The following is a 44868-nucleotide window of genomic DNA, read 5'->3' as shown; positions in this document are numbered from 1 at the left end:
CAATCTTTCGCACAGCACACAAAACCAAAATGAGATTTATCGCAGACAAGAAATAAGCCCTGAGGCAACGCCCCAAGGCTCTTCACAGTTTTGATGGTGGACCTGACAAGATTCGAACTTGTGACCTCCCGGTTATCAGCCGGACGCTCTAACCAACTGAGCTACAGGTCCATCGCGCAAGGGATATATTAGACGAGTCGTTACGCGCGCGTCAACAACTTTTTTGAAAATCTTTGAGGGGTGTGTCAGACGGCTGGGCGAGATGGGTTAGGTTTGCTGCTCGGGCAGTCCTGCGCAAGACGAAGGCCACATTAAGTGGCCTTCTTTGCGTGCGGAACTCGCGACAAACCTAACCCATCTCGCCCAGCCGTCTGACACGGGGCTCCAAGCTTGTCAAAAAAGCGGTCGGCGCGCAGGTGCCCCGACCGCCGATATATGGGGTCTGATATTTTCTACCAGCTAGGGCCTCTTACTCGTCCAGGAGATCCTCTGGTATGTCGTTGCCGTCGCCTAGGTCGACTGGGGCCTCTTCGGCGTCGGTTGCGGCCTCGGCGCCTTCGTCTTCGGGCTTCTCCTTGGCGGCCGTCATGCGGGCTACGGCGCAGATGCGGTCGTTGTCGTCGACGGTCATCATCTTGACGCCCTGGGTAGCGCGGCCAGTCTGGCTAATCTCATCGGTCTTGACGCGAATGACCGTCGCGCCCTCCGTCACGATGAACAGCTCGTGCTGCGGGCCCACCGTCTTCATGGCCGCGAGGTTACCCTTACGCTCGGTCATTTGGATGGTGTAGACGCCCTGGCCGCCGCGATTCTGCTCCGGGTAGTCCGCGACCGGCGTGCGCTTGCCGTAGCCGCGCTCGGTGATGACGAACAGATCGCCGTTGCCGTTAGTGACTTCCATGCCCAGAACGCTCACGCCGTCCTTCATACCGATACCGCGAACGCCGCTGGTATCGCGGCCGGTGGCGCGCACCTGTTCCTCGGAGAACATGATCGCCTTGCCCGCGGTGGTGGCCAGGATAATCTTGTCGCCCTCGCGCACGCGGCGCACGTTCAGCAGCGCGTCGTCGTCACGCAGGTTGATAGCGATCAGGCCGTCGCGGCGGCTGCGGTCATATGCGCTCATTACGGTCTTCTTGACCATGCCGCTCTTGGTGGCAAACATCAGGTACTCGTCGGCAGGGAACTCGCGGCAGCTGATGACGCTCGCGATCTTCTCGCCCTCCTCGAAGGGCAGCAGGTTGACGATTGCGGTACCGCGCGCCTGGCGCGTACCCACCGGCAGCTCGTGCACCTTCAGGCGATAGACCTTACCCTTGCTCGAGAAGAACAGCACGTACTCGTGCGTGGACGCGATGAACATCTCGTCGATGACGTCGTCCTCTTTGAGGTTGACGCCCGACACGCCCTTGCCGCCGCGCTTCTGGGCGCGGTAGGCGGCCACCGGGATGCGCTTGACATAGCCGGTGTGGGTGATGGTCACGACCATGTCCTCATCGGCAATGAGGTCCTCGACGTCCAGGTCCTTCTCGACATGGCTGATCTCGGTGCGGCGCTTATCGCCGAACTTCTTGGAGATCTCGCGCATCTCTTCCTTAATGACGCCCAGGATCTTCTCCTCGTGCGCCAGCAGGTCCTCGTAGTAGGCGATGGCGCGGCGCAGGCCGTCCAGCTCTTCCTGGATCTTGTCGCGCTCCAGGCCGGTCAGGCGGCGCAGCTTCATCTCGAGGATGGCCGTGGTCTGCTCGGGCGTAAAGCCAAAGCGCTCGATCAGGCGGCCGCTGGCCTCGGAGTCGGTCTGCGAGGAGCGGATGATGCTGATGACCTCGTCGATATGGTCAAGGGCCATCAGGTAGCCCTCAAGGATATGCGCGCGGGCCTGGGCCTTCTTAAGGTCGAAGCGGGTGCGGCGGGTGACGACGTCGACCTGGTGGTCGATGTAGTGCTGCAGCATCTCGCGCAGGCTCAGGCATTTGGGAACGCCGTTGACAAGCGCCAGGTTGTTGGCGCCAAAGGTCGTCTGCAGCGAGGTGTACTTGTACAGGTTGTTGAGCACGACCTGCGGGATGACGCCCTTCTTGAGTTCGATGACCAGACGGATACCCTTCTGGTTGGACTCATCGCGCATATCCGAGATACCCTCGATGCGCTTGTCGTTGACGAGCTGGGCGATCTTCTCCTGCAGGGTGCCCTTGTTGACCATGTAGGGAATCTCGGTAAAGACCAGGCGGCTGCGGCCGGTCTTGGTGGACTCCACGTGAGCCTTGGCGCGCACGGTAATGGAGCCACGGCCGGTCTCGTAGCTCTGCTTAATACCGGCACTGCCCATGATGATGGCGCCGGTGGGGAAGTCCGGACCGGGCATGATCTGCATGAGCTCGTCGACAGTGGCGTCGGGATTATCGATCAGGTAGCAGGTTGCCTCGATCGCCTCGGTGAGGTTATGCGGGGCGATATTGGTGGCCATGCCGACGGCGATGCCCTGGCTGCCGTTGACCAGCAGGTTGGGGAAGCGCGCAGGCAGCGCCTGAGGCTCGGCGAGCGATTCGTCGTAGTTGGGCTGCCAGTCGACGGTATCCTTCTGCAAGTCACGCAGCAATTCCATGGCGGGCTTTGCCAGGCGGCTCTCGGTGTAACGCATGGCCGCCGCGCCGTCGCCGTCGATGTTACCGAAGTTGCCGTGACCGTCGATGAGCGGCGTGCGCATGGAGAACCACTGCGCCAGGCGGACCATGGCCTCATAGACCGCGGAGTCGCCATGCGGGTGGTACTTACCGATAACTTCGCCGACCGTCCAGGCCGACTTCTTGTGCGGGCGGTTGGGGTAGATGCCGCTCTCGTTCATCGCGTACAGGATGCGGCGGTGCACCGGCTTTAAGCCGTCGCGCACGTCCGGCAGGGCGCGCGCCGTAATGACCGACATCGAATACTCGATAAATGACTGCTTCATCTCGCGGCCAAACTCCGAAATCTGGAGCTGGCCGCCGTTGATATCCTCGCCGGCCGAGGCGCCACGGTCGACTTCGCCAAAGCTCTCCTCGAGCTCACCGTCGTCGTCCTCTTCCTCATCATCATCGGCATCGGGGTTATAGGCGTCCGGATCGCCGTCCTCGCCCTGCTCAGCACGGGCGAGCAGGCGCTTCAAATCGTCGGGCATGCCGGCATCGCCGGCCTCGCCCATACCCTCGTTATTGCTGATATCGTCTGCCACGTTATCTCCTCTTAAGCGTCAAGGAAGCGTGCATCATGTGCGTGCTTCTCGATGTACTCGCGGCGATAGCCGACCTCGGAACCCATCAGCTCGCGCACGGCGCGGTCTGCCACCACGGCATCCTCGATCGACACGCGCTGCAGGATGCGGGTCTTGGGATCCATCGTCGTCGAGGCAAGCTGCTTGGGGTCCATCTCGCCCAGGCCCTTGTAGCGCTGGACGGTATAGCCCTTGCGCTTCTTGGTGATCTTGCCGTCCTTGGCCTTGCCGTCCTCGTCGTTGTCGTCGGGGTTCAGGCCCAGACTCTGGATGGTGTCGCGCAGGATCTCGTCTTCGGGCTGGCGGCCGTTGGGATACACGTAGTGGATCTTGTTGCGCACCTTAATGCCAAAGATGGGCGGGCAGGCAACATAGACGTAGCCGGCATCGATCAGCGGACGCATGTACTTGTAGAAGAACGTCAGCAGCAGGATGCGGATATGCGCACCGTCGACGTCTGCATCGGTCATGATGATGATCTTGTGGTAGCGCGCCTTGGTGATATCGAAGTCGCCGCCGTCGCCGGCACTCGTCGTGACGCCGCAGCCGATCGCGGTAATCAGCGACTGGATGGTGTCACTCGAGAACGCGCGATGGTCACCAACGCGTTCGACGTTCAGAATCTTGCCGCGCAGGGGCAGAATCGCCTGGATGTCTCGGCGACGGCCGTCCTTGGCCGAACCGCCTGCCGAGTCGCCCTCTACGATGAAGAGCTCGGTCAGCTCGGCATCGCGCACCGAGCAGTCAGCGAGCTTACCGGGCAGGGACGCCGTCTCGAGCAGGCTCTTGCGGCGGGTCGCCTCGCGCGCCTTGCGGGCGGCGTTGCGCGCCTTGCAGGCCTGTTGCGCCTTCTTGACGATCTCGCGGGCGGGCTTGGGATGCTCCTCCAAGTAATCGGCGAGGCCGTCGGTCACGATCTTGAGCGTGAGCGCGCGCATATAGGAGCTACCGAGCTTGGCCTTGGTCTGCCCCTCAAACTGCGGATCGGGCAGCTTGACCGAGATAACGGCCGAAAGGCCCTCGCGCACATCGTCGCCGGTCAGGTTGGCGTCTTTTTCCTTGAGCAGGTTCTGTTTGCGCGCGTAGTCGTTGATCACGCGGGTGAGCGCGGTGCGGAAGCCCTCAAGGTGCATGCCGCCCTCGGGAGTGTAGATGTCGTTGGCGAACGACATGACGTTCTCGCCGTAGCCGCTATTCCACTGCAGGGAAACCTCGACCTCGCCCATCTTGGTCACAGGCGCGTCCGGATCCGATTTGCCCTCGATGTAGATGGGCTCCTTAAAGGCCTCGGGGACGTCCTTGCCCTCGTTGAGGAACTTGACGAAGTCGATGATGCCGCCCTCGTAGCAAAACTCCTCCACGTGGGGAGTCGCCTCGCGCTCGTCGGTCAGCGCAATCTTAAGGTTCTTATTGAGGAACGCCGTCTCCTGCAGACGGTTGTGCAGCGTATCGAAATCGTAGATGCAGGTCTCGAAGATCTCGTCGTCGGGCCAGAAGGTGACGGTGGTGCCCGTTGAATCCGAGGTGTCCACGACCTCCATCTTCTTGACGGTCTTGCCGCGCGAGAACTCCATCTCGTAGGTGTTGCCATCGCGGCGAACCTGAACGACCACGCGCTTGGACAGTGCGTTGACGACGGAGATGCCCACGCCGTGCAGGCCGCCCGAGACCTTATAGGCCGAGTTATCGAACTTACCGCCGGCGTGCAAGATCGTCATGACGACCTCGAGCGTCGGGATCTTTTTAACAGGGTGCTCGTCGACGGGGATGCCGCGCCCGTTGTCGACGACCGTGATGGAGTTGTCGGCGTGGACCGTCACCTGGATCTCGGTGCAGAAACCGGCCATGGCCTCGTCGACGGAGTTGTCAACGATCTCCCACACCAGGTGATGCAGACCGCTGGCGCTCGTCGAGCCGATATACATGCCCGGGCGCTTACGAACGGCCTCGAGACCTTCGAGAATCTTAATCTCGCCGCCATCGTAATCGTTTTCGTTTGCCACACGTCCTCCTTCAGTCAAGAAAATGTGTACAGCCTTACTAGTTTATCGTAAAAAAATACCATCGGGAACGAGGGTATTTGGCTCTACAAGGCCACCAGATGCGATTTAAGGCTCTTTTTTGCTTTGCACGCCCTTGGCCCACTCGGCACTGGCTCTCATGGCATTCTCGAGGGCCTCGCGCAGTTTTTGGTCTTCGATGGGCGCCACTTGGCGCTCAATCTCGGTGCGCTCGGCCTCACTTAGGTCGGCATGCGGGGCCGGCGGTCGCTCGGTCGTCGCCGGGCGCAGGCGCTCCTTGGCGGCGGGCGGCGTGTGACCGGGCGCGGTGGTTTTGAACACCAGGCCGTCCACATGCGCACCGGCGCGCTCCATGCGCGCGCGGATGATCTCGCGCAACAGCGTCATTTCCTGCGTCCACGAGGGCGAGTCGAGATACACCAGCAGCTCATTGGACTCGGGCAGGTAACGCAGTCCCGTCACATGCCGCCCCTCGCGCGTGCCCGAGCACACCGCGTTCCATGCGCGATAGACCGTGCGCGACTCCTCGGCGGCCTCCATCTGCGCACGGCGCTTAGGCGTTGCAGCCGCCAGGATGCGCTGGCGCTCTGCGTTCAAAAACCCGCTGAAGGCGACTGTCTCGCTCTCGCGCTCGTAATTAGCACGTCTCACCCATGCTCACCACCTTGGCTCGATCAAGCAGGTCATCGGTAAAGTACCCCAGGTTGGTCGTGGTTATGACCGTCTGGATATCATCGCCGATCAGCCGCAGGAAAGCGCCGCGACGCTCGCCGTCGAGCTCGCTCATCACGTCGTCCAGAAGCAGCAGTGGGGCGGTGCCCAGGACATCGCGAGCCACGGCAACCTCGGCCACCTTCCAGGACAGCACCAGCGTACGCTGCTGTCCTTGGCTGGCAAATGAACGGGCGGAGCGACCCGCCACGGTAAACTCAATCTCGTCGCGATGCGGTCCCACCAACGTCACGCCGCGGCGAATTTCCTCGTCGGCATGCTCGTCAAGGGCAGCCAGCATGCGCTCGTACGCCCAACCCTTCAGCTCTTCGCGATCCTCGACCTGGGGCAAATCCCCCAGCGTGGACGCATAGGTCACGTTGGCGACCTCACCTGACGCCACTTGCCCGTAGGCAGTGTGCACATGGCCCGCCAGCCGGTCGAGCAGGGCCAACCGGTGCACGAGCAGGGCCGAGCCCGCGCGGGCAATCGAATCGTTCCACGCGCCGAGCATCTCACGGCAGCACCAGGTCTCCTTGAGCAAGGCGTTACGCTGGGTCACGCAGCGCCCATAGGTGCTCGCAAGATCGGCGTAGCGTGCGCTCAGCTGCATGCCAAAGTCATCGAGGGCGGCGCGGCGCACACTGGCGCCTCGCTTAACCATGTCCAGATGGTCGGGGCAAAACAGCACGCTCGGCAGAATCCCGCGCACACCGGCGGCAGAGCATCTCTTGCCGTTGCGACTAAACGAGCGCTTACCGTCCTCCGCGCTCAATCCCATATCAAGCACGCGGCCGTCGCCCTCGAGCCTCAGCTCGATCTTGCACGAGCCCACGCCGTCATGGACGAGCTCGGCTGCGGTCGGATGCCTAAACGAGGAACCGCTCGTCAGCAGCTGCAGCGCCTCTATGAGATTGGTCTTTCCCGCCGCGTTGGGTCCCGCAAGTATCGTCACGCCCTCGTCCAGGGCAAGGCGATAGCTATCGAAGCTGCGGTAGTGCGCGACGGAAAGATCGCGAGCGAACATGGTCATGGCGCAGCGCTAGATGCGGACCGGCATGACCAGGTACAGGTAGTTGATCTTGTCGTAGGACTTGAAGATGCCCGCCTGCGAGTAGCTCTTGAGCTCCAGCGTGATCTCCTTCTCCTTGGACAGGGCATTGAGGCAGCCGAAGATGTAGTGGTAGTTGAAGGCGATGGTACCCGACTCGCCCTCGGCCTCGACATCGATCGTCTCCTGCGCAAGGTCTTGGTCATTGGAAATGGAGGACAGGCCCATCTGCCCGTTCTCGACATCGATCTCGAACTTGACGGCGGGGTTGGCGCTCGCGATAACGGCTACGCGCTTGAGGGCGGCGTTAAAGGCGGCGACATCGATCTTGACGCTCGTCACGCACGAATCGGGGATGAGCTGCTTGTAGTTGGGGTACACGCCCTCGATGCGACGCGACACGTAGGTGGTGTTGCCGGCCTCGAAGACGACCTGGGTGTCGGTAGCCCCGATCATGATGGTCGCTTGGCTGGCCATGATGCTCAGCGCGTCGTTAAAGGCGTCAGCCGGAACGTTGAGCTCAAAGGAGCCCTCGAGGGTCGAGGTCTCGACCTGCGTATCGCACACGGCCAAGCGGAAGGAATCGGTCGCCACCAGGCGTACGGTGTTGTTCTCGACCTTCATGTGCACGCCGCCCAGGATGGGGCGAGCCTTGTCGGTCGAGGTGACGCGCCACACGCGGCCGACCATTTCGGACAAGACATCGGTCGGCAGCTCCACGGCACTCTCGATGGCATAGGCCGGAAACTCGGGGAAGTCATTGGCATCGAGCGTGTTCAGCCTAAAAGAGCTCTTCTCGCAACCAATCAGCACCTGGCGCTCGGACAGCTCAAAGGTGACCGGGGCATCGGGGAGGGTCTTGGTGATATTGGAGAGCATCTTACAGGGGACAACCATCTCGCCCTCTTCTTCGACATGCGCCGCGATGCGATGACGGATCGAGATGGTGTAGTTAGAGGTCTGGAATTCCAAGATGCCGTCTTGGGCCTTAACGAGCACGCCCGACAGGATGGGGAGGGTGGATGCCGAAGCGACACCCTTCATAACGACGCCGATGGCTTGTGTAAGCGAGCTCTGGCTGACGGTGAACTTCATCTTTTAATACCTTTCTATAGATATAAATATCTTAATAATAGTAATAGCACTGACGAAACTGTTGATTACTCCCAAAGACGCAGGTCAGACCCAGAAAGAGAATCGACAGCAACCTGTGTGCAACAGGGGTGGTTTTCCACGTTCAAAACCTGCGCAAAACTTTTCATCACCGCGGGTTGGGTTTTAGACACCTTATGCCCGTGGTTTCGACAAGTTTTCAACAGCTGTGTCCATTTACCTACGAGCGCAGTGTAATTTTATCGCGCAGCGACTTGAGGTCTTCGGTAACAGTCCGGTCTTCCTGGATCATCTTCTGGACCTTTTTGTAACTCGTGCTGACGGTCGAGTGGTTGCGGTTGCCAAATTCGGCGCCCACCGCCGTGGTCGTCATCTCGCACATCTCGATGGCCAGGTAGATAGCGATATGGCGTGCTTTGGCGATATTGGCGTTGCGACGCGGGCCGATGAGCTCCTCGTGCGTCACGCCGTACTGCTCTTCGATGACGGACTGAACCGTCTGGACGTTGATCTTTTTGGCCGATGTGTCGAAGTACTGGCTGGCGATGGCGTCGATATCGTCAAAGGTGAGCTCCCCGCCCTCGCGCTCGCGGTCGCCCGCCTCGCCGGCGCAGCGCTCGCAAAAGCTCTCGAGTTCGCGGATGTTGGTGCCCGAGACCTCGGCCATGTGTTTAAAGTGCTCGTCGGTTAGGTGCCCGCCGTCGCCCCCATAGGCCGCCAGCAGCGAGTCGTCGCCTGCCTCGGGAGCGGCGACGATGGTGTTCTCGTAATAGCGCTGCAAGATCTTGTATTTCATCTCGTAGCTGGGCTCTGCGACCAGGCAGAGCATGCCGGCGTTGAAGCGGCTGGTCAGACGCTCGTCCATGCTCAGGTCCTTGGGGGCGCGGTCTGCCGCGATGACGACCTTCTTGTTGTTGCGGATGAACTCGTCCATGAGCTGGAAAAAGTAGTCCACGCTCGCGCGCTTGCCGATGATGTTTTGGATGTCGTCGATGATGAGCACGTCCACGCCGTGGTACGCCTGCATGATGGGGGCGTTGCTCTTCTTTTGGCGGTCGAACTCGGTCATCAGGTCGTCCAGATATGCCTGGGAGTTGGCATACTTGACCTTGATCTCGGGCGACTTTTCGGCGAGCTCGTTTTTGATGGCAAGCAGCAGGTGCGTCTTGCCCAGGCCCGATTTGCCGTAGATGAACAGTGATGTGCACGTGCCCCGCTCGTCCGCGAGGGCGGCAAACTTGAGTGCCGAGCGATAGGCATGGCTGTTCTCGGGGCCGTAGACAAAGTTCTCAAAGGTAAATTTTGAGTTCGCGGCGAGCGGGGCTCCATCCGTATTCTGCTCGAACGGCGCGGTCGGTGCTGGCATGGGTGAAGCGGGGGTCGCAGCTTGCGTGGATTTAGTTGGCGCTCCGCCCTTCATCTGGTTCATCATGCGGCGAAAATCATCGGCCGAGAGCGTGTTCTTGATTGCAATGCCCGAATCCGCGCCCGTCGTTGCGTCGTGAGCGATGGGCATGTGCGTGACGGGTGCGTTCGTTGACGTCGCCGCCGCGGTCGGCAACGGTGCCATGGTTTCACGGGAAACATCGCTGTGCTGGTGCTCGATTGTCGGCACGTCGCCTGCGGAGGCCGGCACCGCCGGGGAAGCAGCGGGAGCCGTGGCAGGCGCCGTCGCGGCAGCGGATTCCGTCGCGGCGCCTTGCGGTGCCACGATGTCGAGCGCGATCGGTGCAAAGGCGATTTCTTCCAGATAGGCCTCAATGGTCGGCTGATGCTTTTTGAGCTGCGCGATGGCAAAGCGCGAGGGGGCCTCGATCGTGAGCGTATCTTCGGTCAGGCTTATGGCGCGCGATTGCCCCAGCATGTTGATGAGGCGTGCATCTCGGCCGTCGCGCTGGCAAAAGGCGATGGCATCCCCCAGGATGATGCTTGCTTCCTCGTCCACTGTCTCTCCCGTTCTTTAGCTCTGAGCTCGCACGCGAGCGGCGCCGAGTTCGGTCAGATGGTATTTCTGGCCATGCTTGATGACCAAGCCGGCCTGCGCCAAGTCATTGAGCGTGCGTGACCAAGTGGGGGCCGAGTTTCCAAACGCCCTCGCCAGATCGGTAGCACCGCACGCTTGATTTTGCGCCAGATAGCCCAGCGCGGCGTTGCCGCGATCGCTTACGAACACGTCCGGTTGTGGCTGCGCATACTGATTTGCTGCATTAGGATACATCATTTGAGCTGCTGGTTGTTGAGAACTCTGCATCGGCGGCATTTGCTGTTGAAAACTTTGAGGCCACTGGTGGTAAGGCTGCGGAGGCATCTGCTGGGCCCAGGGGTTGTACTGCTGCTGCGTCATCTGCTGGTACGGCTGCTGATATCCCTGCTGGTACTGCTGCGGGAACTGCTGGCCATATCCCAGTGGCGGCATCTGCTGATATGGATATCCCTGTTGGTACGGCTGATAGCCCATTTGCTGGCCACCCGGTGCCCCCGTCGCCTGCTGCATTGCTGCTGTATCCTGATCCGCCAGCGGCATGGCCTCTGGCACGTTTGGCGGCATCGACATCGACGCCGCCTGGGGCTCTTGTGTAGGAAGCATTCCGGGCTGCTGCATCTGTCCCACGCGGGGCTGCATCTGTTGCGTTGCCATGGGCTGCTGCGCAAAAGCTCCCGGCAGGGGATATGCGGGCTGCTCCGTCTCGGGCCGCACGGCAGCACCGCGCCCGCCGGCGCGTTCGATTTCCTGCACGCGTTTAGGGTCCAGGCTTACCGTAACCACGGTGCCGTTGCCCATGTTGTCCTCGATGGACACGGCCCCGCCGGCGTTTTCCAAATACTCCTGCACCATGGGAAACCCTGCTCCGGTTCCACGGATATAGCGCTTCATCTTGCTGTTTGCGCTGGTAACGCCAAAGTCGAAAGCGCGCTCCTTGTCGTCGATGCCGGGTCCTTGATCAGCAAAGCGGATGGTGTCTCCGCCGTCCAGAATCGAGATGATGGGCTCGGCAAAGTGTGCGTGGATAAAGTTTTCGACAATCTCGCGGATGACCATGAGCGAGATGTGGCCACCTTGCTCTTTCATACACTGGTAGACGGTGTTGGTCGTCTCTTCCAAATACGTGCGGACATCTTGCGGATCAATGACGATCACACGCGGTGTCGACAGCATGTCGTCATAGACGGCGATGCGCGCGGCGTACATGGCTTTTGGCGCCTGCGTGGTCGTCTGCTCGCCTTCCTTACGCTCTTCGCGCACGCCGGTGATGTGCTCGTTGTCGGGTGCCGGGTCTCCGGAATCGACCATGGTGTAAAAGTCGTCAGACATGCCGCTCGCAATCTTTCAAAAGGTTTCGAACAAATAGTAGCTCACCGTGCAATGTTTCTCATCTTTCGACAACTTTTCAAAACCTGTTGAAAACTTTGGAAAACGGACGAAAAGTTCTCAACATTGCCAACATGACCTGTTGAAAACTCGATGAAATATCGTGAAAAGTTGCCATGCACCGCTAAATCGAGCTCGGCTTATGGGGGAACCGTGTGAACTGCGCAACCTTTTACCTTTGATTTCTTGACATTTGAACATTGATTTCCCTACAATCTTCAAGCTCACGTGTCTATATCTGCGTCCGCGCCCCCGCGGACACTCGAAATGCAGCAGGAGGAACTTAAGATGAAGCGTACGTATCAGCCTAATAAGCGTAAGCGTGCCAAGACCCATGGCTTCCGTGCCCGTATGGCCACCAAGGGTGGTCGTGCCGTGCTCGCCCGTCGTCGCGCCAAGGGCCGCAAGCGTCTCACTGTCTAGCAGCGATACACACATCTCGCATGAAGACTATTAAGTCTCGGCAAGATTTCGAGCATGTGTTCAGTCAGGGGCGTCGTTTCAATCACCCTCTGATTCGAATGACCATATGTGAATCGGTTGGCGAAGGCGACTCCGGAAGGGTCGCCTTCGTTGGTGCTAAACGGCTCGGTTGTGCTGTCGTGCGCAACCGTTCTAAGCGTGTGATGCGCGAGGCCGCCCGCAGCTGTGGATTTCCCGTTGCGGGTTATGACATCATCTTGTTCGCAACTCCCAAGACGAGGGTTTCCTCGCCGCAGGAGATGGACAATGCATTGCGTTCGCTTATGAAACGCGCCGGCGTTGCCGGGGAGGAGCGATGAGCAATCACGTTTTGCGACGTGTTGCCATCGCTCCTATTCGCATATATCAACAGGTTATTTCGCCCTTATTGCCTGACGCCTGCATTTATTACCCAACGTGCTCGCAATACGCCGTCCAGGCGATTGAGAAGTACGGTGTTTTGAGAGGCTGCTGGCTTGCCGTGAGGCGCATCGCTCGCTGCAATCCCCTGCACGTCGGCGGTTATGACCCTGTGCCCTAGCGGGCACTCGCTATCGGAGGAAAACTTACATGTGGGATTGGATCGTTAACATCCTTTTCGAGCTGCTCAAGCTCATCCAGACCTTTGCGGTCGACTGGGGCCTGTCCATTATCATCCTGGTGGTCATCATCCGTCTGCTGCTGACGCCGCTTATGCTCAAGTCGACTAAGTCGACGGCACGCATGCAGGTGCTGCAGCCCAAGATGCTCGAGATCCAGGAGCGCTATGCCGACGATCCCCAGCGTCAGGCCGAGGAAATGCAGAAGTTCTACAGCGAGAACAAGTTCAACCCGATGGCTGGTTGTCTGCCGCTGTTGATTCAGATGCCTGTCCTGTTCGCCCTATTTACGCTGCTGCGTAACCTGCCGGACTACTTTAACGACGGCACGTTCTCGTTCTTTAATATTCTGCCCGACCTGACCACCTCGCCGAGTGCCTCCTTTGCCGATGGCTTTATGGTCGCGCTGCCTGCGCTGGTCTGCCTGATCCTGTTCGCTGTCCTGACCCTGATTCCGCAGCTCTATATGTCGCGCAACCAGACCGGCCAGCAGGCTCAGAGCATGCGTATGATGGCCGTTGTCATGACGGTCATGATGCTTTGGATGGGCTGGAGCCTTCCCGTTGGTGTTCTGCTGTACTACGACGTCTCGTCTGCTTGGCAGGTTATCCAGCAGATTTTTGTGACGCAGAAGGTCATCGACAAGGCGAAGGCCGATGAGGAGGAGCGCCTTAAGAACGCGCCGCTGCAGGTTGAGGTCACTCGTCGCGAGAAGAAGCCGCGCCCGCACAAGAAGAAGTAGTGGGATATCAATCTTATTTAGGTACCTAACTTTTGGAGTACGTTATGTCTGAAGAGATCATCGAGGATATGCTTGAGGAGGTTGCCCCGCAGGTCGCGGGCGATTATCCCGAGATTGCACAGCGCTACAAGGCTGGTGAAGAGCTGACCGACGAGGAGCTCGACACCATTGCCGATGTCGCGATTTCCATCCTGCGTTCCATCCTTTCGCACTTCGATGCCGCCAACTCTCCTATCGATGAGTATGAGGGCGACGAGGGTGAGCTGATTCTGGATGTAACGGCTCCCGACCTTGCTGTTCTCATTGGCCGTCATGGTCGCACCCTTGATGCCCTTCAGGTTATGTTCTCATTGCTGGTGAGCCGCAAGCTCGGCTTTAGGTATCCGGTTGTAGTGGACGTCGAGGGATACAAGAGCCGCCGCCAGGACAAGGTTGCCTCCATGGCTCAGTCTGCTGCCGAGCGTGCCATCCGCACTCATAAGAGTGTTTCGCTTCCGCCCATGAATGCCTACGAGCGCCGACTGGTTCACATTGCACTTCGTGGCAATGACGCCGTCGATACTCATTCTGAGGGTTCTGACCCCGATCGCCATGTGGTGATTGTTGCTCGATAATCTACTCGAGCTTATGCTAAGGGGACGTGGTTTCCACGTCCCCTTTTTTTGTCAAAAGTTCTCGATACACTGATTTTTGTCAGAAAGGAGCTTTCGTTGTTAGTACTTACTGATCAGCAGGCTGACGAGATGTTGAGTCGTCTAACTTCCTATTGCAAAGAGTATTCCTTGAGCGTAACTGATACTGAGCTGAGGAAATGTATTCAACATTTGGATTTGGTTCTGGAAACAAATAAGACAACCAATCTCACCCGTATTCTTAACATAGAAGATGCTGCGGTACTTCATATCCTCGACTCACTTGTTTTGCTCCCCTATATCAATAAGGCTCCTGAGGGAGCTTTGCTCGATATGGGAACAGGTGCGGGCTTCCCTGGTATTCCGTTAACCATAACCACGCATCGTAAAGCTACTTATATTGACTCTGTTGGTAAGAAGGTTGATGCTGTCAATTCTTTTGTTGATGTTCTTGGATTGAAACATGCTCATGCGGTTCATGATCGCCTTGAAGAATATGCTCGAAGCCATAAGAAGCAGTTTTCTGTCGTAACCGCCCGCGCACTTGCCCCTCTACCGATTCTTGTTGAGTATGCTGCTCCGTTCCTCAAAGACGGAGGGCTATTTGTTATCACCAAGGGTAATCCTTCGGATGAGGAGCTTGCTTCCGGCATGTCAGCAGCTAAGATTTGCGGCTTCACTTTGCTTCTGAATGACGCAATCGATTTGCCTGAGGGCTTGGGCCACAGGGAGTTCATTGTTCTTAAAAAGAGTCATCCGGCATCCGTTTCATTGCCTCGTGCAAATGGCATGGCAAAGAAGAATCCGCTTGCCTAGATGTTTCACGTGAAACATAATGGATACTAACAACTTGCAGTGTTTCACGTGAAACATGGCGGTTGATATCGAATCGGAATGTTTCACGTGAAACATCCTCCGTTTGACAGCTTTAATACACACCAGGAGGGACCGTGGGATTTCGCGACGTTAAGCGTTCTAAGAGCGCAAAAGACACGCGTATCATTGCAATCATCAATCAAAAAGGCGGCGTCGGTAAGTCAACGACGGCTGTGAACCTTGCAGCAGCACTGGGTGAGCAGGGTCGTAAGACACTGATTGTCGATTTTGATCCGCAGGGAAACAGCACCAGTGGATTTGGAATTGAAAAAGAAGACCTTGATCGCTGCATCTATGATGCATTGTTGAATGATGTGCCGGCAGAATCGCTTGTTCTTGATACAAATTGCAAAAAGGTATTCGTAATTCCAGCTACGATTCAGCTTGCAGGTGCCGAAATTGAGCTCGTAAGCGCAATTGCTCGTGAAACCCGCCTCAAAGATTTGCTTGAGCCGATTCAGGACGAGTTCGATTTTATTTTCATTGACTGTCCTCCTTCGCTCGGCCTGCTTACTATCAATGCCTTGACCGCAGCAGACAGCGTTTTGATTCCGATCCAGTGCGAGTACTACGCACTCGAGGGCGTTACGAAGCTGCTAGAGTCAATGAAGATGGTCAAATCACGTCTTAACAAGGGCTTAGACACCTATGGTGTGCTTATGACCATGTATGACTCGCGTACTTCTCTATCGAATCAGGTTGTTGAGGAGGTTCAATCGTACTTTGGTGATAAGGCATTTAAGACGCTAATCCCCCGTACGGTTAAAATCTCCGAAGCTCCGTCTTTTGGAGAACCGGTAATTACCTATGCACCTCAAAATAAGGGTGCAAAAGCGTATATGAACCTTGCAAAAGAGGTGATCAAGCGTGCCTAGTGTAAAGAAACGTGGCGGATTGGGACGTGGACTCAATGCTTTGGTCTCAGAGGCCGAGTATGAGACCGGTGGTTCTGCTGTATCTGCTTCAAATGCCGCATCTGTAACAAAACTACCTATTGAGGATATCGTTCCCAACCCTAATCAACCGCGAATTCATTTTAATGAAACTGAACTTCGCGAGTTGAGCGAGTCAATCCAAGAGCATGGCGTTTTGCAGCCGCTCTTGGTTCGCAAGCATGGAAACGGCTATGAGATCATCGCTGGTGAGCGTCGGTATCAGGCATCAAAGCTTGCTGGTCTTGAGGAACTGCCTGTCATCATTAAAGATGTTAATGATGAAGAGATGCTGGCTCTTGCTCTTATCGAAAACCTTCAGCGTTCTGATCTGAATCCCGTCGAAGAGGCTAAGGGCTATCGCCAGCTTATCGATGCCAGCGGTATGACCCAGGAGGCATTGTCGAAAGCGGTAAGCAAGTCACGCTCTGCAATTACAAACTCGCTGCGCCTTCTCGATCTCCCCGAAGTAGTTCAGCAGATGATTTTTGAGGGTAAACTTACTGCTGGACATGCACGTGCGATTCTTGCAGTTCCCTATGAGGACGCGCGAATTCGACTTGCAGAGAAGGTTGTTGCGGAGGGCCTTTCCGTAAGAGCGACAGAAAATCTTGCTCCATTGTTTTCTGCCGGAGAGACAACTAAGACGCCACGGGCTGCAACGCCTCAGTCTTTTAAAAAGGCTGCGCGTGTACTTCGTCAGGTATTTAATACCAACGTTCGTGTGAAGAGCTCGCGTGGAAAGAATAAGATTGAGATTGAGTTTAAAGACGAGGAAGAGCTCTCTCGTATTCTTGGTGAAATGATTCAGTTTGATCAAGGAGGCCAAGATGAGGAATAAGATTTTTACTGCGATTGCATTGGCGACGACTGTCGCGGCTGGTGCCTTTGCTGGCTATAAGATCGCGACAGACGATGAACTTCGAGGTCGTTTGCTTCGTGGCGCGCAAGATATCGTTGATACGTCAAAGAAGAAAATGGATGTTATGACAGAAGATGTTGCCATGCGCACTGCTCAGGTAACGAAAAATCCTAAGATTAATCAAGGTTGGGTTAGCAACCAATGGGAAAATGTAGGCTATTAGGTACCTAACAATTACCCTGCATATTTTGAGCGGCCCTTGTCTGATTCATGAGACAAGGGCTGCTTATTTTGTCCGTAAACAATGGGGAAGCTAGCAGCGGTCCAAAATTGAGGTCAATAAATGAAACGGCCCCTGTTGCATATCCTGCAACAGGGGCCGTCCGATGTTTCACATGAAACGTTTTGGAGTGCGACTCCCCTATGCGCTCTTCTGAACTTTGAAGCGCTGTTTCAGCTGTCCGCAAGCGGCGTCAATATCGTTACCACGGGAGTTACGAATCGTGGTCTCGATGCCACGGGACTCAAGACGACGCTGAAGATCCTCAACCTTATGAATCGGCGACGGCTTGAGCGGGCTGCCCTCGATGTCGTTAAGTTGAATCAGGTTAACGTGGCACAGCGTTCCCTCGCAGAAGTCGCAGAGTGCCTGCATCTCGGGATTCGTATCGTTGACGCCTTCGATCATGGCATACTCATAGGTCGGGCGGCGGCCAGTCTTCTCGGTGTAGAGCTGAAGCGCTTCGTGAAGGCGAAGCAGCGTGTATTTCTTAACACCGGGCATGAGCTTATTGCGCGTCGACTGGATGGCGGAATGCAGGGAAACGGCAAGAGTGAACTGCTCGGGGATATCGGCAAATTTGCGAATACCGGGAATAACGCCGCTGGTAGAGACGGTGAGGTGACGAGCGCCGATACCGATACCATCGGGGTCGTTGAGGATACGCAATGCCTTGAGAACCTCGTCGTAGTTGGCAAACGGCTCGCCCTGGCCCATGAAGACAACGCTTGTGGCACGCTCGCCAAAGTCGTTGGATACATGAAGCACCTGGTCGACGATCTCTTGAGCGGTCAGAGAGCGCTTGAGGCCGTTGAGACCGGTAGCGCAAAAGGCGCAGCCCATGCCGCAGCCTGCCTGGGTTGAAACGCAGACGGAAAGTTTGTTACGACGGGGCATGCCGACAGTCTCGACGGAAATGCCATCGTGGTACTCGAGCAGATACTTGCGCGAGCCATCTTTGGAAACCTGCTTGGTGAGTTCAGTCGGCGTATCAAAGGCAAAAGCCTCTTTAAGCTGCTCACGGAAAGCCTTGGGAAGGTTGGTCATATCGTCAAACGAACAAACGTTCTTCTCAAAGACCCATTCGATGAGCTGCTTTGCGCGGAAGGCGGGCTGGCCAAGTTCGGCCACAAGCTCGCGAATATCGTTTTGGCTCAAGTCGCGAATGTCCTGAGATTTAGTCCTGGGATTCATGGAAGCCTTTCGATTTTGGGGAAACGTAGAGGGTATCGCTACAATATGGTATCAGCTGCAGAAATTATAGAGGAGGAGTCTGCCCATGCCGGGTAAAAGCCTAGAGAACATGCACGTAGCGGTCTTGGCGGGCGGTCGTTCCGCCGAGCGCGAGATCTCGCTCAATTCGGGAAAGAACGTCGTGGTGGCACTGAAGGAAGCCGGCTACACTTCGGTGGAGCTGCTCGACACGGCTGCCGATGACTTTATGGTAACCATGGCGACCGGTGGTTTCGACGTGGCGTTTATTGCCATGCACGGTGCCGGCGGTGAAGATGGTGCCATGCAGGGTGCCATGGAGACCCTGGGTATCCCCTACACGGCCTCGGGCGTGCTTGCCAGCGCTTGCGGTGCCGACAAGGAGGTCTCGAAGCTCCTGTACGCCAAGGCGGGCATTCCCATTGCCCCCGGCCTCGCGCTCGAGGCGGGCGATGAAGTCGATATCGATCATATCGTCGAGGTTTGTGGCGAGCGCTGCTTTGTGAAGCCGGCCGTAAACGGTTCCAGCTATGGCATTTCCCTGGTCCATGAGCCCTCCGAGCTGCCCGCGGCAATCGCCAAGGCGTTTGAGTACGGCGACAAAGTGCTGGTCGAGAAGTGCATCGAGGGTACCGAGATCACCGTCGGCGTATACGGCGAGGATGACGTGCGCGCCCTGCCGATTGTTGAAATCCGTAAGCCCGAGGACTGCGAGTTCTACGATCTGGACGTGAAGTATGTCGACCCTACGGACATCCATCGCATTCCGGCGCAGATTTCACCCGAGAACTACGCTCGTGCTCAGGAGCTCGCCTGTGCTGCCCATAAGGCACTCGGCTGCCTGGGTATCTCGCGCAGCGACTTTATCGTGAGCGAGGATGGCCCCGTCATCCTCGAGACCAACACGATTCCCGGCATGACCGATACATCGCTGTATCCGGATGAGATTCGCCACACCGATGACATGACGTTCCCGCGGGTGTGTGACAGTCTGATTCGTATGGGACTTCGTCGAGCGGGCGTTGCATGCTAATCGAGGACGCTGTTTCGTCGGGAACGCCGCAGTTTGTCATCGATTCCTATGCCACGCTTGCCGGGCGCGCCAAAACCCAATCGTTTGGTCTCATCGAGGAAGATGTTATCGTCCTCGATACCGAGACCACGGGTCTTTCGGTGCAGGACAACGAGCTTATCGAGATATCAGCGGCCCGCCTTTCGGGCCGCGAGGTTGTCGATCGGTTCGATACCTTCGTGCATCCCAAGCAGCTGATTCCCGCCGAGATTACCGAACTCACGAGCATTACAAACGCCGATGTGGTGGATGCCCCATCGGCCGTCGAGGCCGTGGCCGCTCTCGCCGATTTTGTCGGCGGCTGCCCGGTGATTGCGCATAATGCCACCTTCGACCGTTCGTTTATCGAGTCGGTCAAGGGCGGTGTCAACGTCAGCGACATCTGGATCGATTCGCTGGCACTGTCGCGCATCGCGCTTCCGCGCCTGGCCTCGCATAAGCTGTCTTTCATGGCCGACCTGTTTGGCTGCGACTCGGTGTCGCACCGCGCCAACGCCGATGTCGACGCCCTGTGTGGTGTGTGGCGCGTGCTGCTCGTGGCGCTCACCGACTTGCCTCAGGGCTTAATGGCGCGCCTGGCCGACATGCACCCCGACGTGCCCTGGTCCTATCGTCCCATCTTCTCGTTCTTGGCGGGACAGAACCCCGGTTCCATCTTCTCTCTCAGCGCCGCCCGCGCCGACGTGCTCAAGGCCGATCGGGCCGATGATCGCGTCGATGCGGACGAGCTGCCGGTCCTTAAGATGCCGAGCCGCGAGGAAATCGAGGCGGACTATGCCCCGGGCGGCCTGGTTAATCGCATGTATCCCACGTATGAGCCGCGCGATGAGCAGATCGCGATGGCGCTCGAGGTCCGTGACGCACTCGTTACGGGAACGCATCGCGTGATTGAGGCGGGGACAGGCGTCGGTAAATCGATGGCCTATCTGGTGCCTTTTGCCGAGGCCGCGCGCCGCAACAATATCACGGTTGGTATCGCGACTAAATCGAATAATCTTGCCGACCAGCTCATGTATCATGAGCTGCCCAAACTTGCCGAGCAGCTGGACGGAGGCCTATCGTTTTGCGCCCTCAAGGGCTATGACCACTATCCATGCTTGCGTAAGCTTGAGCGCATGAGCCGCGGCCAAGTCGAAATTACGACTAAGCGTGATCCCGCCGACACGCTTACGGCAGTCGCGGTCATCATGGCGTACGTGTGTCAGTCGGCCGATGGCGACCTCGACTCGCTTGGCATTCGCTGGCGCAGCGTCAACCGTCCCGACTTCACAACGGCCTCGCGCGAGTGTGCCCGTCGCCTCTGCCCGTTTTTCCCCGATAAATGCCTGGTCCACGGCGCCCGCCGTCGCGCGGCGCATGCCGATGTGGTGGTCACCAACCATTCCCTGTTGTTCCGCAATGTTGCGGCCGAGGGCAGAATCTTGCCTCCGATTCGTCACTGGGTGATCGATGAGGCCCACTCCATCGAGCGCGAGGCACGCCGTCAATGGGCGCGCGTGGTGTCGGCGGATGAATCGCGCGTTCTGTTTGAGCGCCTGGGCGGCTCGAGCACCGGTGCGCTGAGCCAGGTTTCCCGCGATTTGGCAACCTCGGAGGGCTCTACGCTTTACCTGGGTCTTACCGCCAAGGCGACGTCGACGGTTGTACGTGCGAGCATGGCGATTGCCGATGTGTTTGACGGCGTTCGCGAGCTTGGCCGCCGTGCCCGCGGCGGCTATGACAATGCGAACCTATGGATTGGCCCCGAACTGCGCGAATCTGACGACTGGCATGATTTCTTACAGTCGGCCTACGCTGCCATCGATGCATTGGAACAAGCTGACAAGAGCGTCGACGCGCTGGTGCAAGCCGTTGCCGCCGACAAGCCCGAGGTTGTTGTCGGCCTGGGTGATATCTCGCGCCGCCTACACGAGCTGGCCGAGAACCTCAAACTCATCATTGACGGTACCGATGAGCACTACGTGTACTCGCTGCAAGTCAATCGCAGATTGCGCGCCGGCGGCGAGTCGATGACCGCGGAGCGCATCGATATTGGCGAGGCCTTGGCAACCGAGTGGCTGCCCGAGGTCCACACGGCTATCTTTGCATCGGCGACCATGACGGTTTCCAAGAGCTTTGAGCATTTTAACCACGCCGTCGGACTCGATCGTATCGGTGCCTCGACATCATCGTCGCTGCACTTGGATTCGAGCTACGACTTCGATTCGAATATGGCCATGGTCGTGGCTGGGGATATTCCTGATCCGCGCGACCGCGAAGGCTATCTTACGGCGCTCGAGCGAGTGCTGGTCGACGCCCATCTTGCCATGGGCGGATCGGTGCTCACGCTGTTCACCAACAGGCGCGACATGGAGGAGCTGTACGCTCGCGTCGAGCCCAAGATGGCTCGTGCGGGTCTGGAACTCAACTGCCAGCAGCGCAACTCGTCCCCTCGCCGTCTACGCGATCGCTTTATCAACGAACCGACCTCGTCGCTTTTTGCGCTCAAGGCCTTCTGGGAGGGGTTTGATGCCAGCGGCGAGACGCTGCGCTGCGTCATCATTCCCAAGTTGCCGTTCTCAAGCCCCACGGACCCGCTCTCGTGCGAGCGCAACCTGCGCGAAGACCGCGCATGGGCGCGCTATTCGCTGCCCGAGGCGGTGCTCGAGGTTAAGCAGGCCGCGGGGCGTTTGATTCGCTCGTCGACCGATAGCGGTGTGCTGATCTTGGCGGATCCTCGCCTGGTGACGAGGGGCTATGGCAAGAAGTTCTTAACGTCGCTGCCCACGAGCTCCTACCAGCGCATCGAATCGGCGCAGATCGGGCACTATCTACAGCTGTGGCGTGCACGCCACGAGCGGCGGCGCTAAAGCGGACAGACGAGGGTTTTTGCCATATCGCACAGACGCTTTGACAGGGCGGGGTCATCCAAGATGCGGATGGCTCCGCCCGCTGCGATTATCTGGCTCAGCAGCCAACGCTCGGAGCCGTAATGCACGGTTACCGTTGCCATGTCTGTCCCGCTGCGCTCGATGAGGGTGATGCCGGCCCAGTCCAGATGCTCCGCCATATCGAATGGCATCAAGAGCTTTGCGCTACGCTGCGTCCGGGCAAGGGAATCGTGGAGGGATGCAACGTCCGGTACGTGAGGCACGACGGAGTCTTCCGTCAAGGCGAGTCCCTCGATTTTATCCATGCGATAGGTGCGCTGCTCATCGACCGCGATGTCCCAGGCAATCAGGTATGTTTGGTCGCCGTTTGCCGTAATGCGCAAGGGGTCGACCAGACGCTCGCGTGGCCGTGCATCGTCCATCGAGCGATACGAGATGCGGCAGCGAACGCCGTCCTGAATGGCGCAGCTCAGCTGCTGCCAGTGCGACCCGTGGCTGACGGTGTCAGAGACGCGCTGGTTATAGCCGAGCTCTTCGGGTAGAAGAGCGTGTCGAATTCGAGCCGCCGCCTGGGGCTCGATCCCCAACGATTCAAGTTCGTGGTTGAGCACAGCGCCCTCGGCGGCACTCAGACGCAGCGGTAGCACACGCCCAGCGTCACCGGTGAGGACCACACGCTCGCCGTGGCATTCGCAGATGATGCGCGCACCCGATTCTCGGTCCGCGAGCGTCGAGACGATCTCGAGAATCTCGTCGAGCGACACTCCTGTGATGTCAAAGCGACTGCAAATCTCAGTTCGTGTCATGCCGCTCTCGCCGGCGGCGTAGAGGGCCTCAATGATGTCGATGGCGCGCGAGAGTCTCTGCTCGCTGGTGAGTTTACGCACGGGCATACTCGTGCACCGTCCTTTCAATGAGGTGGTTCCACGCCTGCTTGAGCGATTTGGGGGCCATGGGCCTCATGCCGTCCATAGCGTGGGCCATGCAAAATGAGGCGGCGGCTTCAAGGTCGCGCACGTCAACGGTCCAGGTCCATCCCGCATCGGTGTGTGCGAGCTCACCTCGCCCGCGCGTGAGGCCGTTGATCATATCGATCTGCGCCTGCGGGGCGAACGAGAACGTGGCTGCAACGGGCGGTCGGTCGGCAAAATCGAATTCAAAGAACAGGTAGTCGTTGAGGTTGAAGTCCGCAGGGATGGTGTAGGCCTTCGAAGGACGCCAAGCGCGAACGATACGGTCGCAGCGGAATGTCCTGATGTCGTCGGTGGCATTGTCGAGGCCGCAGAAGTACGCCACGCCCTCGCGCTCGAACATGCCGTAGACGCAGACGGTACGCTCTTTTTGCCCACCGCGTCCGTTCTGATATAAAAATCGCAGCGCGCATCGCTCGGCAAAGGCGCTCCATACCGCATCGACGGTGGGAGAGCGGCGGATCGGTGCTTCGTCCACCGCAGATATGCCGGTGAGGTAGGCAATTTTGGAGCGAATGTCGGCAAGCGGCGCGGCAAAGGTGGAAGAGCCGGCCGCTATTGTCTGGTCGATAGCGTTGAGCAGGATATCGGCGTCGTCTGCGGTGATGAGGCCGCCTGCCGCAAACGTGTGCTCGCGGTCGATTGTCCACGAGCTTTCCTCGGTCTCCTGCGCACCGGCGGGGCGAACCTCCTTGATTAAGATGCCACGCTCGAGCAGTTTGTCACGATCGCGCCGAAACTTGCGCTTATCCGAGTCGATGTTGCCCGAGCCATATCCCAGGTCAGAATCCAAGACGATCTGCTCGGTCGTCAGCGGTTCGGGGGAGCTGTTGAGCACAAAGAAAAGATTGAGGATGCGCTGGGCCGTTTTATCGAAACTGGGCTCCGAATTCCCCTTTTTAATTGTCGCGGTCGCGTCGCTTGCCGTCATAGAGTCCTCGCATGAGAAGGTGGTTTGCTGCCATGATTTTAGTCCGATATGGAGATTAGGCTATATCCTTGTCCGCTCGGGGCGTTAAGATGGCCCGAATTCGGTCGTTTGCGCTCGCTCGGGGTATACTTTCGACTATATACGGTTCTAATGTGCATGCATTGGGCCTATTTGTCGGATTATGGATGTGGAGCGCACATGGCGAACACCCAGAACTATATTAACCACCTGCTGCAGAACACCGGCATCACGCCGGCATGCAGCGAAGAAGAGCGCTTGGCTGCCGAGGATATCGCTCAGATCTTCCGCAACCACGGCTTTGATCCCGAGGTTCAGGAGTTCAATGCCCCGGCGCCCAGCAGGTTGGCATTTGCCGTTACCGGTATTCTTGCGTTTGCCGGCGCCCTGCTGATGGGCATCGGCGGCGGCATCGGCTTGGTCGGCACCTTGCTGGCCATTGTCGGCGCCGTTCTTTACGTGCTCGAGCGCACGGGCCACCCCGTGGTTTCACGCCTGGGCAAGACGGGCGTGAGCCAAAATGTCATCGCCTACCACAAGGCCTCGGGCCCGCTCGCGTCTCCGCGCAACCGCCCGGTGGTCGTTGTCGCACACTACGACTCTCCCCGTGCCGAGCTGCTCGCCCGCGAGCCCTATGCTTCGTATCGTGCGCTCATCGCCAAGCTGTTGCCCGTTGCCACGGTTGCCCCTGCTGCCGTTGCCATCTTGCGTATCCTGCCGCTCCCCGGCGCGCTCAAGGTTCTGCTGTGGATTGTCGCGATCCTCGCTTCCCTCGTTGCGCTCGCCAACGCGGCAAACATCATTTCTAACCGCTACATTCTTCCCTATACGTCCGGCGCGGTGTGCAACAAGTCTTCTGTCGCCGCTATGCTCGGCGTTATGGACAACGTTGCTCCCTTCCAGGGCGAAAACGAGTTTCCCGACGATGTTCCGTTCGATACCTATTTTGGGGAGCAGAAGCGTCGTGCCGAGGAGATGGCGCGCGCAGCAGCGGAGTATGCCGCGGCCCAACAGCAAAACGACTACGGCAACACCATCGAGTATGAAGAGCCTACCTACGCCGAGGATGAGTTCGGTCAGCCGATTGCTCCCGACGCTCAGGCCGAGCCCGAACAGGGTGAGGATTTCGACGAGCAGATCGAGGGCTTTGAGGGTGCGTCTGCCGACGAGACGCTGATTGGCGCCATTGTGCCCGAGGATCAGAATCAGGCTGTCCAGGCCGAAGAGTTCAATGACGAGGTTTCCGCTGCCGAGCCGGCGGAGGAGCCTGTCGCGGCCGAGCCCGAGCCCAAGCTCTATCGCAATGCCGCCGGCAACATCCGCTTTGGTTCGGATGCCATCCGTGCGCTCGGGATGCTTCCCGAGTCCTGCACGCTCGATTACGAGGAGGGCGAGGAGCCGACGTTTGAGCCCGAGCCTGCCCCCGTCGTGACTGCACCTGCGCCCGCCGTCACCGTGGATGATGAGTCTGCCGCGGTTACCGCTGCCGTTGCCGAGCCCGAGGCGGTGTCCGCGATCGATCCCGCGGCAGGACTGGACATTTTGGCCCCCGCCGCGCCGGCGCAAGACGTTGCGGACGAGCCTGACGACGATTACGTTGAACAGCCGAGGCGCGTGTCTTACGAGAGCGATACTGATTTTTCGGCCGAGATTCCCGCGGCAACGCCCCATGCCGATATTGCATCCGCGTTCTCTTCGATTGGCGCCAGTGCTTCCAACTTCTTTAAGGGTGCGCTTGCAAAGGGCAAGAAATTTGTCGACGATTTCGAGGAGAAGCGCGCTGCCGCACGCGAGGCTGCCGAGCAGGAGGCTATCGCTCAGCAGCAGGCAGCCGAGGCGGCACGTGAGCGCGCGGCGCAAGAGCTCGAGCAGAACGAGGCTATGCAGTCCGTGCCCGTCGACGCTGCCGAAGCTACAACGTCCTTTGAGTCCCAGCAACCGGCGTCCACGGATGTTGTTGAGGCGACGACGTCTTTCGAGGCTCAGCAGCACGTCGATAGCACCATGTCGTTTGATGCCGCGCAGTTCGATTCCACGATAACGTTTGAAAAGCAAGGCACCGCGATTGCCGAGCCCCTTCCTGTTTCCGATGAGCAGGGCGACGCGGCAGATGATGGCGAGCCCATTGATGCTGCCGAAATTCAGGATGCTGCCGAGGACGAGTCCGTCGAGGTCAACTCTGACGAAGAGCAATACGCGGCAGCCGATCAAGGTGATTCGGCCGAGGTCGAGCAGGAGGAGGTGCCTGCGGTTTCCGAGACTCCCGAGACGGATGAGTCGAGGCCTTACTCCACGCAGATTTTCACCATGCCGACCCCGAGTGGTTCCGGTGCCACGGTTGCCAATGTCGCTCCCACCCAGGACGAAACGGTCGATTCCCTTATGGCCCAGATTTCCTCCCAAGCATCGCCGCGTCCGCAGATGAATGTTCCCGATCCGGCGTCGGCACCGTCGCCTGCACCCTCCTCGTCTCCGCTGGCTTCGGTCCCCGATCCGTCGCTGCCGTCGATGAAGCAGACAAACGTTGCGTCTCGTACGTCGCTGTTCGACCTTCCCGATCCCTCCGCACAGGTCAACGACCCCTTTGCTACCGCCCAGGGTCCCGAACCCACATCGGCACCCGTTGCGCCTCCTATGCCCGTTGCGTCGGGCGCACAGCCGATCGAGACCATTTCGGCTCCCGCCCCTGCGGCACCCAAGTCTCGCAAGCGCGGCCTGGGCGGCCTGTTCGGTCGTAAAAAGAAAAACGAACAGGACAGCATGAGTGACTGGCTGGGCGTCGAAGACGATTACGATGCCAAGAAGTCCGGTCGCGGCATCGGTTCGTGGGATAATTTCGAGGACGATAACGATGGCTGGAAGGGCGGCGCTACGTCTTCCGACGGCGCTTCTTCCGAAGATATGCTCTCGGCTGTCGCCTCTATGGGTGACGATGAGCTGCTCGGTCACGATATCTGGTTTGTGGCAACGGGCGCCTCGGATTGTGATGGCGCCGGCATGAAGGCCTTCTTGGCTTCGCATCGCGATAAGCTCCGCGGCGTATTCTTCATCAATCTTGAATCCGTCGGCGCCGGTAGGCTTTCGGTGGTGACGGTTGAGGGCGAACAGCAGCTGCTCAAGGGCGATCGCCGCATCATGAACCTGGTCAGCAAGGTGTGCAAGTCGTTCCATGTCGATTGTGGCGCGCTCGAGATGCCCTATGCCAAGACCGATGCCTATGCCGCGCTCGAGGCGAGCCGCCGAGCCCTCACCATCGCCGGCGTGGACGGCACGCGCCTGGCTTGTGCTCGTACCGAGGACGACTTGCCCCACAATGTCAACCCGACGAACATTGCCACGGTATCCGAGGTCGTGACCGAGGTTATCCGCCGTTCGTAGACGGAGCTCTAAGGAGTCAACGTGTTTTCGTATATTAAGCGCCATTGGCCTGTCTACGTGATTTTGACCTTGATTGCCATTGCGTTAGGATTTGGGGCTGCCTACATCGTGGGTGCGAAGGGCTCGACCCCCGCCTCCGCAATCAGCGAAGAGGTGGAGCAAGAACAGAGCACGGGCGCCGATGGGATTCCTGAGTCCGAGCAAGCAATCGTTGATGGTGGATCTTCGTCTGCAGAGTAGATGCGGCGATTTAAATGATTGAAAGCGGGCGAGCCGGGGGACTGGCTCGCCCGCTTTTTCATCGCGCTAGCGCTTCTTTGGGATTGACCTAAGGCGAGCGAACCATAGGGCTGCGGCACCCGAGGTCAGGAGCGCGGTGATGCAGGCGGCGATGGGAGCTGATCCTGTTGCCGGTAGGTCCCGCGGTAGGGTACAGCGTTGAATGACACTGTCCTCGTCATGTGACTCAAGTTTATCGCCGCCGCCGTTGCGGCAAAGATCGACGCGTGCGCTGTTGGTGAGTGCAGTTTGGGGTGTGTAAGCCGACGTTGCCTGCATGTGCACGACTGCGCCCCGAGCATCTGTGCCAAGGATTGCTTTGGCATCGTCAAGGTCGTCGTGCTCATCTTTGAGATCATCGCGGGTCCAAGAATCCGTATCGCTTCGAGTCGTAAAGTCGGCGGCTACCGCACCGTATTCAATGCGAATGCCCGTCACGACGGTATTGGATGCAAGGTCGAGTTCTTTCGCCTCGAGTGTGGCGGATTCCGTGGTCGAGACATCCGCCTTCCAGAGGTGCCAGCCGTCGTAATCGACGAGGCGGCAATCTTCACCCAGGCTCTCTTTTACTTCGTCGGACTCAAGCCAAGGATTTTCGTGCCCATCGTCAAGCGTCGCGTTTGCCGGCTCATCGACGTCTGTCGAGTCCAACGGCGTCGTGCGATACCACACGTTGCACAGACCGTTGAGGTCGCCGATGGCGACGGGGGTTTCGATTGAGACGAATCTCGCCGTGCCGTCTTTGGCGCACTCAAGATCATCGGTAATCGTAAACTCATCAACCCAAGTAGCGGAATCGTTTCGAGCATCGATGGTATAGGAGAAAAGCCCATCCGTATTGGTTTGCATCGCGGCGCGGTTTTTTCCATCGCCGTTAGCCAACAGACCCTTCCCGATAGGTTGGACAAGTTCCTGACGCTTGTCGACCTGTCCTTTGATCTCGATGGGCGCATCCTTCATCGTGACGGATTGGACTTCTCCCGTATCCTTTATTTCAAACGTTATCTCCTCGGCAAGGTCATAGGTCCGCGGCGACATCGTTTCGCGCAACGAGTAGGTGCCGGGTGCAAGATGTTCGATGCGGTGCGGCTTGTCGGATGAGGTCCAGGAGTCTATTTCGGTTTTATCGGGACCATATAAGGTGAGCTGTGCACCTTTCACTTCCTGCTCTCCGCTTGCATCGACCTTGGAGATATCAACCTTGGTGTAATCGTCGGATACGTTAAGCCGTGCTTCCACAACGGGTGTTTTCTGGTCGGCATAGGTAAGGTCGACGATATGGTGCGTCCGGTCGAGTAAGAAGCCGGTCGGCGCTTGAGTCTCGACAACCTCGTAGCGTGCGGGGCCAGATCCCAGCGGGAGGTCGTCCGCGCGTGCTTCTCCAGTTTCATCCGTCGTGACGGTAGCGACAGTCTCACCGTCGAGCGCGGCAATGCTACCGTCGGGGCGCACGATATCACCTGAGGCACGGATCTCAAAGATGGCGCCCGCGAGGCTGCTGCCGTCTACGGCATCGGTTTTAACGATCCTGATGTTTCCGGTCGCGGCGCGGTCATAATACGAGACGATTGCAACGGGCGTTAGGTTTATATCGGCGGGTATGTTTACCTCGATCTCTCCGCCGACAAGATAGGGCTCTTTGGCCGAGGTTTCGCGTACATAATAGGTGCCCGGCACGAGCGATTCGGGCAGTGTGACGGTGCCGGTCGCGTCAGTCGTAAAGGTGTCCATTACGTTATGTGCTGGATACCAGCATGTTTGTGAGACAGGTTTGTGATTGCTGTCGAGGAGTTGGAAGGTGAATCCGGCTAGGGGAACAGAAGCGCCTGTTTGGGCATCGCGTTTTACAATCTGGAGATGCGTCGACAGAGCGTGGTTGTCCACGATATATTGAAGCTCGGCGCCGTCGGAAATCTGATTGGCCTCGACGGTCCATTCCCCCGCACGTTTAAAACCCTCGGGGACGGTTTCCGGAACCTCACGAACCGTGTAGCCGGCGCGGTCGTATGGGACGGCTCCGTGGACACCGGCTGGTCGCTTGCCTGTGCCGAACCATGCTTCGGGCTGGTCTTTGGTGGAGGCAAAGCCATAGATGTTTGTAGTCAGTGTGCCAACAACCTGCTGAGAGCTGTTACTGACAACCTCAAAGACAACATCTCCTGCCGGCTGCTCCAGGCCGGATTGATCGCTATTGCCGTAGTCCTTGAATTTGGAAATCTCAAGGTCAAACGCAATGGGGATATCGGAAACGCGAGATTCGATCTCGACCACGCTTGAATCGCCGAGTTGGTCGGCTCCAACGGTGTAAGACCAACTGTCACCGGAGGGCAAATAGCCCTCGGGCGCCTTCGATTCATAGATGGTAAAGGTTCCCAGGGGGACATCGGTGAGGGTAGCTCGACCGCTTTCATCGGTCCTGAGAGTTTGTGTCCATCCAGGGGTTGATTGCGATACGCACACGAATTCTGCTCCTGCGAGCGAAGCCCCAACTTGGGGGCCTGCATTCGTTGCGGCGTCGAGCTTTACAATGCGCAAGGTAATGGTGCCGGGTTGTTCATCAATGGTGACGTATCCGCCGTTATCCGTCGTGGTAAAGGCAATGCGATCGTGCAGGGGGATATAACCAGCTGGCGCTGTTGTCTCAACTAGGTAGTATGCCGTGTTGGGCAGAAGTGCTGCCTGCGCTTGACCGTTGCCGTCCATCTGGATGGTGCCGACACGCGCGCCGCTGGCGCTCTCAAAAACATCGAATGTTGCCCCGGTAAACTGATAGGTATTGTTTCCGCTGGTAATAACAGTGTTCGCAGACTGCTTTTGGAAGGAAACAGAGACCGCCGGCAGTACATAGAGCATGTCTTGACGTCTGCTGCCGCCCGATACGGTTCCTAGATAGCGTCGCGCGCGGTGCGGAGCGGCTTTGATGCTTCCTGATTTTGCGCTGTCGTGGAGCCACCGCGCAGCCGCCACGACTTCATCGTCGGCGGTAAAGTGCCCGCTCTTGGTTTTGCCCTGAGCGGTCGTGTAGGAGTAGGTGCCGTCGACATGGGTAGTGCCGTTGAGCATCCATACGGCAAGCTGGGTGGCGGCGCGGGCGCGATCGGGTGAAAGATGGTAACCGCCAAACGACGTGGCGGTAGGATATCCGTGACAAACGATTGCTGCGAACTCGTCGTCGAGCCACACCCAGCCTTGATCAAAGTTGAGCCATGGGCCGTCCGGCTTGGTGGGGCCGGGACGCTCCTGGTTCATGCAGTAGGCAATCGAGGCGTCTTGAGCTTCATACTTGCCGATAAAGAAGGGCCCACAATCATCGCTGATAGTGCGGAAGCCGAGCTGGTCGTAGCCATCGACGGCAAATGCGGCTCCCGGTGCCAGGCAGCCGAAAAGCAGGAAGAGGAGCAGGAGCAGCGGACCTGTTGCGATTGCGCTGTGGACAGAGTGCGTGGGTGCGTTGGACATGGCTGCTCCTTATCCCTCGTGCGCCGCACGGGGAGGCTGCGACGCGTAGGATGAGGCTACCCCCGAGGTTCATGCGGGTAAGTACCGGAGCCTGACCAAAAGCTTGCCCAATTCCTGACAAATTGAGCTCAAATACAACAATCAAGCAAAAGCGCAGGTAGAAGATAAGGTGAACAGGAAGTCAAAGGTCCTCGTCTCCACAATTGACGCGATTTTCAAACGAATCTCCACAGCTAAAACAAGCATCGCCACCCTTGTATCGAACAAGACAACCGCGTTATACTATCCCCCACATATGCGGGCATCGCCAAGTGGTAAGGCATCAGCTTCCCAAGCTGACACTCGCGGGTTCGAGTCCCGTTGCCCGCTCCATTCGAATTTCAGGCACGGTAACGTTTCGTTACTGTGCCTTTTTCAATAAAGTGCCGGGACTCGAACCCGACAGGGTGCGAGCGTTAAATAAACGCGAAGCGTTTATAGCGAGCAGGCAAGGTCGCCGATAGGCGACCGCAGCCGGTGCGGATTTGCGAAGCAAATACGCGGACGTCCCGTCGCCCGCTCCATCGGGCGCGGGAGACCTTGGGACGGCCAATTCAACAAAGTCTTCCCCATCGTCTCCGTGAATCCGAGGAGATCGACCGCAGCCGGTGCGGATTTGCGAAGCAAATGCGCAGACGTCCCGTTGCCCGCTCCAATTCCAAAATGTTAGGTTAATGCCTGCTGCCCATACTCGCGCCCGCGCACGGTACAATGGTTGAGTTACGACCAACGTGCCAATAACCAAAAAGGAGCCGCTATGATCGATCGCTATACCCGCCCGGAGATGGGACATATCTTCTCCCTCGAGAACAAGTATGCCATTTGGCAGGAGATCGAGGTTCTGGCCTGCGAGGCCCAGGCGGAGCTCGGCAAGATCGGCATTTCTAAAGACGAAGCCCAGTGGATCCGCGACCATGCCAACTTTGAGAAGGCGAAGGTCGATGAGATCGAGGAGGTCACGCGCCACGATGTCATCGCCTTCCTGACCAACATGAAGGAATATATCGACGCCGATGTTCCCGAGGGCGAGCCCAAGCCTAGTCGCTGGGTTCACTACGGTATGACCAGCTCCGACCTGGGTGATACTGCTCTGTGCTATCAGCTTACTCAGGCGTGTGACCTGATTATCGAGGACGTCAAGAAGCTCGGCGTGATCTGCAAGCGCCGCGCCTTCGAGGAGCGCAATACGCTCTGCGCCGGACGCACCCATGGCATCCATGCTGAGCCGATGACCTTCGGCATGAAGTTTGGCTCTTGGGCATGGGAACTCAAGCGCGACCTTGATCGTCTTGAGGATGCTCGCAAGAACGTTGCCTTCGGTGCCATCTCCGGTGCCGTCGGCACCTACAGCTCCATCGAGCCGTTCGTCGAGGAGTACGTCTGTGAGCACCTGGGTCTGGTTCACGACCCGCTGTCCACGCAGGTCATCAGCCGCGATCACCACGCCTATCTTGCCGGCGTGCTTGCCACTACAGCGGCCACCTGCGAGCGCATCGCGACCGAGGTCCGCAACCTGCAGAAGACCGATACACTCGAGGCCGAGGAGCCCTTCCGCAAGGGCCAAAAGGGCAGCTCCGCCATGCCGCACAAGCGCAACCCCATCACCATGGAGAAGGTCTGCGGTCTGTCGCGCGTCGTGAAGTCCAACGCCCAGGTCGCCTTCGACAACGTCGCCCTGTGGCACGAGCGCGACATTTCGCACTCTTCCGCCGAGCGTGTCGCCCAGGCCGATAGCTTCATCGCGCTTGACCATATGTTCCAGTGCCTCATTCGCGTTATCGACGGCCTGCAGCTGTATCCGGCCCGCATGATGGCCAATCTCAACAAGACCCGCGGCCTCATCTTCTCCTCCAAGGTCCTGCTTGCCCTCGTCGATACGGGTATCACCCGCGAGGATGCGTACGCCATTGTGCAGGAGAACGCCATGGCCACCTGGCACGAGGTGCAGGATTGTGTCTCTGGCCCCACCTTTAAGGAGCGTCTCGAGGCCGATCCGCGCTGTACCGTCAGCCAGGAGAAGCTCGACGAGATTTTTGATCCGTGGGACTTCCTCACCCGCATCGATACGGTCTTCGATCGCCTGGAGCAGCTGAACTTCGAGTAGGGTTAACCTAATTCGACCGCTTGCGGATGCATTTCAACCTTTGGCGCCTTGCCCGTCTTGGGCGAGGCGCTTTTTTTACTGTCGCATATGCGCCCGGGTAATAAAATGAACTCCGACTGCTGTTTCGATGAAAGGGGGCACGTGCCCAGACGCATCAAGCGGGCCACCATCGTCTCGTTTACGCTCATACTCCTTGTTGCCGTCTGTGCGGGCGCCCTGACGTATACCGTTCGAAGCAGTTCTTCCTCCTCGAATGAAGCCGATAGGGATCTCCCGGTGCTCAAAATCGGCGTTACGGATAACGACCCCTATGTGTATGTCGATAGCACGGGCGATTACGCCGGTATCGATATCGACATCGCCCGCGAGGCCTGCAAGCGTGCGGGGCTCAAGCCGCAGTTTGTCGATATTGACTGGAACGATCGCGACCGGCTGCTCAAAAACGGTGATATCGATTGCCTGTGGTGTGACTATTCTCCCTGTTATCGCGAGGATAAGTATTACTGGACCGAGCCGTATCTAACCGTGACGGTCTCGGTTGCCGCCAAGAAAACGAGTGGCATCAAGTCCTTGGCACATCTCGATGGAAGTAAGACCATTGCGGTGATTGCGGGTTCGGTGAGTGAACGCCGATTGCTTGCGGGGGATCTGGGGGTCTCGTCGGACGTTCAAATCAAATCATATGGCTCTGCCGAACTCTGCAAAGCCGCTCTAGTCAAAGGGTACGTTGACTGCTGGATGGCGGATGTCCAGTCGCTTGACCGACTCGTTGCTCAGTATCCCGGCGTTTACCGTGTGTTTGCCGACAATGTTATGACGGTTGACCTGGGCGTCGCGTTTGATGACAGCTATGAAGGATTGGTCGTAAAGGATCTCAATACCGCGCTGTTCGACATGGATCGAGATGGCACGATTGACCGTATTGTGGGCAATTACAAGACAGGAGCGACGACGCGCGGGCAAGGAGGAAATTCATGACAACTGATGAGCACCGCTTGAGTCGAAAGACTCTGAACGTCATAGCTGCCAGCGTTATTGTCAGCGCCGTCTTGTTAGGCCTGTTGTATACGGTTGGAACCCATCGCTGCCTCGAAAAAACGCTTGGGTTTGGCCAAGAAACCATGGTGTTTTTGGAGAACGCTTGCGAAAAATATGACCGCTACGAACAGGGGAGAAAAACCGAGGCGACGCACGATTTGCTCGCCGCGGTTGAATCGTTTGCGACGTTCCTGTCCTCTGATCGCGTTGAGGTTAACGACGATCTTATCGAGCAATTTGTCCATGCCGAGAACCTTTCGGGGCTGATGGTCATGGACTCCGATGGCCATATGGCTGCCCACTACGACATCGATGGTCGCGATCCGCTCATGTTGTGGCGAGATGAGTTGGCCTGTTCGCCGGTCGCATCGATGTATCAAGGTTCCAAAGTGACCTACTCAACTGTCGATGAGCGCCGTGGTGTCGTTTTTGCCGTCTGTGCTGTTCCGTATGGCGACGGCGTTGCCCTGGCATACCGCTCACTTGTTTCCGATACGGCGGACGACTATTCATATGCCATAGCCGACGTGCTTTCGAACAGTACCTTCCACCAGGGTCCCACGGTGCTTGTTATGGAGGATGCGGAGATTGTCTCATCCAACAGTGCCGATGCTGACGTGTCGCTCGCCCGACTCCTCACCAGCGTAGGAGTTGAGTGGAAAGACGACGGCCTGACGCGCATCGAATATCGAGGAGACGAATGGTATGCCGTGCGTGCGGCATATAAGGACTACCGCCTGTTTGCACTATATCCCAAATCTGAGGTCATGTCTGACAGGATTTCATTTGTCGCCGTCGGCGTCTTGGTGTGTCTTGCGTTTTGGGTCGTGGTGCTGTTGGCTCGAAATATCGTTGACCACCGCAATTTGGTCGAAAAGGATAAACAGCTCGGCATTATCAATGCCATAAGCGCCATCTACGATTCGACCTTCCTTTTGCATCTCGACACCCTCGAGATCGAGGGGATCAATATGTCGCCGGCGATAGCGAAAATATTTGCCGAGCACAGCGAGGCATATGACTTTATGGACACGGTCTGCCGGGATATCGTGAGCCCCGAAAGCCGCGAAGCGGTTGTGGGACTCGTAGATATAAGTTCGCTTCGTGAACGTATGGAGGGCGTACCGTACTTGGCTGCCGAGGTGCGAGATTGTCGAGGCGCTTGGTACTCGCTACAGGTTGTCCCCCAGCATCGCGATGAGCAAGGCCGGCTGGAGTCGGTCGTCGTGGCGACGCACAACATATCGATGGTCAAGCATGCCGAGGAGCTGTCATATCAAGACAAACTGACGGGGCTTCGCAACCGCAACTATCTTGAATCGCGCGGAGATAGCCTGGTAAACGAGGACTTGCCCGTGAGCGTGATTATGTTGGACTGCAATTATCTCAAGCGGACCAACGACATCTATGGTCACGAGATGGGGGATGAACTGCTGCGACGGACGGCGTCCGTGCTGCGGCGGGTGGCTGGTGCGGATTATCTGCCGATGCGCCTTGGCGGCGACGAGTTTTTGCTGGTTTGCCCCCATACTGACAACGAGTCTGCGCTCGGGCTGGAACAGGATCTTCGTCTCGGTCTTGCCGCGGTAAGCGATGAGGCCCTGACGGTCAGCGCATCGATTGGCGTGGCGACCGTCGAGACGGCTGGAAATACGCTGGCCGATGTATATCGTGTCGCCGACCACAATATGTATCGGGAGAAGCGCACGGTCCACGCACAGGGTGCGGACTGCTAATCTTGCCCCCGCGAGTCCATGCATCGTAGGATGTTGAATCGGTGCTTGCGATAATAAGTCGGCCCAGGCGGGGATAATAGACGTCTGAAATTTCTTTCTGAGAGGGGATCTCAATGATTAGTTTTGACTACAAGCCGCAGGGTGTATGCTCTCGCAATATTCACCTCAATCTCTCTGACGATGGCAGCAAGGTGCTGGGCGTTGAGTTTACCGGCGGCTGTGACGGCAATCTCAAGGCAATCTCCAAGTTAGTCGAGGGTGCTCCTGCCGATCGCGTAATCGAGGTTCTCGCCGGTAATACCTGCGGTATGAAAAAGACCTCTTGCGCCGATCAGCTTACGCGCGCTATCGAGGCCGCTCGCGCCGAGATCGCCTAATGGGTATCGCCGACCACATCAAGAATGGAATATCGCGCCGTGGCTTTGTGCTCGGCGGTGCTGCCGCGGGCGCTGCCACGGTGCTTGCCGGTTGCTCGAAAAAAACGGGCACCAGCGACGATGCCGCCGGCGAGCCGCAAGTTATCAAGGACGATTCGAAGATTGTCTCGATCACTGATGAGTACGAAGCTGTTGATATCGATCTTGAGCCGGCGGCGTCGTGGACGCTGCCGCTGGGCACGCTGCTGTACTACTGCGATGGCGACTACGCTGCCGCGATGATGGCGCCTGCTTCTGCCCTGCATGCCAATACGCTTGGTGTGCTCAACCTGGGCGATGGCTCGCTTACCACACTTATCGAGGATCCCGTTGAGGGAACCGGTTATGCGTTTTACGACGTTCGCGCGGGTGATGGCGTGTTCGCGTGGGTCGAGATGAACTTTGCCAATGCGTCTTGGAAACTCTATGCGCAAAACCTTGCAGGCTCCTCCCTTACCGGCAACGCTGTCGAGCTCGATCGCGGTGGCGAAAATTACGATCCGCCGCTCTTCACAGCGTATGGGTCGTCGGTCATCTGGTATAAGATGCCCTCGTCCGGCGGCAGCAAGACGAGTAACGATTCGTACTGCTACCGTCAGTCGCCCAGCGAGTCCAAGCCTGAGACTATTTGGAAGTCGACGGGCCGCTTCGCATCCGCCCCGCGTGTGAGCGACGGCATCCTGACCATCTCGCCCCGCGTGCACAATGATGAGGGCGTCTATTACGGTATGACGGCGATCGACCTGACTGACGGCAACAATACGAAGCGAGCTCAGCTGGTGCTTCCTTCGTCGGTTTCGCCTTTCGAGGCCGTGTATATGGGCGACACCTTCGTGTTCTCCATTGAGGCGACGTATAACGGTGTGGGTAGCCTGGGCAATATGGGCACCTATATCGGTAACGAGGGCGGGCCGTACCTCTTCCTTTCGCGTGAGCCGCTCGCGTGCGTTGCGGGAAGGAAAAATAAATACCTGGTTAAAGTCCAGGCGTCGCATTTTTTGATTGACACTTCGGCTAAGACCTACGGCTCGCTTCTGTCGCCCGACCGAGCCCTGGAGTATGGCGATTATCCAGCTACGGCGGGAAAATCGGACTCATTCCTTACGTACGCCACGGTGCGCAACAGCCAGGGTATACCAGAGACGGTCACCGCACGCCTATTCTCTCTTTAAGCTTAGAGGGGTTAAAAAGGCGCCAACAGGGGAATAAGCGCGTTGTAATTGTGAGTACCGCCCGCCGAGCTGCCGCGTCATAGTGGCATCCGGCGGGTTCAGGTGCGTTAAAATGGGCTTGTTCTTAGCTAATTGAGACAGGGGGGCCGTGTTATGGCTTCAGATGCAAAAAAGATTCTGCTGGTCGAGGATGAGAAGGCAATCCGTGACGCCGTCGCTGCCTATCTCGAGCGCGAAGGCTACTGGGTTGTGGGCGTCGGCGACGGCCAGTCCGCGATCGAGGAGTTCGAGAAGCATCAGTTTGACCTGGTCGTGCTCGACCTTATGCTCCCCAAGATCCCCGGCGAGCGCGTTTGCCGCACCATTCGCGATACCTCGGATGTCCCCATCATCATGCTGACGGCTAAGGGCGAGATCGAGGACCGTATTATCGGTCTTGAGCTCGGCGCCGACGACTATCTGATTAAGCCGTTCTCGCCGCGCGAGCTTGTCGCGCGCGTACGCGCCTTGTTCCGCCGTGCCCATCAGGCCGACGAGCCAGCCGTCGAGGTACTCGACTTCGGCGATCTGGTCATCGATATCTCGGGCCACAAGATTTTGGTCGAGGGCAAGGAAGTCGACCTGACGGCTTCCGAGTTTAAGCTGCTCACCACGCTTGCCCGTCACCCCGGTCGCGTCTACAACCGCATGGAGCTGGTCGAGAAGGTGCTCGGCTACGACTTTGAGGGCTATGAGCGCACCATCGATAGCCACGTGAAGAACCTTCGCGCCAAGCTGGGCGATGATCCCAAGAAGCCCAAGTGGCTCTACACCGTCCACGGTGTCGGCTATCGCTTCGAGGCTCCGGCCAAGACCGATAAGTCGGACGAGAAATAGGGAAATCACATATGACACCTGCGCGCTTTGAAATCGGACAAAAGCACAAGCAGGAGAGCGAGGCGGGTTCCAAGGCTAGTTGGAACACGCCTCGTTCCGATTCACGGCCAACGATGAGCTATCCCTCGCGCATGGCACTTGCTTTTGCTCTGACATCGCTCATGACGGTATTGGTGCTGGTGGGCGTGGTCTCTGTTGTGTGGGGCACGGTCTTTTCGGATTACACGCGCTCCAATATCGTCGAAATCGCAAATTCCGCTGCCGAAAAGCTTGCGACGTCGTATGAGGAAAACGGCAATTGGACTGCGGGCGAGCTACGTACGGTCGCGACATCGAGTTTGGTGTCCGACGATTTGGGTATGCAGGTCGTCAACAAGAAAGGCGTTGTCGTTTATGACGACTCATGGCCTTCGGCAAGCGCGACCGCCGATGTGCGCGAGAACGAATCGCCGTCGAGCAGCTCGAGCGGGAAAAAAGCATCGCATAGTCCGGTCTCGTCGGCTCCCACCGGCTCCGATAGCGTTGCAAACGTCGAAATCATAACGTCTTCCGGCGAGCATGTCGGACAAGTAAAGCTGTGGGCCATCGGCTCCGATGCCTTGCTCACCAAGGCAGATTCTGCGTTTAGGGAGAAGACCTTTAACGCCATGGCCCTTGCTGCGGTTGTTGCAGTTTGCATTTCGGTCGTTATCGGATCACTCGTGTCGCGCATGCTCACCAAGCCGATTCACCGTATTACCAGCACGGCCAAGCAAATTCGCGATGGCGATCTGTCTGCTCGTACGGGCTTGCGCGGCGATGACGAGATTGATCAGCTGGGTGAGACCTTCGATGAGATGGCCACTTCGCTCGAGAAGGATATGAAACACGAGAAGCGCCTGACCTCAGACGTGGCTCACGAACTTCGTACTCCGCTTATGGCCATGCTCGCGACAGTCGAAGCCATGCAGGATGGGGTGTATCCCACCGACGACGAGCATCTGGAAACCGTTGCATCCGAGACACGTCGCCTGGCCCGTCTGGTGCAGCAGATGCTCGATCTATCGCGCATGGAAAACAGCACAGCGCCGCTCAACCTTGAGCCGGTGGACATGGTTCCCTTCGTGCGTTCCATCGTCAACGCTCAGGAGCGCCTGTTTGTTGACCGCGATCTGCGCTTGCGCTTTGCAGATGAAACCCAGGGTCACGACGATGTCGTCGAGGCCGATCCCGACATGATCACGCAGTGCGTCATCAATCTCATGAGCAACGCCATGCGCTACACCCCCGAGGGCGGTTGGGTCGTGGTGTCGGTGCTCAGTGACCGCAAGCATGTCAGTATTGCCGTTTCGGATACCGGCATCGGTATTGCCAAGGACGATCTGTCGCGCATCTTTGGTCGTTTTTGGCGTGCCGACGCCAGTCGCGCCCGCGAGGCGGGTGGCCTGGGCGTGGGCCTCGCCGTGACTAAACAAATCGTCGAGCGCCATCATGGCTACATTTCCGTGGAGTCGGAGCTTGGAAAGGGTACGACTTTTACAATTCATCTGCCTCGCGAGCACACGGCGGACGCGGCATCTACTACAATGGAGCACTAGCTTTTCGCTATTCGGTGAAGGAGGGGTTTCGTCCCTGCCGCTCCGAGTTTGCGAAAACGTGCGGGAAAGAACCCGCATTACTGTCGTATTTTGGTAAGGAGTGACTCACGTGACAACGATGGAGCGTCGTCCGGATTCCCGTGGCAAGGTTCGTGATATCTACGATGCCGGTGAAAACCTGCTGATGGTCGCCACCGACCGCATTTCTGCGTTCGACTTCATTCTTCCCGACGAGATTCCGTTTAAGGGAGAGGTGCTCAACCGCATCTCGGCATTCTGGTTCGATAAGTTTGCCGACATCGTTCCCAACCACCTCGTTTCCATCGACCCGGCGGATTTCCCTGAGGAGTTTGCTGAGTATCGTGACTACCTCGCCGGCCGCGCCATGCTGGTTAAGAAGGCCCAGACGATTCCTATCGAGTGCATCGTCCGCGGCTATCTGACCGGTTCGGGCAAGAAGACCTACGACGAGAACGGCACCGTCTGCGGCATCCAGCTGCCTGAGGGCCTGACCGAGGCTTCCAAGCTTCCTGAGCCGCTGTTCACGCCGTCCACGAAGGCCGAGATCGGTGACCACGACGAGAACATCTCGTTCGAGCGTTGCTGCGAGATCGTGGGCGAGGACATCGCCACGCAGATTCGCGACCTTTCCCTCAAGATCTACAAGGCCGCTGCCGAGTACGCCGCGACCCGTGGCATCATCATTGCCGACACCAAGTTCGAGTTTGGTGTCATCGATGGCAAGGTCACGCTGATCGACGAGTGCCTCACGCCCGATTCCAGCCGTTTCTGGCCTGCTGCCAGCTACGAGGAGGGCAAGATCCAGCCCAGCTACGACAAACAATTCGTCCGCAATTGGCTCAAGGCCAACTGGGATATGACGGGGGAGACCCCGCACCTGCCCGCCGAGGTCATCGATGGCACGTCCGAGCGCTATCGCGAGGCCTTCCAGATCATCACGGGCTCCCAGTTCACAAGCATGAAGGAGAACGCATAAGTGAGTACCCGTAGCGCCACGAACAAGCGCACGCAATCCCACGAGGTTACCGGGGTTGCGCGCAAGTCCGCCGCATCTGCTAAGCCTGCCCGTCAGGCAGCGAGCTCTGTCCGCGTCGTGCCGGCTTCGTCTAAGGCACGCCGCAAAGAGCTCGAGAAGGGCGAGAACCTCGAGGGCCTCTCTAAAGAGGAGAAGCGCGCCCGCAAGGCTAAGCAGCGCGCCAAGGAGGACCGCATCTACACGGTGTCGAATATCCTTCTCAAGCAGGATGAGGACTACACCAAGCGCCGCCGTATTTGGTGGGCTGTGCTCGCTATCGGCATGGTGCTCGTCGTGGCAATCGGGGCTTCGCTCTACTTCGCTCCCGGCGGCACGGTGTCCAGTCCTGTTCAGATGGTCGGCATCGTTTTGTCCTATGTCATCATCCTGGGTGACTTTATCTACGACTTCGCTCGTATTCGTCCCTTGCGTAACATGTATCGCGCGCAGGCCGAGGGCATGTCCGAGAACAAGCTCAACGCTCTTATCGAGCGCGCAGCTGCCGAGGAGGACAAGAAGGACTCCAAGAAGAAGTAGCGTTTGCATGCATACTTATCGCTAAGATATAAGGCGCGTCGTTTTTGCGGCGCGCCTTTTTACTGTTCTATAGATAGATGGAGTGGCACATGATTCGAGCTGCCCTGACGGTCGAAGAGGCTCTGGAGGGCATGAAGGCCTTGGAGTCCAAGATTAAAAACTATGCGCGCTTGGTTGTCCGCAAGGGCGTAAACGTCAAGCCCGGCCAGGAGGTTGTCGTTCAGTCTCCGGTCGAGTGCGCATCCTTTGCCCGCGTGGTGGTCGCGGAGGCTTATGCCGCCGGCGCTGGCCACGTGACGGTCATTTGGGCCGATGATGCCGTGACGAGGCTCACGTACGAGCATGTCGAGAAAAGCTATTTTGAGCAGACACCCGAGTGGAAGCGCATGCAGCTGGATTCCCTGGCCCAGGATGGTGCCTGCTTTGTCTTTATCGAGGGGGCGGATCCTGCGGCCCTCAAGGGCATCGATCCAGCCAAGCCGGCCGCGGCATCCAAGGCGAGGAATACGCAATGCAAAGTTTTCCGCCGTGGACTGGATTACAACATCAATCCGTGGTGCATCGCCGGCGCTCCGGTCGTGGCTTGGGCGCACGAGGTGTTCCCGGGAGACGCCGATGAGGTTGCAATCTATAAGCTGTGGAATGCGATTCTGCACACCGCGCGCGCCGATGGCCAGGACCCAGAGAGCGACTGGGAACTCCATGACGCCGCATTCGAAAAGAACCTGCGTTTCCTGAACGACAATCGTTTCGACTACCTGCATTACACCTCGGCAAATGGAACCGATCTGACGATTGGCATGACGAAAGGTCACGAGTGGGCCGGCGGCAAGGGCAAGACACCCGATGGACACCCCTTCTTCCCCAACATTCCCACCGAGGAAGTCTTCACCTCGCCTGATCGTATGCGTGCCGACGGGATCGTGTATTCGGCTATGCCGCTCATTCACCACGGTAACAAGGTTGACGATTTTTGGATTAAGTTCGAGGCGGGCCGCGTAGTGGACTACGATGCCCGCGTGGGTAAGGCGACGCTTGCGAGCATCATCGATACTGACGAGGGCGCTGCTCACCTGGGAGAGGTCGCGCTCATCTCCAAGAACACGCCGATCCGCGAAAGTGGCGTACTGTTCTACGATACGCTCTATGACGAGAACGCTAGCTGCCATCTCGCGCTAGGTGTCGGTTTCCCCGAATGCATCGAGGGTGGGTATGACATGTCCAAGGAAGAGCTCCTGGAGCATGGCGTTAACGTCTCGAGCACACACGTCGATTTTATGATTGGCACGGACGACATCGATATTACGGGCATTACGCCTGATGGACGTGAAGTTGTGATTTTCCAGAACGGCCAATGGAGTTGGGAATAGTCCCAGACCGTGGTACAATGCCACCCGCGGGCCGTTAGCTCAGCTGGCAGAGCAGGGGACTTTTAATCCCAAGGTCCAGGGTTCGAACCCCTGACGGCCCACCATAGAATGGAAAAGCGACTGGCGGATGCCGGCCGCTTTTTTGTTGCCGCGACGCGGGTTCGAACCCGAAAGGGCGCGGAGCTGAGTAAACGCGTGAGCGTTTGCCAGCGCAGCGCGCAAGGCGCGAAGCGCCGCAGCGGCCGCCTGCGGAGCAGGCTGAACCCCTGACGGCCCACCCAAAGTAAGGAATACGAAATGAAAACAAATAGATACGGAATTAGCGGCAGCACATTAAAGATAATAGCAGCCATTTCGATGGTTCTCGATCATGTAAGCAGGATCGTCCTGACCAATGGAATCATGACTCACGCATCGTACAGTCAGATATCAGACGAACAGTGGGCGATTCTAAGCGAGGCTTCGGATGTGCTTCATGTTCTTGGCAGAATTGCATTTCCCTTATTTTGCTTTTTGATAGTTGAGGGATTTTTGCATACTCATGACATAAAGAGGTACCTGCGAAATATGCTTGTCTTCGCAATCATTGCGGAGCCCATATACGATTTCGTTCAAACCGGGCAACTATTTGACCTTCGGCAACAAAATGTTATGTGTGAGCTCCTGCTTTGCTTGGTCTTCTTGATAATTCTGGAAAAGATACAAAGCCTTTCAAAATGGAAGAGGTACATCGCAGAAACTGCTCTGATTGTTTTGACAGCACTGGCAGCTGAATACACTAAACTAGATGGCGGTGTGTATGGCATTCTGCTTGTGGCTGCATTCTATTTATTCCACGACAGCAAGGCCAAGATGTTCTTTGCTGCAGTATGCGCAGTGCTCCTTTCGTCATGCCATATAGTTGGCGGCGGATTTGAGTTTGCTACAGCTAATATATTTAATCCTGATGTTGCTGCCGCGGTCGTTTCGTTGCTGCTTATCAATCTTTATAATGGCAAGCGAGGGCTGAAGCTCAAATATTTCTTCTACATTTTCTATCCGGCTCATCTTGCTCTGCTTTATGGTGTCTCACTTATTGTTTTGAACTGTCTTTAAAAACTCTCAAACAAGTCTCTGAAAGCAGAACTAAATTGACCCTAAGACTGCTTGTGAATTTCCGGAAGACCTGTGAGATACGAGGATAGACAACGAGGGCTGTAGAAAGATGCTTCGAAAGCATGAATGGCAGCGAGAAAATGAGTTCGGAAGAACCCCTCTGGATGATCCAGCATAGAATAGAAAGCGATCGGCTCCGGCTGGTCGCTTTTTTGTTGCCGCGCCACGGGTTCGAACCCGAACTTCTCTATATATAAGAACGCTTGGCGAACAAAACCTGCCTTTTACCGACGGGAAACAAATAGCTGATGCTTTTGGAGTAAAGTGGCGCTCCAGAGATGACCGATGCCTTAACACCTATAAACCAGCTGGTCATCGCCAATATCAGAAGCCAATGCTTCAGTTTTAACCTCAGTGATGCGACTGAGGGGCCTATTTATTTGTGAACAAAATATGGAGTGCGCGATTCCCGCCCCCGGCGCCCCTCCGGTCTGGCAATATATCTCCTTGCCGCGCGGCCCGGTCGGACCGGATCAGCCGCCAGGCGTGCACCTTGAGAACCGGATACTGCGAGGATGGACACATTCAGTGTCGCATCCGGGCAGACATCGAACCATTTGAAATGGTCTAACTTGGATTTGTTTTTCGCAAGGCCGCCGAGAGGCGGCCCCGAGAAATTCCTTTTCCTATACAGAACCATATGAATCGAACGGAACCGATCAGCGATGGACTGAGAGGACCGGACGGGCTCGAAGCCCATACATTTTGGACGGAGAGTTCG

General features: G+C 57.7%; 35 protein-coding genes and 3 tRNA genes. 26 read left to right on the top strand and 12 right to left on the bottom strand.

Annotated elements, in window-relative coordinates:
* Positions 1 to 94: 94 nt before the first annotated feature.
* The 8 genes from DXD24_RS03275 to DXD24_RS03240 all read right to left on the bottom strand — a co-directional run bounded on the left by DXD24_RS03275 (position 95) and on the right by DXD24_RS03240 (position 11459).
* Positions 95 to 171, bottom strand: a tRNA-Ile gene (locus DXD24_RS03275).
* Between the two features lie 298 nt (positions 172 to 469).
* Positions 470 to 3181 (bottom strand): DNA gyrase subunit A, encoded by a 2712-nt coding sequence (gyrA, locus tag DXD24_RS03270; RefSeq protein WP_199407973.1) that lies wholly within the window; start codon positions 3179 to 3181, stop codon positions 470 to 472.
* A gap of 41 nt (positions 3182 to 3222) precedes the next feature.
* Positions 3223 to 5253 carry a DNA topoisomerase (ATP-hydrolyzing) subunit B gene (gyrB, locus tag DXD24_RS03265; protein ID WP_117646143.1) on the bottom strand — a complete coding sequence of 677 codons (2031 nt, stop codon included), beginning with the start codon at positions 5251 to 5253 and terminating at the stop codon, positions 3223 to 3225.
* Positions 5254 to 5358: 105 nt separating this feature from the next.
* Positions 5359 to 5922 (bottom strand): DciA family protein, encoded by a 564-nt coding sequence (locus DXD24_RS03260; protein ID WP_117629988.1) that lies wholly within the window; start codon positions 5920 to 5922, stop codon positions 5359 to 5361.
* Entirely contained in the window at positions 5909 to 7015 is a 1107-nt protein-coding gene (locus DXD24_RS03255) for a DNA replication/repair protein RecF (protein WP_117629989.1), read from the bottom strand. The genes DXD24_RS03260 and DXD24_RS03255 overlap by 14 nt, the downstream gene beginning before the upstream one ends.
* 9 nt (positions 7016 to 7024) lie before the next feature.
* Positions 7025 to 8128, bottom strand: coding sequence for a DNA polymerase III subunit beta (gene dnaN, locus DXD24_RS03250; RefSeq protein ID WP_117646142.1), 1104 nt, complete (start codon positions 8126 to 8128; stop codon positions 7025 to 7027).
* Between the two features lie 238 nt (positions 8129 to 8366).
* Complete coding sequence (locus DXD24_RS03245) at positions 8367 to 10091, bottom strand: DnaA ATPase domain-containing protein (RefSeq protein WP_117646141.1); 1725 nt, start codon at positions 10089 to 10091, stop codon at positions 8367 to 8369.
* A gap of 15 nt (positions 10092 to 10106) precedes the next feature.
* On the bottom strand, positions 10107 to 11459 hold the full coding sequence (locus DXD24_RS03240) for an ATP-binding protein (RefSeq protein WP_089572572.1): 1353 nt from the start codon (positions 11457 to 11459) through the stop codon (positions 10107 to 10109).
* A 345-nt stretch (positions 11460 to 11804) separates the two neighbouring features.
* Between DXD24_RS03240 and rpmH the strand changes: the two genes are divergently transcribed.
* The 9 genes from rpmH (at position 11805) to DXD24_RS03195 (ending at position 16844) form a co-directional block, all read left to right on the top strand.
* Positions 11805 to 11939 (top strand): 50S ribosomal protein L34, encoded by a 135-nt coding sequence (gene rpmH / locus DXD24_RS03235; protein WP_019127408.1) that lies wholly within the window; start codon positions 11805 to 11807, stop codon positions 11937 to 11939.
* Between the two features lie 20 nt (positions 11940 to 11959).
* Positions 11960 to 12298, top strand: a complete 339-nt coding sequence (rnpA, locus tag DXD24_RS03230; RefSeq protein WP_082435526.1) for a ribonuclease P protein component — start codon at positions 11960 to 11962, stop codon at positions 12296 to 12298.
* Positions 12295 to 12519: a membrane protein insertion efficiency factor YidD gene (gene yidD / locus DXD24_RS03225; RefSeq protein ID WP_022093804.1), complete on the top strand. Its 225-nt coding sequence runs from the start codon at positions 12295 to 12297 to the stop codon at positions 12517 to 12519. The genes rnpA and yidD overlap by 4 nt, the downstream gene beginning before the upstream one ends.
* A gap of 29 nt (positions 12520 to 12548) precedes the next feature.
* Positions 12549 to 13319, top strand: a complete 771-nt coding sequence (locus DXD24_RS03220) for a YidC/Oxa1 family membrane protein insertase (protein ID WP_117646140.1) — start codon at positions 12549 to 12551, stop codon at positions 13317 to 13319.
* Between the two features lie 44 nt (positions 13320 to 13363).
* Positions 13364 to 13933, top strand: coding sequence for a R3H domain-containing nucleic acid-binding protein (locus DXD24_RS03215; RefSeq protein WP_022093802.1), 570 nt, complete (start codon positions 13364 to 13366; stop codon positions 13931 to 13933).
* Positions 13934 to 14101: 168 nt separating this feature from the next.
* Positions 14102 to 14767, top strand: a complete 666-nt coding sequence (rsmG, locus tag DXD24_RS03210) for a 16S rRNA (guanine(527)-N(7))-methyltransferase RsmG (RefSeq protein WP_233502312.1) — start codon at positions 14102 to 14104, stop codon at positions 14765 to 14767.
* A gap of 134 nt (positions 14768 to 14901) precedes the next feature.
* Entirely contained in the window at positions 14902 to 15702 is an 801-nt protein-coding gene (locus DXD24_RS03205; protein ID WP_117584022.1) for a ParA family protein, read from the top strand.
* Entirely contained in the window at positions 15695 to 16600 is a 906-nt protein-coding gene (locus tag DXD24_RS03200) for a ParB/RepB/Spo0J family partition protein (RefSeq protein WP_199407969.1), read from the top strand. The genes DXD24_RS03205 and DXD24_RS03200 overlap by 8 nt, the downstream gene beginning before the upstream one ends.
* On the top strand, positions 16590 to 16844 hold the full coding sequence (locus DXD24_RS03195) for a hypothetical protein (protein ID WP_099432405.1): 255 nt from the start codon (positions 16590 to 16592) through the stop codon (positions 16842 to 16844). Before DXD24_RS03200 ends, DXD24_RS03195 begins: the two co-directional genes overlap by 11 nt.
* Positions 16845 to 17042: 198 nt before the next feature.
* Here the strand turns inward: DXD24_RS03195 and rlmN are convergent, their stop codons facing one another.
* Positions 17043 to 18095, bottom strand: coding sequence for a 23S rRNA (adenine(2503)-C(2))-methyltransferase RlmN (gene rlmN / locus DXD24_RS03190; RefSeq protein WP_117564011.1), 1053 nt, complete (start codon positions 18093 to 18095; stop codon positions 17043 to 17045).
* Positions 18096 to 18180: 85 nt separating this feature from the next.
* On the opposite strand from rlmN, the gene DXD24_RS03185 reads away from it, so the two are divergent.
* Positions 18181 to 19146, top strand: coding sequence for a D-alanine--D-alanine ligase (locus DXD24_RS03185; protein WP_117564010.1), 966 nt, complete (start codon positions 18181 to 18183; stop codon positions 19144 to 19146).
* Entirely contained in the window at positions 19140 to 22034 is a 2895-nt protein-coding gene (locus tag DXD24_RS03180; RefSeq protein ID WP_117646139.1) for a helicase C-terminal domain-containing protein, read from the top strand. The genes DXD24_RS03185 and DXD24_RS03180 overlap by 7 nt, the downstream gene beginning before the upstream one ends.
* Here the strand turns inward: DXD24_RS03180 and DXD24_RS03175 are convergent.
* Both DXD24_RS03175 and DXD24_RS03170 read right to left on the bottom strand, forming a co-directional pair.
* Entirely contained in the window at positions 22031 to 22948 is a 918-nt protein-coding gene (locus DXD24_RS03175) for a YafY family protein (RefSeq protein WP_117646138.1), read from the bottom strand. The genes DXD24_RS03180 and DXD24_RS03175 overlap by 4 nt on opposite strands.
* Entirely contained in the window at positions 22935 to 23957 is a 1023-nt protein-coding gene (locus DXD24_RS03170) for a YafY family protein (RefSeq protein ID WP_117646137.1), read from the bottom strand. The genes DXD24_RS03175 and DXD24_RS03170 overlap by 14 nt, the downstream gene beginning before the upstream one ends.
* Positions 23958 to 24155: 198 nt before the next feature.
* On the opposite strand from DXD24_RS03170, the gene DXD24_RS03165 reads away from it, so the two are divergent.
* Entirely contained in the window at positions 24156 to 27353 is a 3198-nt protein-coding gene (locus DXD24_RS03165; RefSeq protein WP_117646136.1) for a hypothetical protein, read from the top strand.
* A gap of 21 nt (positions 27354 to 27374) precedes the next feature.
* Positions 27375 to 27593 (top strand): hypothetical protein, encoded by a 219-nt coding sequence (locus tag DXD24_RS03160; RefSeq protein WP_022094153.1) that lies wholly within the window; start codon positions 27375 to 27377, stop codon positions 27591 to 27593.
* A gap of 66 nt (positions 27594 to 27659) precedes the next feature.
* Here DXD24_RS03160 and DXD24_RS03155 read toward each other — a convergent pair whose 3' ends face one another.
* On the bottom strand, positions 27660 to 31091 hold the full coding sequence (locus DXD24_RS03155) for a SpaA isopeptide-forming pilin-related protein (protein WP_117646135.1): 3432 nt from the start codon (positions 31089 to 31091) through the stop codon (positions 27660 to 27662).
* Between the two features lie 297 nt (positions 31092 to 31388).
* On the opposite strand from DXD24_RS03155, the gene DXD24_RS03150 reads away from it, so the two are divergent.
* The 13 genes from DXD24_RS03150 to DXD24_RS03090 all read left to right on the top strand — a co-directional run bounded on the left by DXD24_RS03150 (position 31389) and on the right by DXD24_RS03090 (position 44087).
* Positions 31389 to 31463 (top strand) — tRNA-Gly (locus tag DXD24_RS03150).
* Between the two features lie 424 nt (positions 31464 to 31887).
* Positions 31888 to 33234 carry an adenylosuccinate lyase gene (gene purB / locus DXD24_RS03145; protein WP_117646134.1) on the top strand — a complete coding sequence of 449 codons (1347 nt, stop codon included), beginning with the start codon at positions 31888 to 31890 and terminating at the stop codon, positions 33232 to 33234.
* Positions 33235 to 33375: 141 nt separating this feature from the next.
* On the top strand, positions 33376 to 34212 hold the full coding sequence (locus DXD24_RS03140; protein ID WP_158550129.1) for an ABC transporter substrate-binding protein: 837 nt from the start codon (positions 33376 to 33378) through the stop codon (positions 34210 to 34212).
* Complete coding sequence (locus DXD24_RS03135; RefSeq protein ID WP_117646132.1) at positions 34209 to 36008, top strand: GGDEF domain-containing protein; 1800 nt, start codon at positions 34209 to 34211, stop codon at positions 36006 to 36008. The genes DXD24_RS03140 and DXD24_RS03135 overlap by 4 nt, the downstream gene beginning before the upstream one ends.
* A 113-nt stretch (positions 36009 to 36121) precedes the next feature.
* Positions 36122 to 36385, top strand: coding sequence for a TIGR03905 family TSCPD domain-containing protein (locus DXD24_RS03130; RefSeq protein WP_089572560.1), 264 nt, complete (start codon positions 36122 to 36124; stop codon positions 36383 to 36385).
* Positions 36385 to 37596, top strand: coding sequence for a twin-arginine translocation signal domain-containing protein (locus DXD24_RS03125; RefSeq protein WP_117646131.1), 1212 nt, complete (start codon positions 36385 to 36387; stop codon positions 37594 to 37596). The genes DXD24_RS03130 and DXD24_RS03125 overlap by 1 nt, the downstream gene beginning before the upstream one ends.
* A gap of 153 nt (positions 37597 to 37749) precedes the next feature.
* The gene (locus tag DXD24_RS03120; protein ID WP_006236208.1) at positions 37750 to 38472 is read left to right on the top strand and encodes a response regulator transcription factor; all 723 of its coding nucleotides are present in this window, start codon (positions 37750 to 37752) and stop codon (positions 38470 to 38472) included.
* 11 nt (positions 38473 to 38483) lie between these two features.
* Positions 38484 to 40049: a cell wall metabolism sensor histidine kinase WalK gene (locus DXD24_RS03115; RefSeq protein WP_117634753.1), complete on the top strand. Its 1566-nt coding sequence runs from the start codon at positions 38484 to 38486 to the stop codon at positions 40047 to 40049.
* Positions 40050 to 40167: 118 nt separating this feature from the next.
* Positions 40168 to 41046: a phosphoribosylaminoimidazolesuccinocarboxamide synthase gene (locus tag DXD24_RS03110; RefSeq protein ID WP_035136481.1), complete on the top strand. Its 879-nt coding sequence runs from the start codon at positions 40168 to 40170 to the stop codon at positions 41044 to 41046.
* Positions 41047 to 41622, top strand: a complete 576-nt coding sequence (locus DXD24_RS03105; protein WP_117646130.1) for a hypothetical protein — start codon at positions 41047 to 41049, stop codon at positions 41620 to 41622.
* A gap of 89 nt (positions 41623 to 41711) precedes the next feature.
* Positions 41712 to 42992 carry an aminopeptidase gene (locus DXD24_RS03100; RefSeq protein ID WP_117646129.1) on the top strand — a complete coding sequence of 427 codons (1281 nt, stop codon included), beginning with the start codon at positions 41712 to 41714 and terminating at the stop codon, positions 42990 to 42992.
* Between the two features lie 28 nt (positions 42993 to 43020).
* Positions 43021 to 43096 (top strand) — tRNA-Lys (locus DXD24_RS03095).
* A 193-nt stretch (positions 43097 to 43289) separates the two neighbouring features.
* A complete protein-coding gene (locus DXD24_RS03090) occupies positions 43290 to 44087 on the top strand; it encodes a TraX family protein (protein WP_117646128.1) in 798 nt (265 codons plus the stop codon).
* Positions 44088 to 44868: the final 781 nt, after the last annotated feature.

The sequence above is a fragment of the Collinsella sp. TF12-2AT genome, from assembly GCF_003436735.1.
Classification (GTDB): Bacteria; Actinomycetota; Coriobacteriia; order Coriobacteriales; family Coriobacteriaceae; genus Collinsella.
This window is presented reverse-complemented; position numbering and strand designations above follow the sequence as displayed.

Excerpts from the sequence above, each read along its gene's own strand:
- gyrA (WP_199407973.1), bottom strand. The coding sequence starts at position 3,181 with ATGGGCGAGGCCGGCGATGCCGGCATGCCCGACGATTTGAAGCGCCTG.
- DXD24_RS03255 (WP_117629989.1), bottom strand. The coding sequence starts at position 7,015 with ATGACCATGTTCGCTCGCGATCTTTCCGTCGCGCACTACCGCAGCTTC.
- dnaN (WP_117646142.1), bottom strand. The coding sequence starts at position 8,128 with ATGAAGTTCACCGTCAGCCAGAGCTCGCTTACACAAGCCATCGGCGTC.
- DXD24_RS03240 (WP_089572572.1), bottom strand. The coding sequence starts at position 11,459 with ATGTCTGACGACTTTTACACCATGGTCGATTCCGGAGACCCGGCACCC.
- rpmH (WP_019127408.1), top strand. The coding sequence starts at position 11,805 with ATGAAGCGTACGTATCAGCCTAATAAGCGTAAGCGTGCCAAGACCCAT.
- rnpA (WP_082435526.1), top strand. The coding sequence starts at position 11,960 with ATGAAGACTATTAAGTCTCGGCAAGATTTCGAGCATGTGTTCAGTCAG.
- yidD (WP_022093804.1), top strand. The coding sequence starts at position 12,295 with ATGAGCAATCACGTTTTGCGACGTGTTGCCATCGCTCCTATTCGCATA.
- DXD24_RS03220 (WP_117646140.1), top strand. The coding sequence starts at position 12,549 with ATGTGGGATTGGATCGTTAACATCCTTTTCGAGCTGCTCAAGCTCATC.
- DXD24_RS03215 (WP_022093802.1), top strand. The coding sequence starts at position 13,364 with ATGTCTGAAGAGATCATCGAGGATATGCTTGAGGAGGTTGCCCCGCAG.
- DXD24_RS03195 (WP_099432405.1), top strand. The coding sequence starts at position 16,590 with ATGAGGAATAAGATTTTTACTGCGATTGCATTGGCGACGACTGTCGCG.
- rlmN (WP_117564011.1), bottom strand. The coding sequence starts at position 18,095 with ATGAATCCCAGGACTAAATCTCAGGACATTCGCGACTTGAGCCAAAAC.
- DXD24_RS03185 (WP_117564010.1), top strand. The coding sequence starts at position 18,181 with ATGCCGGGTAAAAGCCTAGAGAACATGCACGTAGCGGTCTTGGCGGGC.
- DXD24_RS03180 (WP_117646139.1), top strand. The coding sequence starts at position 19,140 with ATGCTAATCGAGGACGCTGTTTCGTCGGGAACGCCGCAGTTTGTCATC.
- DXD24_RS03175 (WP_117646138.1), bottom strand. The coding sequence starts at position 22,948 with ATGCCCGTGCGTAAACTCACCAGCGAGCAGAGACTCTCGCGCGCCATC.
- DXD24_RS03170 (WP_117646137.1), bottom strand. The coding sequence starts at position 23,957 with ATGACGGCAAGCGACGCGACCGCGACAATTAAAAAGGGGAATTCGGAG.
- DXD24_RS03165 (WP_117646136.1), top strand. The coding sequence starts at position 24,156 with ATGGCGAACACCCAGAACTATATTAACCACCTGCTGCAGAACACCGGC.
- DXD24_RS03155 (WP_117646135.1), bottom strand. The coding sequence starts at position 31,091 with ATGTCCAACGCACCCACGCACTCTGTCCACAGCGCAATCGCAACAGGT.
- purB (WP_117646134.1), top strand. The coding sequence starts at position 31,888 with ATGATCGATCGCTATACCCGCCCGGAGATGGGACATATCTTCTCCCTC.
- DXD24_RS03135 (WP_117646132.1), top strand. The coding sequence starts at position 34,209 with ATGACAACTGATGAGCACCGCTTGAGTCGAAAGACTCTGAACGTCATA.
- DXD24_RS03130 (WP_089572560.1), top strand. The coding sequence starts at position 36,122 with ATGATTAGTTTTGACTACAAGCCGCAGGGTGTATGCTCTCGCAATATT.
- DXD24_RS03125 (WP_117646131.1), top strand. The coding sequence starts at position 36,385 with ATGGGTATCGCCGACCACATCAAGAATGGAATATCGCGCCGTGGCTTT.
- DXD24_RS03120 (WP_006236208.1), top strand. The coding sequence starts at position 37,750 with ATGGCTTCAGATGCAAAAAAGATTCTGCTGGTCGAGGATGAGAAGGCA.
- DXD24_RS03115 (WP_117634753.1), top strand. The coding sequence starts at position 38,484 with ATGACACCTGCGCGCTTTGAAATCGGACAAAAGCACAAGCAGGAGAGC.
- DXD24_RS03110 (WP_035136481.1), top strand. The coding sequence starts at position 40,168 with ATGGAGCGTCGTCCGGATTCCCGTGGCAAGGTTCGTGATATCTACGAT.
- DXD24_RS03100 (WP_117646129.1), top strand. The coding sequence starts at position 41,712 with ATGATTCGAGCTGCCCTGACGGTCGAAGAGGCTCTGGAGGGCATGAAG.
- DXD24_RS03090 (WP_117646128.1), top strand. The coding sequence starts at position 43,290 with ATGAAAACAAATAGATACGGAATTAGCGGCAGCACATTAAAGATAATA.